This window comes from Bradyrhizobium genomosp. III, assembly GCF_000261705.1.
GTDB lineage: Bacteria > Pseudomonadota > Alphaproteobacteria > Rhizobiales > Xanthobacteraceae > Bradyrhizobium > Bradyrhizobium ottawaense.
In genome coordinates this window covers 1-43,916 of the sequence record NZ_AJQF01000353.1, presented here as the reverse complement: position 1 = coordinate 43,916, position 43,916 = coordinate 1, and the positions used below count along the sequence as shown (strand labels likewise).

General features: G+C 65.4%; 43 protein-coding genes, 1 tRNA gene and 1 pseudogene. 17 read left to right on the top strand and 28 right to left on the bottom strand.

Annotated features, from left to right (window positions below; all coding sequences use genetic code 11):
- Positions 1-627 (bottom strand): annotated as a pseudogene (locus IC66_RS0128860) (histidine kinase); the annotation flags it as partial.
- A gap of 191 nt (positions 628-818) precedes the next feature.
- Here IC66_RS0128860 and IC66_RS0128855 point away from each other — a divergent pair.
- Complete coding sequence (locus IC66_RS0128855; RefSeq protein ID WP_049806663.1) at positions 819-1,733, top strand: DUF3280 domain-containing protein; 915 nt, start codon at positions 819-821, stop codon at positions 1,731-1,733.
- On the opposite strand, the gene IC66_RS0128850 is transcribed toward IC66_RS0128855, so the two are convergent.
- The 3 genes from IC66_RS0128850 to IC66_RS0128840 are packed head-to-tail and all read right to left on the bottom strand — an operon-like array spanning position 1,723 to position 4,755.
- On the bottom strand, positions 1,723-2,754 hold the full coding sequence (locus tag IC66_RS0128850; protein WP_038949991.1) for an L-idonate 5-dehydrogenase: 1,032 nt from the start codon (positions 2,752-2,754) through the stop codon (positions 1,723-1,725). The genes IC66_RS0128855 and IC66_RS0128850 overlap by 11 nt on opposite strands.
- A 21-nt stretch (positions 2,755-2,775) precedes the next feature.
- Complete coding sequence (locus IC66_RS0128845) at positions 2,776-3,543, bottom strand: SDR family oxidoreductase (protein WP_038949990.1); 768 nt, start codon at positions 3,541-3,543, stop codon at positions 2,776-2,778.
- A gap of 12 nt (positions 3,544-3,555) precedes the next feature.
- On the bottom strand, positions 3,556-4,755 hold the full coding sequence (locus tag IC66_RS0128840; RefSeq protein WP_028140914.1) for a mandelate racemase/muconate lactonizing enzyme family protein: 1,200 nt from the start codon (positions 4,753-4,755) through the stop codon (positions 3,556-3,558).
- Between the two features lie 183 nt (positions 4,756-4,938).
- Here IC66_RS0128840 and IC66_RS0128835 point away from each other — a divergent pair, with 183 nt between their 5' ends.
- On the top strand, positions 4,939-5,706 hold the full coding sequence (locus IC66_RS0128835; protein ID WP_028140913.1) for a GntR family transcriptional regulator: 768 nt from the start codon (positions 4,939-4,941) through the stop codon (positions 5,704-5,706).
- A gap of 24 nt (positions 5,707-5,730) precedes the next feature.
- Entirely contained in the window at positions 5,731-7,095 is a 1,365-nt protein-coding gene (locus IC66_RS0128830; protein WP_028140912.1) for an MFS transporter, read from the top strand.
- Between the two features lie 68 nt (positions 7,096-7,163).
- Here the strand turns inward: IC66_RS0128830 and IC66_RS0128825 are convergent, their stop codons facing one another.
- The 3 genes from IC66_RS0128825 to IC66_RS0128815 form a co-directional block, all read right to left on the bottom strand.
- Entirely contained in the window at positions 7,164-7,400 is a 237-nt protein-coding gene (locus IC66_RS0128825) for a hypothetical protein (protein ID WP_038949989.1), read from the bottom strand.
- Between the two features lie 127 nt (positions 7,401-7,527).
- Positions 7,528-8,778, bottom strand: a complete 1,251-nt coding sequence (locus tag IC66_RS0128820; RefSeq protein WP_028140910.1) for an arsenic transporter — start codon at positions 8,776-8,778, stop codon at positions 7,528-7,530.
- 81 nt (positions 8,779-8,859) lie between these two features.
- Positions 8,860-11,337 (bottom strand): hybrid sensor histidine kinase/response regulator, encoded by a 2,478-nt coding sequence (locus tag IC66_RS0128815; protein WP_028140909.1) that lies wholly within the window; start codon positions 11,335-11,337, stop codon positions 8,860-8,862.
- Positions 11,338-11,550: 213 nt separating this feature from the next.
- Between IC66_RS0128815 and IC66_RS0128810 the strand changes: the two genes are divergently transcribed.
- The 4 genes from IC66_RS0128810 to IC66_RS0128795 all read left to right on the top strand — a co-directional run bounded on the left by IC66_RS0128810 (position 11,551) and on the right by IC66_RS0128795 (position 16,132).
- Positions 11,551-12,633 (top strand): zinc-binding metallopeptidase family protein, encoded by a 1,083-nt coding sequence (locus IC66_RS0128810; protein ID WP_028140908.1) that lies wholly within the window; start codon positions 11,551-11,553, stop codon positions 12,631-12,633.
- A gap of 173 nt (positions 12,634-12,806) precedes the next feature.
- Positions 12,807-14,822, top strand: a complete 2,016-nt coding sequence (locus IC66_RS0128805; RefSeq protein WP_038949987.1) for an acetyl-CoA carboxylase biotin carboxylase subunit — start codon at positions 12,807-12,809, stop codon at positions 14,820-14,822.
- 147 nt (positions 14,823-14,969) lie between these two features.
- Positions 14,970-15,836 carry an isocitrate lyase/PEP mutase family protein gene (locus IC66_RS0128800; RefSeq protein WP_038949986.1) on the top strand — a complete coding sequence of 289 codons (867 nt, stop codon included), beginning with the start codon at positions 14,970-14,972 and terminating at the stop codon, positions 15,834-15,836.
- Positions 15,833-16,132 carry an acylphosphatase gene (locus IC66_RS0128795; protein WP_018320639.1) on the top strand — a complete coding sequence of 100 codons (300 nt, stop codon included), beginning with the start codon at positions 15,833-15,835 and terminating at the stop codon, positions 16,130-16,132. The genes IC66_RS0128800 and IC66_RS0128795 overlap by 4 nt, the downstream gene beginning before the upstream one ends.
- 173 nt (positions 16,133-16,305) lie before the next feature.
- Here IC66_RS0128795 and IC66_RS0128790 read toward each other — a convergent pair whose 3' ends face one another.
- Positions 16,306-17,826: a PAS domain-containing sensor histidine kinase gene (locus tag IC66_RS0128790; RefSeq protein ID WP_028140585.1), complete on the bottom strand. Its 1,521-nt coding sequence runs from the start codon at positions 17,824-17,826 to the stop codon at positions 16,306-16,308.
- Between the two features lie 144 nt (positions 17,827-17,970).
- Between IC66_RS0128790 and IC66_RS0128785 the strand changes: the two genes are divergently transcribed.
- From IC66_RS0128785 to IC66_RS0128775, 3 genes are read left to right on the top strand one after another with little or no spacing between them, the layout of a single operon-like run.
- Positions 17,971-18,528, top strand: coding sequence for a GbsR/MarR family transcriptional regulator (locus tag IC66_RS0128785; RefSeq protein ID WP_038949985.1), 558 nt, complete (start codon positions 17,971-17,973; stop codon positions 18,526-18,528).
- Positions 18,529-18,544: 16 nt separating this feature from the next.
- Complete coding sequence (locus tag IC66_RS0128780) at positions 18,545-19,210, top strand: DUF4166 domain-containing protein (protein WP_028140583.1); 666 nt, start codon at positions 18,545-18,547, stop codon at positions 19,208-19,210.
- Positions 19,207-20,643, top strand: coding sequence for a TIGR01777 family oxidoreductase (locus tag IC66_RS0128775; RefSeq protein ID WP_028140582.1), 1,437 nt, complete (start codon positions 19,207-19,209; stop codon positions 20,641-20,643). The genes IC66_RS0128780 and IC66_RS0128775 overlap by 4 nt, the downstream gene beginning before the upstream one ends.
- Positions 20,644-20,647: 4 nt before the next feature.
- Here IC66_RS0128775 and IC66_RS0128770 read toward each other — a convergent pair whose 3' ends face one another.
- Entirely contained in the window at positions 20,648-21,502 is an 855-nt protein-coding gene (locus IC66_RS0128770) for a LysR family transcriptional regulator (protein WP_038949984.1), read from the bottom strand.
- A 113-nt stretch (positions 21,503-21,615) separates the two neighbouring features.
- Between IC66_RS0128770 and IC66_RS0128765 the strand changes: the two genes are divergently transcribed.
- Complete coding sequence (locus IC66_RS0128765) at positions 21,616-22,038, top strand: tautomerase family protein (RefSeq protein ID WP_028140580.1); 423 nt, start codon at positions 21,616-21,618, stop codon at positions 22,036-22,038.
- 44 nt (positions 22,039-22,082) lie between these two features.
- Here IC66_RS0128765 and IC66_RS0128760 read toward each other — a convergent pair whose 3' ends face one another.
- Positions 22,083-22,796 (bottom strand): DNA helicase, encoded by a 714-nt coding sequence (locus tag IC66_RS0128760; protein WP_038949983.1) that lies wholly within the window; start codon positions 22,794-22,796, stop codon positions 22,083-22,085.
- Between the two features lie 196 nt (positions 22,797-22,992).
- Entirely contained in the window at positions 22,993-23,730 is a 738-nt protein-coding gene (lipB, locus tag IC66_RS0128755) for a lipoyl(octanoyl) transferase LipB (protein ID WP_038949982.1), read from the bottom strand.
- 95 nt (positions 23,731-23,825) lie between these two features.
- Here lipB and IC66_RS0128750 point away from each other — a divergent pair, with 95 nt between their 5' ends.
- Positions 23,826-24,068 (top strand): FliM/FliN family flagellar motor switch protein, encoded by a 243-nt coding sequence (locus IC66_RS0128750; RefSeq protein ID WP_011088012.1) that lies wholly within the window; start codon positions 23,826-23,828, stop codon positions 24,066-24,068.
- 219 nt (positions 24,069-24,287) lie between these two features.
- Positions 24,288-24,372: transfer RNA gene (locus tag IC66_RS0128745), tRNA-Leu, on the top strand.
- A gap of 10 nt (positions 24,373-24,382) precedes the next feature.
- On the opposite strand, the gene IC66_RS42705 is transcribed toward IC66_RS0128745, so the two are convergent.
- From IC66_RS42705 to IC66_RS0128665, 16 genes are all read right to left on the bottom strand, one after another.
- Positions 24,383-24,568 (bottom strand): hypothetical protein, encoded by a 186-nt coding sequence (locus tag IC66_RS42705; RefSeq protein WP_049806662.1) that lies wholly within the window; start codon positions 24,566-24,568, stop codon positions 24,383-24,385.
- A complete protein-coding gene (gene zigA, locus IC66_RS0128735) occupies positions 24,565-25,779 on the bottom strand; it encodes a zinc metallochaperone GTPase ZigA (RefSeq protein WP_038949980.1) in 1,215 nt (404 codons plus the stop codon). The genes IC66_RS42705 and zigA overlap by 4 nt, the downstream gene beginning before the upstream one ends.
- 257 nt (positions 25,780-26,036) lie before the next feature.
- Positions 26,037-26,858, bottom strand: coding sequence for a DUF2182 domain-containing protein (locus tag IC66_RS0128730; protein ID WP_038949979.1), 822 nt, complete (start codon positions 26,856-26,858; stop codon positions 26,037-26,039).
- 50 nt (positions 26,859-26,908) lie between these two features.
- Positions 26,909-27,538: a DUF1326 domain-containing protein gene (locus tag IC66_RS0128725; RefSeq protein WP_038949978.1), complete on the bottom strand. Its 630-nt coding sequence runs from the start codon at positions 27,536-27,538 to the stop codon at positions 26,909-26,911.
- Positions 27,539-27,773: 235 nt separating this feature from the next.
- Entirely contained in the window at positions 27,774-28,748 is a 975-nt protein-coding gene (locus tag IC66_RS0128720; RefSeq protein ID WP_038949976.1) for a tripartite tricarboxylate transporter substrate-binding protein, read from the bottom strand.
- Between the two features lie 24 nt (positions 28,749-28,772).
- Positions 28,773-29,489: a GntR family transcriptional regulator gene (locus IC66_RS0128715; protein WP_038949975.1), complete on the bottom strand. Its 717-nt coding sequence runs from the start codon at positions 29,487-29,489 to the stop codon at positions 28,773-28,775.
- A 23-nt stretch (positions 29,490-29,512) separates the two neighbouring features.
- Positions 29,513-30,253 (bottom strand): SDR family oxidoreductase, encoded by a 741-nt coding sequence (locus IC66_RS0128710; protein ID WP_038949974.1) that lies wholly within the window; start codon positions 30,251-30,253, stop codon positions 29,513-29,515.
- A 22-nt stretch (positions 30,254-30,275) separates the two neighbouring features.
- Positions 30,276-31,046, bottom strand: coding sequence for an SDR family oxidoreductase (locus IC66_RS0128705; protein WP_038949973.1), 771 nt, complete (start codon positions 31,044-31,046; stop codon positions 30,276-30,278).
- Between the two features lie 15 nt (positions 31,047-31,061).
- Positions 31,062-31,442: a carboxymuconolactone decarboxylase family protein gene (locus tag IC66_RS0128700; protein ID WP_028140570.1), complete on the bottom strand. Its 381-nt coding sequence runs from the start codon at positions 31,440-31,442 to the stop codon at positions 31,062-31,064.
- A gap of 41 nt (positions 31,443-31,483) precedes the next feature.
- Positions 31,484-32,722, bottom strand: a complete 1,239-nt coding sequence (locus tag IC66_RS0128695) for an ABC transporter substrate-binding protein (RefSeq protein ID WP_038949972.1) — start codon at positions 32,720-32,722, stop codon at positions 31,484-31,486.
- 31 nt (positions 32,723-32,753) lie between these two features.
- Entirely contained in the window at positions 32,754-33,989 is a 1,236-nt protein-coding gene (locus IC66_RS0128690) for an ABC transporter substrate-binding protein (RefSeq protein WP_038949971.1), read from the bottom strand.
- A 34-nt stretch (positions 33,990-34,023) separates the two neighbouring features.
- Positions 34,024-34,731 (bottom strand): ABC transporter ATP-binding protein, encoded by a 708-nt coding sequence (locus IC66_RS0128685; RefSeq protein WP_028140567.1) that lies wholly within the window; start codon positions 34,729-34,731, stop codon positions 34,024-34,026.
- A complete protein-coding gene (locus tag IC66_RS0128680; protein ID WP_038949970.1) occupies positions 34,718-36,490 on the bottom strand; it encodes a branched-chain amino acid ABC transporter ATP-binding protein/permease in 1,773 nt (590 codons plus the stop codon). Before IC66_RS0128680 ends, IC66_RS0128685 begins: the two co-directional genes overlap by 14 nt.
- A 2-nt stretch (positions 36,491-36,492) precedes the next feature.
- Positions 36,493-37,428 carry a branched-chain amino acid ABC transporter permease gene (locus tag IC66_RS0128675; protein WP_028140565.1) on the bottom strand — a complete coding sequence of 312 codons (936 nt, stop codon included), beginning with the start codon at positions 37,426-37,428 and terminating at the stop codon, positions 36,493-36,495.
- A gap of 103 nt (positions 37,429-37,531) precedes the next feature.
- Positions 37,532-38,926 carry an MmgE/PrpD family protein gene (locus tag IC66_RS0128670; RefSeq protein WP_038949969.1) on the bottom strand — a complete coding sequence of 465 codons (1,395 nt, stop codon included), beginning with the start codon at positions 38,924-38,926 and terminating at the stop codon, positions 37,532-37,534.
- A 28-nt stretch (positions 38,927-38,954) separates the two neighbouring features.
- Positions 38,955-39,908 carry an NAD(P)-dependent oxidoreductase gene (locus IC66_RS0128665; RefSeq protein WP_271596092.1) on the bottom strand — a complete coding sequence of 318 codons (954 nt, stop codon included), beginning with the start codon at positions 39,906-39,908 and terminating at the stop codon, positions 38,955-38,957.
- Between the two features lie 152 nt (positions 39,909-40,060).
- Here IC66_RS0128665 and IC66_RS0128660 point away from each other — a divergent pair, with 152 nt between their 5' ends.
- The 4 genes from IC66_RS0128660 (at position 40,061) to IC66_RS0128645 (ending at position 43,401) form a co-directional block, all read left to right on the top strand.
- On the top strand, positions 40,061-41,434 hold the full coding sequence (locus IC66_RS0128660; protein WP_038949968.1) for an MmgE/PrpD family protein: 1,374 nt from the start codon (positions 40,061-40,063) through the stop codon (positions 41,432-41,434).
- Between the two features lie 43 nt (positions 41,435-41,477).
- The gene (locus IC66_RS0128655; RefSeq protein WP_008557256.1) at positions 41,478-41,867 is read left to right on the top strand and encodes a carboxymuconolactone decarboxylase family protein; all 390 of its coding nucleotides are present in this window, start codon (positions 41,478-41,480) and stop codon (positions 41,865-41,867) included.
- 9 nt (positions 41,868-41,876) lie between these two features.
- Complete coding sequence (locus tag IC66_RS0128650; protein WP_038949967.1) at positions 41,877-42,683, top strand: N-acyl homoserine lactonase family protein; 807 nt, start codon at positions 41,877-41,879, stop codon at positions 42,681-42,683.
- A gap of 109 nt (positions 42,684-42,792) precedes the next feature.
- Entirely contained in the window at positions 42,793-43,401 is a 609-nt protein-coding gene (locus IC66_RS0128645; RefSeq protein ID WP_038949966.1) for a cysteine hydrolase family protein, read from the top strand.
- A 12-nt stretch (positions 43,402-43,413) separates the two neighbouring features.
- Here the strand turns inward: IC66_RS0128645 and IC66_RS0128640 are convergent.
- On the bottom strand, positions 43,414-43,916 hold a 503-nt coding region (locus IC66_RS0128640), incomplete at its 5' end, for a DUF305 domain-containing protein (RefSeq protein WP_157158103.1).

Sequence of the window (43,916 nt, the reverse complement as noted above, 5' to 3'; positions counted from 1 at the left end):
CAGCCGCGCCGAGAGGTCGTTGGCGGCGATCCGCTCGAGGCCGTTGCGGATCAGGCGGGTCGGGCGCAGCGCGCGCGCCAGCGCGGCGTAGACCAGCAAGCACAGCAGCGGCAGCGCGATCGCAAGCGCAATCATCAGGCGGCCGGCCTCGTGCCAGGCCTCCGCCGTCTGCACGGCCGGATCGACCGAGACCACGGTCTCGCCGAGCTTGGCGCCGCGCACGATCACGGGCCGTGCCGCTTCGCGGCCGGGGTCGAACAGGCTGCGATAGAAGGCCGCGAAGACCTGCGGCGACGGGCTCTCCGGGGCAGGCGCACCGCTGCAGAACCGCTGCAGCATCTCGCCGCTCGGTCCACGGAATGCCAGACACAGGCCGGGCGTCATCACATAGGCGGCGACGGGATCGAGGTTCGGAAAGTCGCGCGGGCCGGCCACCCACTGGATCTTGCCCTGCTGCAGCTCCAGCGACTTCGCCACGATCGCGGCGATGCCGTCGATGCGCGTGTGCACCGCGCGGTCGGCCGCGATCAGGAAATAGGCGGAGATTGCGGCGAAGCAGGCGGCCGTTATGGCGGCCACGCGCAACGTCAGACGGACCTTGAGATCGAATCTCGGGCGGTTCCACATCGGGCAGCACCTAGCGCGAACAGGTTTGTCGCCGCCGCATTAAACGGCAGAACGCCAGCCGCGCAAAGCGCTACGCGTTACCGCAGTGCAACGACGTGAAATTTTCCCGGCGCTCGCCGGGACGGGCCCCGTTGCAGGGTGTAGGGCTGCTGCCGAGATTTGCCGATCGCTCCATCTGCGAGGCTCCGCTCATGTACCTCTCCCGGTTGATCCTCCCTGCTTTTCTCCTTGCTGTCCTCGTGGGTGTCCGGCCTGCCGGCGCGGGCACCGAGGCGGCCGCCGCGGCACCGGCCGGCGTGTCGATCGAGGATTTCCAGTATCTGGATACGTCCGGCGAGCCGGTCGACCAGACCGCCGTCCACGAGAAGCGGCTGGGCGCGTTCATGGTCGCGCTGCGACGGGATGTCGGGGCGGACAAGCGCTATCAGCTCACGCCCGCCGGGCAAGCCGATGCAAAATTCAAGGTCGTCGGCGGCGTCCAGAAGACGAGCACGCTGGTGCAATGGGCGCGGGTCGCCGTGATCGATACCGCGGCCAAGAAGGTCCTGTTCGAGAAGCTCTACACGTTCCGCGGCGACAACGACGAAGCCTGGGACCGTGCCGAGGCGTTCCTCGCCCGCGAGGTCATCGCGGCGCTCGGCACGCCCGCGCCGGTCGCGCTCGCCGTGTTCGATTTCGAGCTCGAGGACATGACGGCCGCATCTGGGAGCACCTTGGCCGGTTCAGACGCATCGTACCTCGCCGAGACCACCGGCGGCGTGCGTGACGTGCTCGGCCAGTCCGGCCGCTACCGCATCGTCGAAATCGGCAGCGCGAGCGGCGAGGCGGTGAAGGCGCGCGCGTTACGCGACTGCGGCGGCTGCGAGGCGGCGATTGCGAAAGAGCTCGGCGCGGATCAATCGCTGATCGGCGTGGTGCGGCGGGTCAGCCGCACCGAATACACGCTCGGCTTCCAGCTGCGTGATGCCCGCACCGGCGCGGTGCTGGCGCGCGGCGACAGCGGCCTGCGCCTCGGCGCGGACTATTCGTGGAAACGGGGCGCCGTGCGGCTGGTCAGCGACCGGCTGATCGAGGGCCAGCAGGCCGCCGACGCAATTAGAAAGTAAGCTGCACCTTCATCGACTGTGAGCGGTCGCTGGCAAGCTCGAAGGCGGCGACCGCGTTCTCGAACGGCATGGTGGCCGTGATCAGCGGCTTCACGTCGATCAGGCCTTCGCCCATCAGCCGCACCGCCAGCTCGAACTCGGGATCGAAGCGGAAGGTGCCGCGGAGCTGCAATTCCTTGGCGACGATGGAATTGATCGGCAGCGTCATCTCGCCGCCGAGACCGAGCTGCACCAGCGTCGCACCCGGGCGGAGCACGTCGAGCGCAGTGCGCAGCGCCGCCTGATTGCCGGAGGCTTCGAACAGCGTGTCGAACACGCCCTTGCCGGCGCGCCAGGGATCGAGCGCCGTGGCATCGGCCGCGACATTGATGGCATGCGTCGCGCCGAGTTTTCTCGCGACCGCGAGCGGCGCCTCGGCCACATCGGTCACCACGATCTCGGACGCGCCGCCGAAGCGCGAGACCAAAATCATCAGCGCGCCGATCGGGCCGCAGCCCGTGATCAGCACGCGCTTGCCGAGCAGGGGGCCGGCCTGCTTGCCGGCATGCAGGCACACCGCGAGCGGTTCGGCGACCGCAGCTTCCGCCAACGAGAGCTTGTCGGCGATCGGCACCGCTTGCGTGGCATCGACCGTGATGAACTCGCGAAAGCCGCCTTGCACGTGAGGAAAGCGCATCGCGCTGCCGAGGAAGCGCATGTCGAGGCATTGGTTGCGCATGCCTTCCTGGCAATGCAGGCATTGGCCGCACGGTCTGCTCGGATTGACGGCAACGCGCGTGCCTGTTTTCACGCTGGTGACGCCGTCACCGACGGCCGCGACCACGCCGGCGATCTCGTGCCCTAGCGCCATCGGCTGCTGGATGCGGACGACGCCGAAGCCGCCGTGATGGTAATAGTGCAGGTCAGAGCCGCAGATGCCGCCATTGGCGATCTTGACGCGGACTTCGCCCGGGCCGGGCGCCGGATCGGGATAGTTGTCGATCCGCAGATCTTTCGGGGCGTGGATGACGACGGCGCGCATGGCTTGCTCCTGGTTCGCGGATCACATCGCGGCGATCATGCCGCCATCGACATAGATGATCTGGCCGTTGACGTAGGTCGAGGCGTCCGACGCCAGGAAGATCGCCGCGCCGACCAGCTCGTCCGGCTTGCCCCAGCGCTTGGAGGGGATGCGGCCCATCAGCCAGTTGTTGAAATCGGTGTTGTTGACCAGCGCCTCGTTCATGTCGGTCAGCATGTAGCCGGGGCCGATCGCATTGGCCGTGATGCCGTGCTGGGCCCACTCCACCGCCATCGAGCGGGTGAGATTCTTGATGCCGCCCTTGGCCGCGGTGTAGGGCGCGATGGTGGGGCGGGCGAGCTCGCTGGGGGGGGAGCCGATATTGATGATCTTGCCGTGCTTGCGCGGGATCATGCGCTTGGCCGCCTCGCGGCCGATCACGAAGGCGCTGGTCAGGTTGGTCTCGATCACCTTGCGCCATTCGTCGGTGGTGAACTCCACCAGCGGCTTGCGGTGCTGGATGCCGGCATTGTTGACGACGATGTCGACCGCGATGTTCTTCTTGTCGAAGTCGTTGAACGCCGCGACGATGGCGGGCTCGTCGGTGACGTTGAAGGCTGCGCCTTCGGCCTGATGCCCGGCGGCGCGAAACTCGGCGACGGCCTGCTCGACTCGCTTGGGATCGACGCCGTTGACGATGATCTTCGCGCCGGCCTTTGCCATGCCCTCGGCGATGGCGCGGCCGAGGCCGCGGGAGGAGCCGGTCACGAGCGCGGTGCGGCCGGAAAGATCGAAAAGAGAGGTGCTCATGTCAGAAAGTCCTTAGGCGTTGGAGCGACGCACGGTGAGATCGGAGCGGTCGAATACGGCGGGCAGGAGGTCGACGCCGAGACCGGGGCCTTCCATCGGATAGACAAAACCGTCCTTGATCACGGGCATCGTGGTGACGAGCTCATTGTACCAGCCTTTGTAGAAGGCGCGCACCGATTCCTGGATCAGCGTGTTGGGCTGGCTGAACGACATGTGGATGGCGGCGATGAAGCCGATCGGGCCGATGCAATCGTGCGGCGCGAAGGGCCGGTGATAGGTCTCGGCCATCGCCGCGATCTTGCGGCCCTCGGTGAGGCCACCGGTCCAGCACAGATCCGCCATCACCACATGCATGGCGTCGCGGTCGAGCATGTCCTTGTAGGGAAAGCGCGAGCCCAGCGTCTCGCTGGCGCAGACCCAGACGTCGGTCGAGCGGGCGTATTCGGCCAGCGCCTGCGGCGAGTTCATGCGGATCGGGTCTTCGTACCAGGTCGGCTTGTACGGCTCGAGCGCGCGCGCGATCTGCTTGGCGGTCGGCAGGTTCCACAGCGAGTGGAGCTCGACCATGATCTCCATCTTGTCGCCGACCGCTTTGCGGATCTTCTCGAACGGCTCGATCGCCTGCTTCATCTGGGCTGCCGTGATGTAGAGACCCTTGTTCTCCTGCGCCGCCGGATCGAACGGCCAGATCTTCATCGCGGAGATGCCGCTCTCCAAAAGGCTTTCGGCCAGCGCATCGGCGCGGTTCATGAAGCCGTCGAGATCTTCATAGGGGCCCTTGGCGGCGCCGAGATTCCAGTTCGAGACCGGGCTGATGTTGGTCGAGCGGACATATTGCGTGCCGGCGCAGGTGTTGTAGATGCGCTGCTTGTCGCGGCAGAGGCCGCCGAGCATCTGGTGCACCGGTTGATTGCAGACCTTGCCGAACAGGTCCCACAGCGCGATGTCGATAGCGGAGGCCGCGCGATACTCGACGCCGGTGGAGGACTGCGCCATCGGCAGGTTCAGCATGTCGCGGTGGATCGCTTCGATGTGCAGGGGATTGCGGCCGAGCAGGCGGCCCGCAAAGGTATCGTGAATCTGCGCCTCGACCGCGCCCGCGCCATAGAAGGTCTCGCCGAGCCCGATCACGCCGGTGTCGGTGTGGATTCGCACCCAGATGACGTTGGAGAATTCCTCGGTGCGCAGGGTCTCGATCGACGTGATCTTCACTGCAACAGTCCTCCCATGATAAGGCGCCTCGCGCCCGTCTTGTTGTTCGTGTCTGTGCCGGTCAAAACCGGCGATCTCGGCGGGCAGTCATACGCCCGCTTGTAATATATCACAACATGTTTTAAGGATGTCACAAATATGCCGCCGCTCGATCGCGCGAGCAGGGTGGCAGGGGAGGACAACATGGCACGGCGCAAGCGCGCGCTCGAAGTGGTGAGAAGCGACGAGGACGGCGAGGGCAGGCCCTCCCGGCGCAACCGTCTCAACTTCTTCGAGCTGGCCTATCAGAGGATCGAGGAGCTCCTCGTTCATTGCGAGCTCAAGCCCGGTCAGTTCATGACCATGCTGGAATTGCAGCAGATCACCGGCTTCGGGCGCACGCCGGTGCACCACGCCGTCAATCGTCTCTCCGCCGATACGCTCATCATCATCCGTCCGCGCCACGGACTGCACATTGCGCCGATCGATCTTGCGCGCGAACGCATGCTGCTGGCCTTGCGCCGCGACATGGAGCGTTTCGTGATCCGCCTTGCGGCCGATCGCGCCAGCCTCTCGCATCGCAATCAGGCGCTGCACATCGAACGTCTCCTGCGCGAGCGCCGCGCCAGCCTCACCCTCGACGAATTCAACCACATCGACCGCCGCATCGACGCGCTGGTGCTGGAAGCCGCCGGCGAGCCGTTCCTGGTGCACACGCTGCGGCCGCTGCACACGCTGTACCGGCGCATCGGCTACATCCACCACCGCTTCATGCCGGGGCAGGCCGATCTGTCGGGCACGATCGATCGTCATCTCGCCATTCTCGCCGCGGTGGCCAGCCGGCGCGTCGACGACGCTGTGAAGGCGAGCGATGGGCTGATCGACTACATGGGCGAGATATTCACGGGCATGGAAGCGGGGATCGACCCGCGCCTGCTCGATTGCAGCATCGAGCCGCTGCTCGGCACGTAGCGAGTTTTGAAAAGAGGACCAAGCATGACAACGATGGTGATGCCACAACCGACCGCGAACGAAGCCGCGGTCCGCTACCTCATCACGAACTACAGCCCCAAGGGCAACAAGGTCGGCTGGCTGATGATGGCCTCGATCCTGGTCGAGGCCTGGGACCTCTATTCGATCGCCTTCGTGCTGATCTTCATCAAGGAGCAGTACAATCCCACGGCGCTGATGCTGGGCCTTGCCGCGGCGGGCACGCAGGGCGGGGCCCTGATCGGCGCGCTGCTGGGCGGCTGGCTGTCCGACAAGATCGGCCGCCGCGTCATGTTCCTGGTGACGATGGTGATGTTCATCGTGCTGGCGCTGGCGCAGGCCTTCGTGCCTGACGTCACCTGGCTCATCGTGATCCGCTTCCTGCTTGGCATCCCGCTCGGCTCGGACATCTCGACCGGCTACACCTACATCATGGAATCCATGGCCAAGGGCGAGCGCGAGGTCATGGGCAACCGCTGGCAGTTCATGTTCGCCGTCGGCGAGGTCCTCACCATCGGCGTCATCGTGATCTTCCTCTTGATCGACATGCAGCACGAGATGCTGTGGCGCGTGACGCTCGGCCTCGGCGCGGTGCCGGCGCTGATCATCCTCCTGATGCGCCACGACGTGCCGGAGACGGCGGTGTGGCTGGTGCAGAAGGGGCGCTATCGCGAGGCCAAGCGGGTCGCGCGCGAGATGTTCAACGACAATCTCGACATGCTACCGGATCAGGATGTGGTTGTTCCGAAGACCAGCACGCGTGCGTTCCTCGCCGACCTCAAGAAGGATCCGATCCGCTGGCGCGCCACGGTCTACGGCTGGATCGCCTGTTTCACCCAGGCGAGCGAGTTCTCGACCTTCGCGTTCTATTTGCCGGTGCTGTTCGTGATGGTCGGCGTGTCGAGCGTGCTCGGCATCAACCTGGTGACGATGGCGCTGTTCTCCTTCGCCGCACTGTCCGGCTGGGTCGGGCCGCTGCTGACGCCGAAGATCGGCCACCGCGGCATCGCGATCGCCGGCTTCTCGATCGTGCTGGCCTCGCTGCTGGTCGCGGCCTTCGCGCTCTACACCGACAACAAGATCCTGCTGCCGTTCGCGGCCGCCGCGATGCTGTGGGGCCATTATTGGGACGCGTCGAACTGCATGACGATCCCGACCATGGTCGCCAAGCCGAAATATCGCGGCACCGCCAGCGGCTTCGCCTACATGTTCGTGAAGCTGCCGTCGTTCCTGGCGATCTTCCTGTTCCCGACGGTGTTCGCCGCGATCGGGCAGGCGAACGCCACGCTGATGGTCGCGATCTTCCCGCTGATCGGATTGCTCGCCGCGATCTTCATCCTGCCGGAAGTCTACGGCTACGAGAACGACTGACGAGGCGCCACCCGGTCGCGGCGTCGCCGCCGCGATCGGGACTGATTCCGGGACGCTGCGGCCGGCGACTACGGGCTCAGGAAGACCGGATCGATTCCCATCCCATGGCCGAGCAGGCCGAGCGCCTGAAGCTGGGCGGAGTGAAGGTCGACCTCCACGATGATGAAGATGGTGAACAACGCCACTGCGGAGACGACCAGCAGCGGATGGGCCGTCTCCGCGCTGCTCTCGCCCGCTGCAGTGAGGCTCCGAATCGCACGACGCAGAAAGGAGCTCTGCGGCAATGCCTTCGATTGGATCTGCATGATGAACCTTCCTTGCCGCGTCATATCCGTCTGACTTGCGCGACAATGGAATTCTAGGCGCAGCGTCGCCGCCGGCATTGACGCACCGCAAATGGCTTGCACTTGATTTCGAAGGCCGCGGCCTGCCTTACCTGATTGCGGCCGCCAGCGCCGCGATCAAAGCGGGGGGCGTCACCAGCAGGCCGAGCTTGAGGAAGGGCCAGGCGCCGACCTCGATCTTCTCCCGCCTGAGCGCGACCAGCCAGAGGATGGTGGCGAGCGAGCCCGTCACTGACAGATTGGGGCCGAGGTCGACGCCGATCAGGATGGCGCTGACGACAGGCGCGGGCAGATGGTCGCTGGCGGCGACCGAGCCGGCGACGAGGCCGACCGGCAGGTTGTTGGCGATATTGTCGGCTAGCGCGGTGGCAATGCCGACGCTCCAGGCCGCCTTCGGTACCGATTGCGCCACCGCCTGGTGCAACAGCGCGCTGAGCTGCGCGATCACGCCGGTCTTGATCAGCGCCTCCACCATGACGAAGAGCCCGCCCACGAGCGGCAGCACGCTCCAGGACACGCCGCGCAGCACGGGCAATGGCGATTGCCGGCTGAGCAGCAGCACGATCGCGGCCGTCACGCCGCCGCAGATGAACGTCGGCAGCCCCAGTTGCTTGTCCAGCGCAGACGCCGTGACCAGCACGGCGCCGATCGCGACGATGCCGATCGCCGTCAGCTTGCCGCCGCGGCCGAGTTTTGGATGCGGCACGCGGCGCGCAATCGTCTCCTCCTTCAGGGCCCGGTGCTGGGTCAGGCGCAGCACGATGTAGGTCAGCAGGATCGACGCCGCCGAGGGCAGGGCGAACATACGCAGCCATTCGGTGAGCTCGGGCATGCGCGCGCCGAACACGACGAGATTGGCGGGATTGGAGATCGGTAGCACGAAGCTCGCGGCATTGGCGATGAAGGCACAGACGAAGAGATAGGGCAGTGGCTTGGCGCCGGCCGCGCGCGTCGCGGCATAGACGGCGGGCGTCAGCACGATCGCGGTGGCATCGTTGGAGAGCAGCACCGTGACGAGCGTGCCGACGAGATAGATCAGCAGGAACAGCCGCTGCGGCGAGCCGGCCGCGTATTCGACCGCGAGCGCGGCGAGGTAGTCGAACAGGCCCTCGAGGCGCGCGAGCTCGGCGATCAGCATCATGCCGATCAGGAAGAGATAGACGTCGAGGCCTTTTTCGATGCCGGCAAGCGCGTCCTGCCACGGCAGCAGGCCTGATAGCACCAGGGCGCTCGCGCCGATCACCGCCCAGACCGCCTCGGGCAGGCGAAAGGGGCGGATGATGACGCCTGCTGTCGCGACGACGATGATGCTCCAGGCCCAGATGGCGTCAGACGGCACGGTCGGCAAGTTGATCTCCGGAAAACCGCTCCTGACTACCGTGCCCCGGATCGATCCGCCAGCCTCAAATCTCGGCTCGCGTCACCTTGCCACCGACAGCTTCTCCGTGATCGCCTTGCGCAGGATGCGCGACAGCGATTCCACCGAATATGGCTTCTGGATCAATTCGAAACCGCGATGGGCGTTTTCTGCGAGCACGTTGCTGTAGCCGGAGGTGAGCACCACGGGCAGGCCCGGATAGCGCTCGCGGATGATGCCGGCGAGCTCGACGCCATTCATGCCGGGCATGATGACGTCGGAGAAGACGAGGTCGACGGCGAATTCGTTCTCGCCGAGGATCGCCAGCGCGGCGTTGGCGTTGGCGACGCGGCGAACGACGTAGCCGAGATCTTCCAGAAGCTCGGTGGAGAAGCGGCCGACTTCGTCGTCGTCCTCGACCACGAGCACGCGATAGCCGCGCCCGGTGGCCGCGGCCTCATGGGTCAGTGCCGCGGCTTCCTTGTCGGTCGCGGGGCTTTGTGCCTGCGGCAGATAGATGGTGAAGGTCGCGCCTTTGCCCTGGGTGCTCGTCACCGCGACATCGCCCTCGGACTGCTTGGCGAAACCAAAAGCCTGGCTGAGGCCGAGGCCGGTGCCCTTGCCGACCTCCTTGGTGGTGAAGAACGGCTCGAAGATCGAGTCGAGATGTTCCGGCGCGATGCCGCTGCCGGTGTCGCTGACGGAGATGGCGACGTAGTCGCCGCCGCGCGCCGATTGCGCGCGCAGGCTGGGAATCCCGGAGACCTTGCGCACGGCGATGATCAGGCGACCTTCGCCGTTCATGGCATCTCGGGCGTTGATGGCGAGGTTGATCAGAGCGGCCTCGAACTGGGCGATGTCGGCGACGGTAAAGCAGTCGGCATCGTGAATCTCCACCGCGATGTCGATACGGCCGCCGACCAGCGGTCGGACCAGCTGCGCGACGCCCTCGACCTGGCTGCCGACGTTGAAGATCTGCGGCTTCAGCGGCTGCCGGCGCGCGAACGCCAGAAGCTGGGCGGTCAATTTGGAGGCGCGCTCGACGGTCTCGGAGATGGCATCGACATAGCGGCGGCGGCGCTCTTCCGGCAGCTCGCGGCGGCGCAGGAAGTCGGTGGCCGAGCGGATGATGGTGAGGAGATTGTTGAAGTCGTGGGCGACGCCGCCGGTGAGCTGGCCGATCGCCTCCATCTTCTGCGACTGCCGCAGGGCTTCCTCGCCGCGCCGGCGTTCGGTGATGTCGACGGCTTCAGGGACGGCGCCGGTGATGTTGCCGTGGCGGTCGAGCACGGGGCGCATGCCGAAGTCGAAATCGCGCTCGCCGATGGGAAGGCGCAGCCGCATCTCCAGCCGCACGGCTTCGCCCTTGAGCACGGTGTGGAAGGCCTCGCGCACCAGCGCGCTCATGCCCTCCGTCGCGCTGAACCAGGGCGTCTCCCACAACGGCTTTCCGATCACATCCGACGAGCTCGCCCCGATGCCATCGAGTGCGGTGTTGTTGGCGTAAAGCAGCTCGCCCCTGAGATTGACCAGGCCTTGATACTGGTTGCTGGTCTCCAGGATCGCGCGCAGCCGCGCCTCGTTGGATTCGAGCTGGGCCGTGCGCTCGGCGATGCGCTCTTCCAGCGTCTCGTTGAGCTGCCGCAGCTCGATCTCGGCCTGCTTGGCGACGGTGATGTCGTGGGCGACGCCGATGAAGCCGATGTGCTTGCCGGTCGGGTCCCAGCGCGGCTGCGATTCCGAGCGCAGCCAGCGCCATTCGCCGCTGGCGTTCTTGTAACGCGCTTCCAGCACGAAGGGCTTGAGCGACGCTTCACCCTGGACCGATTGCTGCAGCACGTGCGGCAGGTCGTCGGGGTGCAGCACCTTGCGCCAGTCGAAGTCGATGGCCTCATCGTAGGGCAGGCCGACGAAATCGACATAGGCCTGGTTGGCGAAGGAGCGCTTGCGATCGAGCTTGGTCACCCAGATCGGCACCGGCGCGCTGTCGGCGATCAGCCGGAAGCGCTCCTCGCTCTCCCGCAGGGTCTCGCGCGCGAGCATCTGGTCGGTGATGTCGATATGGGCGCCGACGAGCCGGATGGCGCGGCCGTCCTTGTCGCGCTCGATCTTGGCGACGACCCGGATCCAGCGGGTCTCACCGTCATTGGGACGGACGATGCGGTATTCGGCGGTGTAGTCTTCGCTCGTACCAGCGAGTGCATCGACGAAGTGCTTGACGGTGGCGTCGCGGTCCTCGGGATGGATGCGATTGACCCAGTCCTCGTGCGACTCCTCCGCCGCCTCCGGCGGCAGGCCGTGGATCATGAGGTATTCGGGCGAGCGGCGGTTCTTGAAGCCTTCGCGAAAATCGACCTCGACGCCGCCGACCTTGCCGATGCGCTGGATGCGCGCCAGCTCGGCCTCGCGCTCCTGGAGCGCGCGATAGGCGTTGTCGCGCTCGCGCGCGACGTCTTCGAGGTGTTGACGCAGCCTTTCGGCGGCGATGGTCTCGGGCAAGGGATCGTTCAAGGCATCGGCCGTTGTCATGCGGGAGCGCACGTGCCGGACCGATATTCACACAGACGGAGCGTGATGGCCATTGTTTAGAGGAATTAGGCTGGGAAAGGCGCCATTAAACGGATGGCGGTGCGCATGAACGAACGCCGGGTCTGGCAATTTGTTCCGGAGACTGGAACGATCGGCCGGCGGACGCGTCTTCGCGAGGCGTCGCGAATGTCTTTGATAAGGCTCCCGTTTCGAAGAGGATAAATCTTGAAGCTCTTTGTCTGCCAGGCCTGCGGCAACGTTCTCTATTTCGAGAACCGTGCCTGCGAACGCTGCGGCCATCGGGTCGCCTTCCTGCCGGAGAAGGAGACGATGTCGGCGATCGAGCCCGACGGAGAGGCCTGGCGGATCCTGGCCGACAAGGGCGAAAGCCGGATGCTGTGCCGGAATGCCGAGTACGATGCCTGCAACTGGCTGACGGATACGGGCGAGGGCAACGGCTATTGCCGTGCATGCCGCCACAACGGCATCGTGCCGGATTTGTCCGACCCCCGCCAGCTTGCCGGCTGGCGCGAGCTGGAGGTGGCGAAACACCGTCTGTTCTATTCCCTGATCCGCTGGAAGCTGCCGCTCCAGGCCCGGCAAGACGATCCCGAGCATGGTCTGATCTTCAATTTCCTCGCCGACGATCCGAACAGCGCAGAGAGGGTCATGACCGGCCACGACAATGGCCTGATCACGATCGCGCTCACCGAGACCGACGACATCGAGCGCGAGCGCCGCAGGCTCGAGATGGGAGAACCCTATCGTACGCTGCTCGGGCATTTCCGCCACGAAGTCGGGCACTATTTCTGGGACGTGCTGGTGCAGGGCGGCGGCAAGCTCGAGGAATGCCGCGCGGTATTCGGTGACGATTCCACCGATTACGGCCAGGCCCTGCGGCGTCACTATGCCGAAGGCGCGCCGCCGGACTGGCAGCAGAACTATGTCTCGGCCTATGCCACGATGCACCCCTGGGAAGATTTCGCCGAGACCTGGGCGCATTATCTTCACATCGTCGACACCCTGGAGATGGCCGCCGAGTTCGGCATGGAGGTGCGTCCCAAGGTCGACCGCGACGGGGAGTTGACGGCGCGTATCCGCTTCAACCCCTATGAGGCGAGGGACGTCGAGGCGCTGGTCAACGCATGGCTGCCCTTCACCTTCGCCATGAACAGCGTCAACCGCGCCATGGGCCTGCGTGACCTCTATCCCTTCATCCTGTCGCCCGCCGTGGTCGGCAAGCTGGGCTTTGTTCATGGCCTGCTCCGGGACGTCGCCAGGTCCGCGTCGAGGCCCGGCAAGCCGTAGGTCGTCCGACGGCTCGTCGGTCCGGTTTCGGTCTTGCGCTGGTACGCCAGATGGCCCGGATTTAGACCGTTGCCTCCGGCCGATTTTGATGTACCACGGGAGCCACACGGCCCGTCCCTTAGGCCCCAACGGCCAGGGAAGGGTCCCGCCCAAGGTCGAGACTCAAGAAAAGCATGTTCAAACGCATTCTGATCGCCAATCGCGGCGAAATCGCCTGCCGGGTCATCAAGACTGCCCGCAAGATGGGAATCGAGACGGTTGCCGTCTATTCCGAGGCCGACCGCGACGCCCTCCATGTCGAGATGGCCGACGAGGCCGTGCTGATCGGCCCGCCGGCGGCAGCCGAGAGCTATCTGGTGATCGAGAAGATCGTCGAGGCCTGCCGCAAGACGGGCGCCGAGGCCGTGCATCCCGGTTACGGCTTCCTGTCCGAGCGCGAGGCGTTTCCGCGCGCGCTGGAGGCAGCAGGCATCGTCTTCATCGGCCCGAACCCGGGCGCGATCGCGGCGATGGGCGACAAGATCGAGTCGAAGAAGGCGGCCGCCAAGGCCAAGGTCTCGACCGTGCCCGGCTATCTCGGCGTCATCGAGGACGACAAGCACGCGGTCAGGATCGCCGACGAGATCGGCTATCCCGTGATGATCAAGGCGTCCGCCGGCGGCGGCGGCAAGGGCATGCGCATCGCGCATTCGACCTCCGAGGTTGCGGAAGGTTTCAACCTCGCCAAGGCCGAGGCCAAGGCCTCGTTCGGCGACGATCGCGTCTTCGTCGAAAAGTTCATCGTCGATCCCCGCCACATCGAGATCCAGGTGCTGGGCGACAAGCACGGCAATGTCGTCTATCTCGGCGAGCGGGAGTGCTCGATCCAGCGCCGCAACCAGAAGGTCATCGAGGAGGCGCCGTCGCCGCTGCTCGACGAGGCCACGCGCCGCAAGATGGGCGAGCAGGCCGTCGCGCTGGCCAAGGCCGTGAATTACGACTCCGCCGGCACCGTCGAGTTCGTCGCGGGGCAGGACAAGAGCTTCTACTTCCTGGAGATGAACACGCGCCTCCAGGTCGAGCATCCCGTCACCGAGCTCGTCACCGGCATCGACCTCGTCGAGCAGATGATCCGCGTTGCCGCCGGCGAGAAGCTCGCCATCGCGCAGAAGGACGTCACGCTGACGGGCTGGGCGGTGGAATCGCGCCTCTACGCCGAAGACCCGTTCCGCAACTTCCTGCCCTCGATCGGGCGGCTCGTGAAGTATCGTCCGCCGGCGGAAGCCAGCAAGGACGGCATCACCATCCGCAACGATACCGGCGTCCAGGAGGGCGGCGAGATCTCGATCCATTACGATCCGATGATCGCCAAGCTCGTCACCCATGCGCCCTCGCGTGCGGCCGCGATCGAGGCGCAGGCGACCGCGCTCGACTCGTTCTATGTCGACGGCATCAGGCACAACATCCCGTTCCTGTCCGCGCTGATGCATCATCCGCGCTGGCGCGAGGGGCGGCTCTCGACCGGCTTCATCGCCGAGGAATTCCCCAAGGGCTTTGCGGTGCGCGTGCCCGATGGCGAGGTTGCCCGGCGGATCGCCGCGGTCGGCGCCGCCATCGATCACGTGTTAGGGGAGCGCAAGCGCCAGATCTCGGGGCAGATGGGCGGCCGCGTCGTGCAGCGCGAGCGGCGCCGCGCGGTCTGGCTCGACCGCCAGGAGATCCAGCTCGAGGTCGGACGCGAAGGCGAGGCGATCGCGGTGCGCTTCATCGACGCCGAGGGCAAGGCCGGCAATTCGCATCTGCTGGCCTCGCCGTGGAAGCCGGGCGATCCGGTCTGGCAGGGCACCATCGACGGCCACTTCGTCGCGGTGCAGGCGCGGCCGATCCCGAACGGCATCCGCCTCGCGCATCAGGGCGTCGAGGTCCCCGTCTATGTCTGGACCGAGACGGAAGCGACCTCGGCGCGGCTGATGCCGGTGACGACGGCCTCCGACACCGGCAAGAAGCTGCTGTGCCCGATGCCCGGGCTCATCGTCTCGATCGCGGTGACCGAAGGGCAGGAAGTCAAGGCCGGCGAGACGCTCGCGGTGGTCGAAGCCATGAAGATGCAGAACGTGCTGCGCGCCGAGCAGGACGGCACCGTGAAGAAGGTCCACGCCAGCGCCGGTGCGACGCTGGCGGTGGACGCGCTGATCCTGGAGTTTGCGTAAGGCGCTCCGGAGTACGACAGTCGACCCTCACCCTGAGAGCCGCGCTTGCGCGGCGTCTCGAAGGGCGAGGCCACAGCCGGGCCTGCATCCTTCGAGACGCGCGCAAGAGCGCGCTCCTCAGGATGCGGAATTGAGAGTGAGGCACCCATGGCCTTTCGTTCCCGCCGCGAGAAACTGCGCCTCATCCTGTCGGGCTCGGCCTGCATCCATCCCGGCTCGGTCTATGACGCGATCTCGATCCGCATCGCCGAGGACCTCGGCTTTCCGCTCGGCATGTTCGGCGGTTCGGTCGCCTCGCTCGCGGTGCTCGGCGATCCTGACGTCACGCTGATCACGCTCACCGAGCTTGCCGAGCAGATGCGGCGGATGTCGCGCGCAGCTGGCCTGCCGGTGCTGGTCGATGCCGATCACGGCTATGGCAATGCGCTCAATGTCCGCCGCACGGTGCAGGAGCTGGAGACCGCTGGCGCCGCCGGCCTCACCATCGAGGATACGCTGCTGCCGGCCGCCTTCGGCGAGGCGAAGACGCAGCTGATCTCGCTCGAGGAAGGCGTCGGCAAGATGAAGGCGGCGCTCGATGGCCGCAGCGATGCCTCGCTGGTCATCATGGGCCGCACGGGAGCAGCCTCGATCACCTCGATCGAGGACGCGATCCGCCGTGCGCAGGCCTATGAGGCGACCGGGGTCGATGCGCTGTTCTTCACCGGCATCAAGTCGCGCGCGGAGCTCGAGGCCGTCGCAGCCGCCACGCGCCTGCCCATCGTGCTTGGCGGTGCGCCGGAGGAGCTGAGCTCGCTCGACTATCTCGCCAGTCAGCGCGTGCGTATCGCGCTTCAGGGCCACGCGCCGATCGCGGCTGCGACGCAAGCCGTGTATGAAACGCAGAAGGCACTGCGCGAAGGCACGGCGCCGAAGGCGCTGAGAGGTCTGGCATCATCGGACCTGACCACCCGCGTCATGCGCGAGGCCGACGTCAAGGCGCGCGGCGCCGACTTTCTCGGGCTGAAAAAATGAGCCGGGCGATCCTCCAGGTGATGATCCGCGGTCGCGTCCAGGGCGTCGGCTACCGGGCCTGGGTCGAGTACCAGGCAACTGCGAGCGGCCTCGAAGGCTGGGTCCGCAACCGCCGCGACGGCTGCGTCGAAGCGCTGTTCGCGGGCGCACCGAAGCATGTCGCCGACATGGTCGCGCTGTGCCGCCACGGCCCGCCATCCTCGCGCGTGGATAGCGTGACGAGCGAGACCGCGAGCGCGGATGAGCTGAACCTGCGCAGGGCAGGGGAAGCGTTCTCGGTGTTGCCGACGGTGTAGGTGCTGTCTGTGCGCCGGCCGCATGGAAAGGTAAATGCCGAGCGGCTAAGTTGGTCTCGTAGGGTGGGCAGAGGCGCTCTTGCGCCGTGCCCACCACGACTTTCGCGATCGTCGTGAGATGGTGGGCACGCTTCGCTTTGCCCACCCTACGAAGTGTTCACCTCTCGAGAACCTCACCGCGGCAGCTTGGCGATCGCTTCGCTCAGCTCGTGGATTTCGTACGGCTTGCGCAGGATCGGGAAATCGCCGCGCACGCCGGCGGCGACGTCGCTGTAGCCGGTGGCGAGCAGGATCGGCAGGCCAGGACGGATCTGACGGAGGCGATGGGCGAGGCTGAGCCCGTCCATCTTGCCGGGCATGACGATGTCCGAGAACACGAAGTCGACGCCGCTATTCTCGATCTCGCGCAAGGCGGCTTCGGCATCGGCGACCCGGCGGACGTGGTAGCCCAGCTGCTCCAGAAGACCGATGCTGACGAGCGCAACGTCGGGATTGTCCTCGACCAGCAGCACCGTGCCGCTGCCTTGGAAGGATGGTCCTTCAGCCGCTTCTCGCAACGGCGTGTCTTCTCCGCGCGGCAGCAGGATGGTGAACGTCGTGCCCTTGCCGAGCGCGCTTGCGACCTTGACGGTGCCGCCGGCCTGATGGGCGAAGCCGTGCACCTGGGAAAGGCCGAGGCCGGTGCCCTTTCCGATCGGCTTGGTGGTGAAGAACGGCTCGAAGATCTTGTCGAGAACGTCGGAGGGAATGCCGAGCCCGGTATCGGTGACGTCGATTGCGACGAAGTCGCCGGCAAGCGGCGCCTCGTCCAGCACGACATTGTGCGCGCCGATCGTCACCGTGCCGCCGTCGGGCATCGCGTCGCGGGCATTGATGACGAGGTTGAGCAGCGCGGTCTCGAGCTCGGAGGCGTCGGTCTTGACCGGCCAGACGTCGGGGCCGATGTCGAAGGCCAGGCGTACGGAACTGCCGACGCCGGCATCGAGCACCTCGCGGATCGCCGCGATGCGTTCGGCGAAATCGATCGCCTGCGGATTGACGCTCTGCCGCCGCGCGAAGGTGAGGAGCTGGTTGGTCAGCGCCGCGCCGCGCTTGGTGGCGGTCTCGATCGCCGAGATCGCGCGCTGAACCTTGGCCGCGTCGTCGGGGCCCCGCTTCAGCATGTGCAGGCTGCCACTGATGATCATCAGGAGATTGTTGAAGTCGTGCGCGACCCCGCCGGTGAGCTGCCCCAGCGCATCGAACTTCTGGGACTCGGCGAGCTGCTTCTGCATCGCCTCGAGCTTGAGCTGCGTATTGCGGCGTTCTGTGATGTCGCGCGTGATCTTGGCGAAACCGACCAGCTCGCCGTCCTCGTAGATCGGGTCGATCACGACGCTTGCCCAGAAGAAGGTGCCGTCCTTGCGGACGCGCCAGCCTTCCTCCTCATAGCGGCCCTTTTCCCGCGCGATGCCGAGCGCGCGGGCCGGCCTGCCGTTGGCACGGTCAGTCTCGGTGTAGAAGCGGGAGAAATGCTGGCCGAGGATCTCCCCGGGCGAATAGCCTTTGATGCGCTCGCCGCCGATATTCCAGCTGGTGATGATCCCTCTGGGATCGAGCATGTAGAGGGCGTAGTCCGCAACTCCCTCAACCAACAGCCGGAAACTGCGCTCGCTCTCGAACAAGTCTCGCTGTTGACTGAACTTTCCGATCATTCCGGGACCCTGCCTCGACGGGAGCAAACGCCACAGGAGGCGGATGGTTCCCTGAAGTTGGGACATTTTTAGGCAGATATCCGGCACCCGTATACGGGATGAAGCCCGCTTGACAAGGGGACATTATCGTCAGATATTTCTGTCATGACAGAAATTACCGGAAAGAAGAAACTTCCCGCCGCCGTCGAGCGCTTCATCCTGCATTGGGGCGACATGGGGGACGAGTGGGGCGTCAATCGCTCGGTCAGCCAGATTCACGGGCTGCTCTATCTTGCCGAGGCGCCGATGACCGCCGAGGACATCGCCGACACGCTCGGCATGGCTCGCTCGAACGTCTCCAACTCGCTCAAGGAGCTGCTCGCCTGGAACCTGATCCGGCGGGTGCCGATCCTCGGTGACCGCCGCGACCATTACGAGGCCGAGACCGACATCTGGGAGGTCGCCGCCAGAATAGCGGCGCGGCGCAAGGAGCGGGAGCTCGATCCGGCGATCGCGGCGCTCAGGGCGTGCGTGTCCGATGCCGCCGGCGATCCGACCATCAATCCGGTCGCGAGCAAGCGGCTGAAGGAGATGCTCGCCTTCACCGAGCTCGCCGATCACTGGTTCATGCAGATGCTGAAGGTGCCGCGGCCGCGGCTGGTCGCCTTGATGCGGCTTGGCGAGAAGATCGCCAACCTGCTGCCGTTGGGCAAGGCCAAATAGTATTGAGGAGGGTACGATGACGTCGGCAAGATTGTTACGCTGCAACGCATCGACCTCCGCTCACACCCGACTGCTCGACGATCGCCGCTTCCGCACTTTGCTGTCGAACGAGGATTGGGGCCGGCTGCCGCTGGCGACGTGGCGGCGTTTCTCCAAACGCGTCGCGGACGGCGAGAGCGTCGTCTATGTCGGCGTGGTCGACGAGGTCTCCTTCAGCGACATCGGCTGGTGGTTCGCCCAGGCTGCGCGCCTGATCGGCGGGCCGCTGCCGACCGGCCGCGACACCGGTGTTCCCATGATCGTCACCGTGACCGAGGACGGCACGACCGGCGGTCAGACCTGGACCCGCATCTGCGCGCGCAAGCGCGGCTTTCCGCACGTGATCCATTCCGCCAAGCGTTTTGCCGGTCCGACGGGGCTCGAGGAATATGTCGGCTTCGGCGTCTCGATGGCGCTCCGCACCGCGGTCGAGGACCAGACGCTGACCTTCCGCAGTGCCGGTTATGGGCTCCAGCTCGGACGCCTGTGGATCCCGTTGCCGCGCTGGTTCACCCCGGGCGATCTCACGGTGACGCACCGCGACCTCGGCAACGGCGCATTCCGCTTCACCCTCGATGTCATTCATCCTCGTTACGGCGCGCTGATCCACCAGTCCGCCACCTTCAGGGAGGCCGTATCATGACGCCGCTATTGTGGACGCTCATCGCCATCCAGATCGTGATGGGAGTGTTCGACACCTTCTATCACCACGAATTCACCGAGCGCCTGGCCTGGCGGGTGTCGCAGCGTTTCGAACTCAAGCTGCATGGCATCCGCAACATGCTCTATGCCTTGCTGTTCCTCGTGCTCGGCTGGCTCGAGGTTTATGGATTGCTGGCGCTGCTGATCGTCGCGGTGCTGGTCGCCGAGATCGTCATCACGCTGATGGATTTCGTCGAGGAGGATCTGAGCCGGAAACTGCCGCCGAGCGAGCGCATCAACCACACGCTGCTCGCGATCAATTACGGCGCCATTCTCGTGCTGCTGCTGCCGGTGCTGACCGATTGGGCGATGCAGCCCTTTGGCGTGACCGTCATGAACCAGGGCCTGCTCAGCATCGCCGCGACCGCCTGCGCGGTTGGCGCCTCGCTCTGCGGCCTCAGGGATTTTGCCGCAATGCGCCGGCTCGGCCGGATGCGCAGCGTTCCCGCCGAGGGGCTTGTCGAAAAGCTCCCGGGCCGCAAGACCGTGCTGATAACGGGTGCCACCGGCTTCATCGGCAGTCGCCTCGCGGCGAGCCTCAGCGGCGCCGGGCATCAGGTCATCGCGCTGATCCGCAATCCCGCGAAGGCGGAGATGCTGCCGCCGCCGGTCACGCTGATCACCAGCCTCGATCAGCTCGCCGCGGACACGCCAATCGACGCCATCGTCAATCTCGCCGGCGAGCCGATTGGCAACGGCTTGTGGACCGAGGCGAAGCGCGCGAAGATTCTTGGCTCCCGCATCGACATGACGGGCGAAATCGTCAAACTGATCGCGCGGCTCGATCGGAAGCCCGAGGTGCTGGTCAGCGGCTCCGCGATCGGCTGGTACGGATTGTGGGCCGACCAGGTGCTGACGGAGTCGGCCAAGTCGCACGCCTGTTTCAGCCACGAGCTCTGCGCGGCCTGGGAGAAGGCGGCGCGGCCGGCGGAGGAGCTTGGCGTGCGCGTCGTCTGTTTGCGCATCGGCCTCGTGCTCGGCACCGAAGGCGGCTTCGTCACGCGTATGCTGACGCCGTTCGAGTTCGGCCTCGGTGGTCCCATCGGCACCGGGCGGCAGTGGATGTCCTGGATCGAGCGCGATGATCTCATTCGCCTGATCGCCTATGTGATGGCGACGCCGGATCTGTCGGGCCCCGTCAATGCCACCGCGCCGATCCCGGTGACCAATGCAAAATTCACCGAGGAGCTTGGCCGCCGCCTGCATCGGCCGGCGATCTTCCGCATTCCCGGCGGCTTGTTGCGCCGGATCGGCGGCGGCTTCGCCGACGAGCTGCTGCTCGGCGGTCAGCGCGTGCTGCCCAACAAGGCGCTGAGCCGCGGCTTTGTATTCAGGCACGAGACGCTGCGCAGCGCGTTCGAGGCGATTTTGTGAGACATCAGGTGGCCGCGACGCTCCGAAACGTCGCCGCCACCGCGCGTAGCGCCGCAAGCTTGGCGGGATCGCTGACCTTCGAATGTAGCATCACCTTCGAGCTGCCGAGTTTCGGCAGCCTGTGCGCGGGTCCAATATCGACCAGCCCGGGAGGCGCGATCCGCCGCGCCAGTGGCGCAATCGCAAGTCCCGCGAGCGCAGCTGCGACCACCGCCGTGACGCCGCCGCCGACAAAGCGCTCGTGCCAGGCGAAGCCGGCCTTGTCGAGCGCGCGCACGGCGATGGCGCGGACGCCGCAGGGCGGAGCGAGGGTTGCGAGCGGCAGCGCTTCGCCCTTCGGCAGGGTGAAACGCCGTGACGCGAACCAGCCGAATTCGTCCTCGGTCAGCCTCTCGCCGCCGCGGCGGCTGCCCTCCTGGCGGACGATCACAGCGTCCAGCTCGCCGGCGTCATAGGCGTCCTGCATCTCGCGCGAGAAGCCGATGGTGACGGCGAGGGTGAGATTTGACGACATCGCGTGCAGGCGTTCCAGCAGCGGCACCAGCTCGGGGCCGGCGGCGTGATCGGAGATGCCGAGCGAGAGCGATTGCGCGGCCGGGGCCTCGCCCGACAGCGCGCGGTCATGCGCCGCCATCAGCGCGCGGGCGCGATCGAGGAAGCTGGCGCCGTCGGCAGTGAGCCGGACCGCGCGTGGCGAGCGCTCGACGAGGCGTCTTCCCAGCAACGCCCCCAGCCGCTGCAGCTTGAGACTGACAGCGGCTTGCGTCGTGCCCAGCGCCTCGGCAGCACGCGTAAAACTCTGGAGGTCGGCGACCAGCAGGAAGGCCTTGATGGTGGCGATATCGAGGGTGGCTGTCATTATAGATCGTTATCACTGGTATCAACAGAGATAAGATATCAATATGACGAGGAGAGGTCTAGCTTCTCACCAACGCCGGGCAAATCCCGCGCTGCATCTTGAGGAGAGCCACCATGCCGCTGATCACCGTGTCCTACACCTCGTCCCGCCAGTCGCCCTCGCTGAAGGCCGAGATCGCCAACGCCGTGTCCGAGCTCACCGCAAAGATCCTGCACAAGGATCCCAAGGTGACTGCCATCATCGTGAAGTCGGTCGAGGCCGACGACTGGTTCGCCGGCGGCAAGTCGCTCGCCGAGCAGAAGCTTGCCAGCTACTGGATCGACATCCACGTCACCGAAGGCACCAATACCAAGGACGAGAAGGCCGCTTATCTTGCCGCCATGTTCAAGCGCATGGCCGAGATTCTGGGGCCGTTGCATCCCGAGACCTATCTGCATGTCGACGAGGTCAAGGGCGATGCCTACGGTTTCGGCGGCCTCACCCAGGAACGCCGCTACATCGCCGGCAAGCTCGACGTGTCGCTGCAGGCGGCGTGAGGCTGCAAGCCGCGGGTAGAGCCATCTCACCCGCGGCCTGATCGTCAGCTTGCTGCCCTGAACTGAACTTCGGAATTGTTCAGGAAGCACGTCTTGTCGAACAGCTTCAGATCCAGCGGATTTGGCAAGCGGACATCGTCGAGGTCGGGGCAGGGCTTGACTGCGGGATCGTAGGAACGATCGATCTGCGAGATGAAGGCGACGATCAGCCCCTTGTCGCGTGCGAACGATTTCAGCGCGCGAACCTGAACGGAGAGGTCGGGGTTTTCCCGCCTCTGGTCGAGCAATTGCAGATAGTCGATCACCACGAACGTGCCGCATGGTGCCGCGGCCATCTCCTTGACGATGTAATCGGCGCTGATGGCGTCGGAGCAATCGACATCGAAGAGCTCGCGGAATTGCGCGGGGTCCGCGCCGATCGCCTGGAAGCGCTCCAGAACATCCTTCTCGGTGTATTCGAGCGAGAAGAACGCAGCGCGATGGCCCGACCGCATGGCTTCCACGGCAAGTTCGAGGCTCATCAGAGTCTTGCCCTGGCCGGGGCGCGCGCCGACCAGCACCAGATCGCCGGGCCGGAATTGCGGAAACAGCCTGCCCGCCGGCGTGATGGCCGCGGCTTTCGCTGCGAGCATGCTCCAGGCGGAAAACCCTTCCGTCGTCGCGATGCGATCAAGTGCATCGTGCAGCGGAATGCCTTCCTCGCGGGACAGGCGCTTCGCCTTGCGCTTCAGATGATAGATCGGTGCAGACAATCTCATCGTCAAAACCTCCCATTGCGAGCAGAAAGCGCAATCCCTCCTTATGCCTGGCGCTCGAACAGTCGGCCGATGATCTCATCGCCCGGCATGAAGTCTGCTTTCCCGGCGGAGGGGGGAGGCGTGGGCGACACCTGACGCGAGCATAGCCGATTCCGCGACGAGCGGGGACTGCGCGCGGTTGGGCGCCACAAAAATGCTAGGCGGCCGCTTCCGGTACCAACGCTTTGGTCGGCCCGAACAGCTCCTCAAATGCCTGCCGAAGCGCGATGTCGACGTCAGCCATGGTCACGAGCTGGCCGAGGTCGACCAGCGAGGTGACGCCGTAGCGGGCGTCAGTGACGCCGCACGGCACGATGCCGGTGAAATGCGACAGCTCCGGCTCGACATTGATGGCGATGCCGTGGAACGAGACCCAGCGTTTCAGCCGCACGCCGATCGCCGCGATCTTGTCCTCGTAACCTTCGCCCTTGTCGGGGCGCCTGACCCAGACGCCGACCCGATCCTCACGCCGCTCGCCCCGGACGTTGAAGGCGGCGAGCGTGCGCAGAATCAGCTCCTCAAGGCTCGCGACATAGGCCCGGACGTCCGGCCGGCGGCGCTTGAGGTCGAGCATGACATAGGCCACCCGCTGGCCGGGCCCGTGATAGGTGAGCTGGCCGCCGCGCCCGGTGGCGAAGATCGGGAATCGGGGATCGAGCAGGTCGGCTTCCTTGCCCGAGGTGCCGGAGGTGTAGAGCGGGGGGTGTTCGAGCAGCCAGACCAGTTCCGCGGCCTCGCCCGCCGCAATGGCGGCGACCCGGGCTTCCATCTCGGCCACCGCCTCCGGATAGGGCACCGCCGCGTCCGAGATTCGCCACTCCACGGGCTGGCCGTGGGACGCCGAAAATGACGTCAAATCCAGCTCTTGGCGCGGGTTTTGGGGCAAATTAACCATTGGCTAACCATAACGTGGTGATCATTGCAGGCGCAAATGCCAAGGGCTTGTTCTAAGTCCTTGGTCCTTAGTCCCTGGTTGCGGCGGTCCTGACAGTGCCCACTCTCGATAAAGTCACCGTGGATCTCATGGTCGTCCTCGGGACGACCACGATGCCGATCCATCAAGTATTACGTCTTTCCCGCGGCGCCATCATCGAGCTGGACGCAACCGAGGCCGATGAGGTCAAGGTTTTGGCCAATAATCTGCCGGTCGCCTCCGGCGTCGTGCTGGTCGACCGCAACCGGATCGCGGTCGAGGTCAAGCAGATGCTGCCGCGCACGCCGGGCACGCGGTAGCGGCCCGGGGACCCGATAGGCCGGGAGCACGCGGTCGCGGCCCGGTACACGGTAGGGGCACTGGGCCGGCGGTAAGGGCCGATTCGGGGGGAAGGCCAGGAACTTTCCTGCAAAGCTGTGGAATTCAGGGCCTTTGCAGGCTTGTACCCCTCTGATGGATTTGTTAGATCGGCGCCGTTGATCCGGCCGGCCTTCAAGCCTCAAGCCGGCATCCCCAAAGCGCTCGTGGCGGAACTGGTAGACGCGCTGCCTTGAGGTGGCAGTGAGTAAAATCGTGGGGGTTCGAGTCCCTCCGAGCGCACCACCTTCATCCCTTATCGTTGTTTGGGCAGAATTTCGGCGGCCGCCTCGTGCGCCGCCCGTTGATCTGACGGATCATGTGCGCAGCCGCCGGCAGGGGCGTCCGGTGGGAAGATGCTGTCGTAGATCGCACGCGCCTCGCGGATGAGGCGCTGCCGCTCGAGTTCGGATTTCGAGGCGAAGCGGACGATTTTGGTCATTCGCGCTCCAAAACTTCGTTCGCGCGCCGCCAGACTGGAAACGGGTCTGCAAGCTTCGCCCATTCCGTGACGTTCATGGCCGGCTTGCCCGGGACAAGGCAGGCATCCAGGCGTGCGCGGAGCGCGCTCTCGTCCATGCCCGCGCCGATGAACACGATTTCCTGGCGGCGATCGCCATAGATGTCGTTCCAGTTCGCACGCAACCGCTTGCGCCAAAACGGGTCGTCCGGCCAGCGTTCCGCAGGCACGCTCGCCCACCAGAATCCAAGGGCCTCGGTGCGCGTGATCGCGCCGGCCTGGCTGATCTCGCCCAGCCATTGCGGCCGCGTCGCCAGCCAGAAATGTCCCTTGGCGCGAATGACACCGGGCCAGGGCTCTCGCACGAACTTGTCGAATTTTTCGGGATCGAACGGCCGGCGCGCCCGATAGACGAAGCTGCTCACGCCGTATTCCTCCGTCTCCGGCACGTGATCGGCAAAGCCGTAGAGTTCCTTGAACCAGAGTGGATGCGCCTGCGCCTTTTCGAAGTCGAACCGGCCGGTGTCGAGAATGCGATCGAAGGCGACCCGGCTGTGGTTGGCTTCGATCAACTCCGCTTCCGGATTGAGCGCGCGGATGATCTTTCGCGCTGTTTCGCGTTGTGCCGGCGAGGCGTCATCGACCTTGTTGAGCACGATCACGTCGGCAAATTCGATCTGCTCGACGAGCAGATCGACCAGCGTGCGCTTGTCGTGCGCAAGCGCTTCGCCGCGCTGCTCCAGGAAATCCGTCGATGAATAATCCCTCAGCAGATTCACCGCGTCGACCACGGTGACCATGGTGTCGAGGCGTGCCACGTCGGAGAGGCTTTCGCCGTCCTCGGAACGGAAGTCGAAGGTCGCAGCAACCGGCAGCGGCTCGGAGATGCCGGTGGATTCGATCAGCAGATAATCGAACCGGTCGTTTTCGGCGAGGGCGCGCACCTCCTTCAGCAGGTCGTCGCGCAGCGTGCAACAGATGCACCCGTTGGTCATCTCGACGAGCTTCTCGTCAGTCCTGGACAGGTTCGCACCGCCACCACGGACCAGATCCGCATCGATGTTCACCTCGCTCATGTCGTTGACGATCACCGCCACTTTCAGGCCGTGCCGGTTGTTCAGGACGTGGTTCATCAAAGTGGTCTTTCCAGCCCCGAGGAAGCCGGACAAGACGGTGACGGGGAGTTTTTGCATGGAGATCGAACAGTCTTTTCAAGGGGATAGAGTGACGCGGGGGCATTGGGACCGGATATGTAATGTTATAACATTACATTCATTGTCGGCGTCGTCGTCAAGCCGTTTTGCGGTTCAACTGAAGTTGCGAACGTTCAAGTGATTGTTCTTTGCCCCGTGGGAGCGGTCGGGGCAGGCAAAATGCCGGACAGCGGTGCGCCGGAGAACGGGCGACGCAGCCCAGCGTAGAAATCGAACTGAACGTCAAGCAGGTTGCATCACTGCGGCAAGTGCACCAGCAGCCAGGCGCCCGCGGCCACACATGCGATGCCGGCAGCGCGCGCGATCCATCGTCCGACCGGCGTAACTTTCTCCAGGAGGACAAGCAGCGCCAAAACCGCGATCCAGAGCACGTTCATCACTCCGCCTACGAACAACAGCGCCATCAAAACCCAGCAGCAACCGACACAATAGCCTCCGTGCCGAAGTCCCAGCAGCAGGCAGCCGCGCAGGTCGCCGCGAAAGCCGCCATGGCGCATCAGGAACAGAAACGGCGACTGGCATTGGGCGAGACAGACGTCCTTCAGCGGTGTCCATTGATAGACACCAGCCGCGACCAGCACGATGGCGCCGAGCAGGTTGCTTGCGAGCGCCATTCGGGAATCCAGCAAGGTGGCGCGCTCGACCGCCCATTGAAGAAGGGTGGCCGCCAGCGAAAAGCCGCACCAGGCGAGGAGATAACCGGCGGCAAACCAGCCGGTCGCGGCGAACGGCTTGCCCTGTGCTTTGCCCTGTCGGCCTACGCGGGCGTACATCAGGATCATCGGCGCGGCCGAAGGGGCCATCATTCCGATCATCATCACCGCCCACATCAGCATCACGTAGGCGAACTCGAATGTTCGCCACGGCTCGCTCGTCGGCAGCATGATTCCGATCCCGGCCGGGATCATGCGGAATCCGGCCATGTCCATGCCGCCCATGTCCATGTCGTTGGCGAGCCAGAGCACATAGCTCCATGCCAGCCCGACAATGAGGCCGATCGCGCCGCCGACGATCCAGCGATCGCGACGCAGCACGGTTTCCAGTGGGTTGTCCGTCATTGGCGATCGAAATTGCCGGGCCTGACGCCGGCCGGTATCGGAAGTTTACATCACGCCTGGTTCGACCAGCGGATCGGCGCATAGAGGCCGTTCCTGCCGGAATTATCCCAGCGCATGCCATGATCGCTGAAGGTATTGCCGGCGGCGCCGACGGCCATCACCATGGCATCGGGGCTGACCGGATGGCCGATGTTCGCCCACATCTCCCCGCTCGGATGCATGGTTGGCAGGGGATCGACGGACATGTGCAGGATGCCGGGAATTTCCGCGGACCGCGTCTTGCCGTCGATCCGGAACGTGATCGGGACCTTGCGTACCCCCAGGTTCTTGCTGATCAGCGGCGTGAACGCGGCCATCGGACCGCCGGCACCGCCGGTGAAGATCGCAGCCAGGGCCTCGGTCTGCTCATCGCTGGCGCGCTGATCGATATAGGCGGCGATCGACCAATCTCCGTCTGCCATGACCCCAGGTGCGTGGAGGACGACGAGGACATTAAGTCCATCCAGCTCGATGTCACCGTAGCGGCCGCTCTCGATGTGGAAGATCAGCGGTACGTTGCAGAAGCCCTCGGTCGGTCGTGCGGTCAACGGGGGCGCCGCCGACACCAGGCAGGGACACACGATGCTGCAACTGCAATTCTCGAAATAGTCACCGGAAAGGTGCCATGGGACATCTGCCATCGCTGTCTCCCGCTAGGCCGAACCCGATAGATGCTTTCGAATGAGCTACGCTTGGTTGAAAGTTACGCCGCGCGGCGGAGCCCCGCAATGGGGCTCGGCCGATTTACGGAAAAGTGCACCGATCAGCTGGAATTGCGCCTGAACTCCAAACGCGACCGTCCTCCGAGCGTACCGAAGCCAATTTTCCCTTTGAGATCACGGATATTTTCTGGACGTGGTCCGGAGATGGCCGAGCCTACTGCGGCTCGATTCCGGCCGCTTTGATGATCCGTCCCCATTTGCCGATCTCGGCTTTCAGAAAAGCTTCGAGGGCTTCCGGCGTCGCGCGCTCGGGCTCGACCGGCGCCATGCTGAGCTCGGCAAAGCGGCTGATCAGCGCGGGATCCTTCAGCGCCGTCTGCAGTGCGCCCACGAGATGGTCGACGACGGGCTTGGGCGTGCCGCGCGGCGCGTAGAGGCCGTACCAGGTCGTGACATTGAACTCGGGAACGCCGGCTTCAGTCGAGGTCGGCACATCAGGCAGCGTCGCGACACGCGTCTTGCTGGTGATGGCATAGCCCTTGATCGTCTTCGACTGGATGTACGGCGTCGGCCCTGTCGCGGGATCGCAATAGACGTCGATGTGGCCTGCGATGACGTCGTTCAGCGCCGGTCCGCCGCCCTTGTAGTAGATCGGGGTGAGCTTGGTATCGGTGGCGCTCATGAACATCAGGCCGCAGAGCTGCGAGGCCGAGCCGAGACCGACATTGCCGAAAGTGATCTTGTCACCGGCGTTGCGAATGTGCGCGACCAGCTCGCCGAGATCCTTGGCTGGAAAATTCGGTCGCGCCACCAGGATCATCGGGACGTCGGTGACGAGCCCGACCGGTGCGAAATCGCCGACCGGATCGAACGGCAGCTTGGCGTAGAGGGCAGGCGCGGTGGCCTGGCCGACATGCATCAGCAGCAGCGTGTAGCCATCCGCGGCCGCCTTGGCGACGCGGTTGGTGCCCAGCGTGCCGCCGGCACCGACGACATTCTCGATGACGATGGACTGTTTCAGCGTTGCGCTCATGGCGCTGCCGAGGATACGTGCGATGACGTCGCCGGGACCGCCGGCGGAGAACGGCACGATCATCGTGACCGGGCGATTGGGAAAGTCGTCAGCGAGCGCTGCGCCGCAGGGATGAAGCAGGAGGAACAGGATCAGCGATCGTACGAGAAACTTCATCGAACACTCCCTGGCGGCATTATTCTAGTCGTCGGAAGGCGCCGCCTCCTTGGCCGCCGACGATTTTTCGATCATGTCGAGCGCGGCCACCGCGGCCGCGTTGATGTGGTCGACGCAGCAACGCTCGGCGAGATCCGGATCGCCGTTCTGGATCGCACGCCAGATCGCGGTGACCTCGCGCAGACTCTTGTTGATCCGCTTCGGTTGCGACATCGAGGTGATCCGCAGCAGCTGGATGCGATCGTGCAGCGGCTTGAGCATGCGCTGGATAAACGCATTGCGGCAGCCGCCGATCAGCGCCGCGTAGAAATCGGTCTTGGCTTCGAGGCATCCGACGAGGTCTTGCTTGGCCGCGGCCGCCTTCAGCCGTGTCAGGGCGTCGCCGATCCGGCGTGCCACTTCGGGGTCGTGAAGCCTGGCGCATTCGCGGCCGGCGAATCCTTCGAGCACTGCGCGCGCCGCGTAGAGCTGCCGGGCCTCTTCGAGGCTGATCGTGGACACCACGGGGCCGCGGTGCGGAACCGTATTGACCAGCCCGTCGGCTTCGAGCGCACGCAGCGCTTCGCGGATCGAGGGGCGGCTGACGCCCATCATCTCGCAGAGCTCGCGCTCGACCAGGCGCTGGCCCGGCTTCAGCGTTCCCGACATGATCGCCTCACGCAGCTTCTGCGCCACCATCGCCCGGACGGTCGGGACGTCCTCGATGCGGAGTGTCGACTGCAATTCGTTGCGTCTTTCCATGTCCGGGTCCTGTTCGGGAAAACTCAGTACCGGTTTACAGGCAGAATCATCATTTCGGCAATTTGAACGTGGGCGGGCTGGTCGAGCGCGAAGACGATCGAGCGGGCGATATCGGCCGGATCGAGCGCCATCCTGAACTGGTCGAAATAGTCCTTTTCCTTCTGCTGATCGCCGCGGTAGCGGGTCAGGATGATGTTGGTCCGGGTCAGGCCGGGCTGCAGTTCGGTCACCCGGATCGCGGTTTCCGCCAGCTCGCCCCGGAGGGTCTCGGTGAACATGTGCACGCCCGCCTTGCTGGTGCTGTACGCCGCCATGTCGGGCACGATCCGCACCGCGTTGATGGAGCTGATGTTGACGATGTGGCCGGCGTTGCGCTGGACCATGCCGGGAAGGATCGCGCGCGTGACGCGCATCAGGCCGATCAGGTTGGTCTGGATGATGCTGGACCAGTCGTCCGCAGAACCGATGTCGAAGCGCGTCCGGCCGCCGATGTCGTGGCCGGCATTGTTGATGAGAACGTCGACCGGCTTGAAATGACCGGGAATGGCATCCGGCAGGCGATCGACGGCCGTTGCATCGCTGACGTCGAGCTGGATCGGAAACACCGCATCGCCCGCCGTCGCCGCCAGCTCTTCAAGCGCCTTGGCGTCGCGATCGACCAGCACGACGCGGCGGCCGCTATCCAGCAGTGCCTTGGTGATGGCGCGTCCCATGCCGCCGGCGGCACCCGTCAGCACCACGGTCTGGCCTGATTGTTCAGTCATCGCTGCACTCCCATTCCAGTTCTCATGCCACCGACCAGCCGCCGTCGATCGGCAGGCTGGCGCCGGTGATGTCGTTCGCGGCCGGACCGCAGAGGAAGACGACCATGGCGGCGACGGCGTCCATTTCGACGAAGCGCTGCGTCGGCTGGCGCTCGCCGAGATAGTCGCGCGTCACGTCCTCGACCGGACGATCGCTGCTCGATGCCATCGTCGCGATCTTGTTCAGGATCGCGGGCGTCGGCAGCGTGCCTGGGCAGAGCGTGTTGCAGGTGATGCCGCTGCGTGCCGTCTCGATGGCGACGGCGCGGGTCATGCCTGCAATCGCCGTCTTGGTGGTGACGTAGTCGATGCGGTCCTCGACCGCGCGGCTGGAATAGATCGAGCCCATGTTGACGATCCGGCCCCAGCCGCGATGCTTCATCGCAGGCAGCGCCAGGCGGATGAGGTGGAACGGCGCCGACAAATTGACGGCGAGGGCCTCATCCCAGCGCTCGGGCGGAAACTGTTCGATGGCAGAGAAATGCCGCACGACGGCGTTGTTGATGAGGATATCGATCGCGCCGCAGCGGTCGAGCAGGTCCGCCATCATGGCCTCGATCGCCTCGCGCCGGGACAGATCGGCGCCGGCGGCGATGACCTCGACGCCGAAGCGGGCGCGGAGGTCATCCGCGGCCTGCTTCGGCGTGTCGAGATCGTGAAGGACGATATTGGCGCCCGCGCCGGCAAGCCCTTCGGCGATGGCGAGGCCGAGGCCCGCGGTCGCGCCGGTCACGAGTGCCCATTTGCCCTTCATCGCAGTCACGCTCCGCTACGTCTTGTCGAGCTCGGCGAAGACTTCCTTCGCATTCCGGAACGCATCCACGCCGGCCGGCACGCCGCAATAGATCGCGACCTGCATGAAGACCTCGCGGATTTCCTCCTTGGTCGCGCCATTGGCGAGCGCGCCGCGGACATGGGTCTTCAGCTCATGAGGACGGTTGAGTGCGCAGAGCATCGCCAGATTGAGGAAGCTGCGCGTCTTTCGTGTGAGGCCCTCGCGGCCCCAGACGTAACCCCAGCAATATTCCGTGGTGAGGTCCTGCATCGGCCGGTTGAACTCGTCGGCGGATGCGATCGCCTTGTCGACGAATTCGTTGCCGAGCACGCTCTTGCGGATTTCGAGGCCGCGGTCGTAGGTCGCTTTGTCCATTGTGGTCTCCGTTTCTTGGTTTGGCGCCGTCAGCTCTCAGGTCAACTCTTGGGCCAGAACGGTTTTGCCAGCGCGAGTTCGGGCGGGAACACCGTCACCGGCACGCCGGCTTGCCACTGCACGATGGTCATGCCGGCGCCGACGCGGCGGCCCTTCTCGTCGAACTTGATCTCGCCCAGCGGGTAATATTTCGAGGGGCCGCCATCCATGGTGCGCAGCGCTTCGCCGACGGCGACGCGATCGGCCTTGCCGGCCTTCTCCAGCGCGTCCTTGATCACCCACATGTCGCCATAGGTGGAGATCGCGTTCTGCGTCATCCACGGCTCCTTGTAGCGCGTCTTCAACTCGGCGATCAGCGCCTCATGGCCCTTGGCGCCCCAACTGGCGACGCACGTCAACACGCCCTGGAGCAGTTCGGGGCTGACAGTCTGCAGCATGTCCGGCTCGGCGATCGCGATGCCGAACGAGATCGTCGGGATCTTGCCCTGGCCGAGGCCGAACTCGTTCATCTTCTCGAGCAGCAGTTTTGCATCCGAGATCACCGTCGGCAGGAAGAACAGCAGGTCGGGCTTGGCCGAACGGATCTTCTGCACCAGCGACGTCGCATCCGCCAGCGGCGGCGTGAACGTCTCGTCGACGATCAGCTGCAACTGGTTCTCCGCCAGCAGGCCCTCGCGCATTGCCTTGGCGGAGGCGATCGAGGCCCCCGTGTTGTCGGTGAGGATCGCGACCGTCTTCGGCCGCTTGCCGGAGGCCGTCTCCGCCAGCTTGATGAGCTGGGGCAACGCCTGCCGTGCCTGCGACCCCGCGGTGGCCGCGGTCTGGAACACGTATTTGAATCCGCGCTCGGTGATGAGATCCGAGTAGGAGAGGGTGAGCATCGGCAGGTTGGCGCGCTCGGTCACCTCGGTCACCGCGAGGGTGAACGAGGACAGATAGGCGCCGCTCGCCGCGACCAGATCGGTCTCCTGCGCCACCATGCGCTGTGCCGCGTTCTTGGCCTTCTCCGTGGTGTCGCCGGAATCGAGCACGACGAGCTTCAGCTTGGCGCCGCCGAGCGCCTTGACGCCGCCTTGCGCGTTGATGTGATCAATCGCCATCTCGGCGCCTTCGCGCATCACCGTTCCCGGGCGGGCATAGAGCCCCGAGATCGGCACCAGCAGGCCGACCTTCACTTCCGAAGGTTGCTGCGCCCAGCCGGCGCGGGACGCGATCAGCGTGCCGGAGGCGCCGGCCAGCAGGGTTCGCCGCGATATCGTGATCTTGCTCTTGGCAGTCATGACAGTCTCCTCCCCAGGATTTGCGCGACGCCTAGGATTTCTTCGGCCAGAACGGCTGCGCCTGCGCGAGCTCGGGCGGATAAACGGTGACAGGCACGCCCGATTGCCATTGCACGATGACGACGCCGGCGCCGACGCGGCGGCCCTTCTCGTCGAATTTGAGCTGGCCGCCCGGGTAATATTTCGACGGGCCGGCATCCATGGTGCGGAAGGCCTGCGCGACCGAATTGCGGTCGGCCTTGCCGGCCTTCTCCAGCGCTTCCTTCATCAGCCACATGTCGCCATAGGTCGAGATGACGTTCTGGGTCATCCAGGGCTCCTTGTATTTGGCCTTGAGCTCGGCGATCAGCGCCTCGTGGCCCTTCGAGCCCCAATTGGCGACGATGGTCATGATGCCTTGCACCGTCTCCGGGCTCACGCTCTGCAGCATGTCGGGCTCGGCGATGGTGATGCTGAAGGACACGGTCGGGATCTTGCCCTGGCCGAGGCCGAACTCGCTGATCTTCTCGAGGCCGAGCTTGGCGTCCGAGACCGCATTGGGCATGAACAGCAGCAGATCGGGCTTGGCCGAGCGAACTTTTTGGATCAGCGGCGTCGCATCCGACAGCGGCGGCGTCCAGACCTCCTCGACCACGAGCTGGAGGCCCTCCTGCGCGAACAGCTTTTCCTTCAGCGCCTTGGCGGTGGCCACCGACGTTGCGGTGTTGTCCATCAGCATCGCCACGGTCTTCGGCTTCTTGCCCGAGGCATTCTCGGCCAGCTTCATCAGCGTCGGCAGGCCGAGCTCTGACTGGCGGCTCGCGGTCGCTGCGGTCTGGAAAATGTATTTGAAGCCGCGGTCGGTCAGCAGGTCCGAATAGGACAGCGTCAGCACAGGCAGCTCGGCGCGCTCGGTCACCTCGGTGACCGCCAGCGTGAAGGAGGACAGATAGGAGCCGGTGGCCGCGACCAGATCTGGCTCCTGCGCCACCATGCGCTGTGCCGCGTTCTTGGCTTTCTCGGTGGTGTCGCCGCAGTCGATCACGACCAGCTTCAACTTGGCGCCGCCGAGCGCCTTGATGCCGCCCTGCGCGTTGATGTGTTCGATGCCCATCTCGGCGCCCATCTTCATCACCTGGCCGGGGCGGGTGTAGATACCCGACAGCGGCACGATCAATCCGACCTTGATCTCGCCAGGTGCCTGCGCGCGCGCAACGCCGGCGAGGCCGACGGCGGCGGCGCCGGAGAGCACGGTGCGGCGACTCAGTCCTTTTGAAGTCTTGTTCATTTTGTTTCTCCCTGATCTTTGTTTTTTGTGTTGGTCACATGCCGAGATAGGCTTTGCGCACGCGGTCATCGGCGCGCAGCGTAGCGTTGTTGCCTTCGAGCACGACATGTCCGGCTTCGAGGACATAGCCGTGGTCGGCGGATTCCAGCGCTTCCGCGACGCGCTGCTCGACCAGCAGCATGGTCAGCCCGGACTGGCGGCGGATCTCGATCAGCCGCTCGAAGATGAAGTCCGCGGTCGAGGGCGCGAGCCCCATCGAGGGCTCGTCCAGCATCAGAAGCTTCGGGGAGGAGGCGAGGCCGCGGCCGATCGCGAGCATCTGCTGCTGGCCACCGGACATCGTGCCCGCGAATTGATCGCGGCGCTCCTTCAGCACCGGCAGCCATTCGAAGATGCGCTCGATATTGGCTTGCCAGTCGCGGCGGCCGCTTTCGGTCATCGCGCCCATTTCCAGATTCTCCATCACGGTCAGGGACGGAAAGACCTGGCGTCCCTCCGGGACGTGGGCGATGCCGAGATGGGCGCGCTGCGGCGGCGGCACTGCGAGCAGGTCGACGCCGTCGAACGTGATCGCGCCGCCGCTGGGCTTGACGATGCCGGAGATCGTCTTGAACAGCGTGGTCTTGCCGGCGCCGTTGGGTCCGACGATCGCGACGAACTGGCCCGCGCCGACATTGATCGAGACGTCGTTCAGGACGGGCTTGGCCGAATAGCCCGCGCTCAATCCCTCAATTCGCAGCATGGCCCACCCACTTTTTGCCGAGATAGGCCTCGATCACGCGGTTGTCGCGCGTCACCACTTCCGGCAGGCCTTCGGTGATGACGGCGCCGTGGTCGAGCACGAGGAATCTGTCGACCAGCCGGACCATCGCCTGCATGGTGTGCTCGATGATGGCGATGGTGATGCCATCGCGCGCGAGCTGCTGGATCACGGCCACGACCTCGTCCGCCTCGCCGTGGCCGAGGCCCGCGAGCGTCTCGTCGAGCAGCAGGATGCGCGGCTGGCCGGCGATCGCGCGGGCCAGCTCCATCAGCCGCAGTTCCTTGGTCGAGAGCTCGCCGGCGACACGGTCAGCCACGGCAGACAGCCCGACGCGGGCGACCGCGTCAGCGGCCAGCTTGCGGGCTTCATCGTCGGTGCGGGCGCGCACATAGGCCCCGACCACGACGTTGTCGAGGATCGACATGCGCAGGAACGGCCGCATCACCTGGAAGGTGCGGCCGATGCCGGCCTCGCAGATCACGTGCGGCCGCTGGCCCGACATGTTGCGGCCGTCGATCAGCACCTCGCCCTGGCTGGGCTTGAGGAAGCCGTTGAGGAGATTGAACAGCGTGGTCTTGCCGGCGCCGTTGGGGCCGATGATGCCGAGGATCTCGTTCTTGTGCAGCTTGAAGCTGACATCTTGCACCGCCTTCAGGCCGCCGAAGGAGCGCGAGAGGTTCTTCACTTCGAGGACGACCTCGCCGGTGGCGGCACGCTGCCGGGAGGCGGGCTTCAGGGCCGTCACGTTGGCAGCTGCTGCTTCCGCGGTATCACTGACCGCCGCCTTGGGCGCGCTCCGCTTGCGCAGGAGATCGCGCAGCTTCCAGAACAGGCCTTCCGGCGCCAGCAGGATGACGCAGACGATGGCAATACCGAAGATGACGCCCTGAATGCCGGGGATGCGCGCGCCGGCCTCGGCGTGCAGGATCTCGGCGAGCGGGATCAGGATCACCGAGCCGATCACCGGGCCCCAGACCGTGCCGACGCCGCCGAACATCGCGACCGTCAGCGCCTGCGCCGACACCAGCATGCCGAACACCGATGCCGGGGTCACGACCAGCAGCACCTGCGCGTAAAATCCGCCGATGGCGGCGGCGATCGCCCCGCTCAGCGTGATCGCGCGCAGCTTCCAGGCGAGCGTATTGATACCGGCCGCCTCGGCCGCAGCCTCGTTCTGCTTGATCGCGAGCAGCGCCATGCCGAAGCGCGATCGCTCGATCACCTGCGTCAGCACGATGGTGGCGAGCATGAGCGCCAGCCCCAGCAGCGTGTAGAGGTGCGGATCGGCGAATTGCATATAGGCGATCGGCGCCTCGCGCTTGATCGGAAGCGTCACCTCCTGGACGCGGAGCCACTCGAACACGTAGAGAATGGCGAGCGGATAGGCGAGCATCGCCAGCGCGAAGTAGTGGCCTTGCAGCCGGAAGGTCGGAAAGCCGATCAGGAGGCCGGCGATACCGCCGAGCATGGCGGCGACCGGAATCAGCAGCCAGGGCGAGATGTCGAAATAGATCTGCCCGAGCGCGGTCGCGTAGGCGCCGATCCCGAAGAAAGCGGCGTGGCCGAACGAGATCAGGCCGGTATAGCCGCTGAGCAGATTCCACGACAGCCCGAACACCGCCCACACCGGCACCAGCGTCAGGATCAGCTGGTAGTAGGAGTTGGTGACGCCGAGCGACACGACCGCATAGGCGAGCGTGAAGAGCAGGGGAGGCAGAAAGGAGCGCATCCGGAGCATGGTCACGTCCTCTCAACCATGCGCCCGAAGAAGCCTTGCGGACGGAAGAAGATGATGAGGAGGAAGACGGCGAAGATCGCGGCGTTCTGCAACTGCGTCGGCAGGATCAGCGTCGACATCTGCTGCACGAGGCCGATCGTCATGCCGCCCCAGAAGGCGCCGATGATGCTGCCCATGCCGCCGAGCACGACGCCGGCATACATGACGATGACGTATTCGAGACCGACGAAGGGGTGGAACGGGTAGTTGGTGGCGAGCAGGCCGCCGGCAATCGCGGTGATGCCGCAGCCGAGTGCGAAGGCGGTGCGATGCGCGCGGTCGACGTCGATGCCCATATAGGTCGCAGCCGTCGGATTGTCCGCGGCGGCGCGGAGCGACTTGCCGATCCGCGTGCGCGTGATCAGCAGCGAGAGCAGGATCATGATCGCCAGCGAGACGATCATATCGATGCTGCGGGCCTTGTTGAGGAAGATGCTCATGTCGAAGAAGGGCCCGAGCTCCCACGCCGAGCTCGACAGCGGCGTACGGATCGAGGCCAGCACCGAGCCGAACACGATGAGGCCGCCGTTCTGCAGGATCAGCGCGATGCCGAGCGTGAGGATGAGCTGGGCGTAATGGCCTTCGCCTTCGAGCGAGGCAGTACGTGTTCCGGAGACGTGCGAAATCAAAGCCAGATGCACGAAATAGCCGAACACGGCGAGCACCGGCCCGGCCAGCAGGATGGCGACGAAGGGCCCCACGGCATTGCCGAACAGCGTCTGGATGCCGGCGGCGGTGAAGAGATAGAAGGCGGTGTACATGCCAAGCATCATGAAATCGCCATGGGCGAAGTTGATGACGCGCATGACGCCGAAGATCAGGCCGAGCCCGACGCACATCAGGCCGTAGACGGCGCCGATCAAAAGCCCCGCGGCGAGCGCTTGCAGAAAGCCTTCCATCAGCCTGGCCTCCGAGTATCGGCTTGCCGGCAGCCATGCGCCGATGGCATTACTAAGCTGGTCTCGAAATCGACCATGTTTCCCCCGTACTCTCCGGCACTTCTCATGATGCCGGTCGTAAAGCCCGTTCCGTTGCATTCAGGCGGCACTGCGCGGCGATGTCGCCTGCATGGCCGAGCTGCTCGCAATCGTCGATGAGTTGCTCGAGCCGCCGCACGCGATCCTCGCCGAGGCCTCCGGCTGCCGAGCTGCGAAAGCGTGCGCGAATATTGGCAGGTGTTGCGGCGATGACGTCGGGCAGAGCGTGCCGGATGGTCCGGCCGCCGCGCAGCTGCACGGTGACCTCCGCACCCTGCTTGCCGGGGAAGGCGGCGGTGAAGGCGGGATCTGCCTTGAGATCGGTGACCGCCACGAGGCGGATGATGTCGGCATCATCGAGCTCGGCGTAGTTCTCTTCCTCGATCTCGCCCCGCGCCAGCGTCGCCGCGACGCTGAAGGGAATGCTCATCTTGGCCTGGAGCGCGTTGCGGTAGGGACCCGTGGAATCGCAGCCGGGATAGCGAACCGCAGCGTCGGGCGCGCGGATGACGACGTGGTCGATCTCGTCGGTGCTGGCGAGCTCGTGCGAGACGCGCAGCGCCGCCTGTGCCGCTGTCTGCGCGAAATTGCAGGCGGGGACCGGCTTGTTGTAGACGGCCATGATCTCGCACTCGCCATTGGGGAAGAGCGCGATGCTCTCCGGCGCGGGCTGGCGGCGATAGGCGGCGAACAGGCCAGCTTCACCCTCCAGTATGGTTTCCGAGCCGAAGGCGCCGGCCGCGGCAAGGCCAATTGCCTTGATCGCATTGCCGGCGGCAAAGCCGGGATGGAAATACATGTCGGAGCCGCCGGCATGCGGCCACTCGTTGAGACCGCTGGAGGTATTGGCCGCGATCGCGATGGCGCTGGTCGCCTGGGCCTCGGAGAGGCCGAGCGCGAAACTTCCCGCGAGCGCTGCGCCCAGAGGGGCCACGAGGCCCGTCGGGCGATAGAGGCGTGCGAGGTCCGAGGTCAGCAGCGCGCGGCCGATCCGCGCGCCGGTCTCATAGCCGATGATGGCGGCCGCGAGCAGCCTGTCCCCGCGCAGCGGCGTCTGTTCCGACAGCGCGAGCAGGGCCGGCCAGATCACGACGCCGTGGTGCGCGATGCTGGCCGCATGCATGTCTTCCCGCACGAGGCCGTGCCCCATGACGGCATTGGCGAAGGCTGCGTCGGCCGGCGAGGAAAGCTGCGACGTCCCGATGATCGTTGCGCTGCCGCCGGCCTGCGCAATCGCAACCGCCTGGCGGCTCCAGGGATGATGGCCGGCCTCGAAGGCGCAGGACAGGAAGTCGAGCAGGCAGAGCTTTGCCTTGGCAATGACGTCCTGCCCGAAATAGCCAATATCCAGCGCAAGCACGCTCCGCGCCATCTGACGCGCGAGCGGGACCTTGCCTGATGCGGTCGGACCGATCGTCATCGCGGGTCGCTCTCCCTGGCTTGCGCGATCAGCCGCGCATCTCGACCCCGGCCCACTCCTCGAGCACCTTGGCGATCGAGGTGAAGTCGGATGAGGCGCCGTATTTGGCGTTGGTGATCGCGAGCATCTGCCGCACCACCGCGCCGCAGACCATCGGCACGCCCATGGCCTCGGCCTCGTCCACGCAGAGACGGACGTCCTTGTAGGAGAGGCCGGTGGCGAAGCCGAAATCGAAGGTGCCGGGCAGCACCGCGCGGGGGAATTTGTCTTCGGAGGCGCTGTTGCGGCCGCTGCTGGCGTTGATGATGTCGATCAGCACCTTGGCGTTGACGCCGCCCTTGACGCCCATCGCGACGGCTTCCGAGGTGATCACGAGCGCTGCGGCCGCCATCAGGTTGTTGGCGAGCTTGGCCGTCTGCGCCACGCCGGGCTTGTCGCCGGTGTAGAACAGCTTGCCAAAGTTCTTCAGGATCGGCTGCACGATGTCGTAAGTCGCCTGCGGGCACGAGACCATCACCGCCAGCGTGCCGTTGACGGCGCCCTTGATGCCGCCGCTCACGGGCGCATCGACCAGGGTCATCCCCTTGGCCTTCAAGCCTTCCGCAACGAGCTTCGCAGCGCCTGGACCCGACGTCGAGAGATCGATGACGATCTTCGCACGGTTGCCGCTGCCGATGCCATCCTGGCCGAGCGCAACGGCCTTGACGATGTCGGGCGTCGGCAGGCTGGCGAGCACGATGTCTGATCGTGAGGCGACGTCGGCCGGCGAGCTGGCGAGGAGCGCGCCGCGCTTGACCAGCGGCTGAGTCGCCTCGGCCTGCGTGTCATAGACGACGAGCGAATAGCCCGCGTCCATCAATCGTCCCGCCATCGGACCGCCCATGCGGCCCGTGCCGATTACGCCGAGAATCTCTCCCGCCATCGTCTGCTCCCTGTCGCGCGATCCCGTGACGGGCGCGCCTTCTTGATCTCGTTGGTCGATCGTTGTCGCCGGCCGGCCGTCTCGGCCGCCGTCGTCGTGGCAGCGGGGACCCCGCGCCAACGGGCCGGATTGTTATGATTGTCAGACAAGCTGTCAAGCATAACATTTTGGGGTCGACAGTTTGCCGCGGATCGGCATAAGGTTCGAACAAAATGAGGAAGACGCCCCGCGTGCCGCCAGTCCCAATTCCGAGTGTGAGCAAGACGCTCGCCGATTTCGTCGCTGCCTCGTCATGGACGGACGTCGAGGCGCAGAGCCTTGAGGCGCGGCGATCGATTCTCAATTTCTTCGCGACGGCGCTCGGCTCCGCGCGCGATCCTGTCGTGATCGCGGCGATGCGCACGCTGTCGCCGTTCACCGGGGCCGCGACATCGACGGTCATCGGTCACTCGCAGCCGATGGATGCGTTGTGTGCATCATTTCTCAATGCCATCTCGGCCAATCTGCTCGACTTCGACGACACCCATCCCGAGACAATCATTCATCCCGCCGCGCCGGTTGCCGCGCCGATATTGGCGCTTTCGGAGATGCGCAAACTGTCGGGGCGGGATGTATTGACCGCGTTCATTCTCGGCGTGGATGTGGAGTGCCGCATCGGCAATGCAGTCTCGCCGCACCACTACGCGCGCGGCTGGCACATCACCTCGACCTGCGGGATTTTTGGCGCGGCGGCGGCGTGCGCGAAACTATTGGGCCTGCCCGCTGCGGGAATCGCAAACGCGATCGGGCTTGCGGCCAGCCAGTCGGCGGGCAATGTCGAGAACCTGCCCAGTGCCGCCAAGAATGTCAGCGTGGGCAACGCGGCTCGGAACGGATTGTTCGCGGCGCTGCTGGCGCAGCAGGGCTACGAGGCGGCGCCCCGCGCCATTGAAGGCCCGCTGGGCTGGGCGCGTACCATGGGGGACGAGCCCGATATTGCTCGCCTGCTCGACGGTCTCGGCAAGACCTGGGAGATTGCGAAGAACACCTACAAGCCGTATCCCGCCGGCATTGTCTTTCACGCGGTGATCGACGCCTGCCTCTCGTTGCGCCAGCGCATCGGCGGGCGGGTCGACCAGATCGAGTTGGTGACGGTGCAGGGCTCGGCGCTGCTGCTGGCGCGCGGCGATCGCCCGGTCAATAACGAGCGCGATGCGCGCGTCAGCATCCATCATTGCGTGGCTTGCGGATTATTGCTCGGCACGGCCGGGGTTGCCGAATTCGCGCATGAGACGGTGGTCCGGTCCGACATCGCGCAGCTGCGGCAGAAGGTGAGGGCGGTGCTCGATGGCGCGATGCCGGATGGTGCCGCGCGCGTGACGTTGCGCCTGTCGTCCGGTGAGGTCCTCACCGAGACCGTGATCGCGCCGCGTGGCAGTCTCGCCGCGCCGCTCACAGACCGCGACCTCGAGGCCAAGCTGCGCGAGGCCATGCGGACAGGTCGAAGCGATTGGGATGCGGACCGCGTCATCGACGCGATCTGGCGGCTCGATTCGGTCGACGACGTCGGCAATTTCCTGCAATCGCTGCGACCGGCATCGCGCTAATCAACTTCCAACTCAACTCTCTCAAGACCTGAAAGGGACGATCATGAGCAAGACCGAACTGTTCGAAAAGGGCCTCAAAGTTCGTAAAGAGGTGCTCGGCGAGGACTACGTCAACAAGTCGATTGCCGGGGCCGACGAGTTCACGCGCACCATGGCGGAATGGTCGACCGAATTCTGCTGGGGTGCCTTGTGGACGCGGCCCGGCGTCGACCGGCGCACGCGCTCGATCGTCAATCTGGCGATGCTCGGCGCGCTGAACCGGCCGCATGAGCTGAAGCTGCACGTCAAGGGCGCCCTGAAGAACGGGCTGACCAAGGAGGAGATCAAGGAGATCCTGCTTCAGGTCGCGGTCTATTGCGGCGTTCCCGCCGGCATCGACGCCTTCCGCAATGCGCGCGAGGCCTTCAACGAGGTTGACGCGGCGGGGTCCTGAGCAAATCCCATGGCTGACCCGGACTACGAGCTCTTCGCGATCCGCTATGCGACGCGGGATGCGCAGCGGAGCGAGCACTTCATCGGCGGCGATCCGCATGACGGACCGATGCCGATGGACTATTTCATGTGGCTGGCGCGGGGAGGCGGGCGCAGCTTCGTCATCGACACCGGCTTCAACGCGGAAGTGGCCAGGCAGCGCAGGCGGAGTTTCCTGCGCTGCCCGGTGGAGACGCTTGCCGCGTTCGATATCGACCCCGCCGATGTCGGGGACGTGATCCTCACCCATCTGCACTACGACCATGTCGGTAATTTCGACCGATTTCCGAACGCGCGATTTCATCTGCAGGAACGCGAGCTCGCCTATGCCACCGGCCGCTATATGCAATATCCGAGATTGTCGCATTCGTTCGAGGTCGAGGACGTCTGCGGGATCGTGCGGCTGAATTACGCGCGCCGGGTGCTGTTCTACGACGGCGACGCCGAGATTGCGCCCGGGCTGACGGTCCATGCGGCGGGCGGCCATTCCGCAGGCCTTCAATTCGTCCGCGTCAACACACGCCGCGGCCCTGTCGTGCTCGCCTCCGACGTCAGTCATTTCTACGAGAACATGACCAGCGAGCGTCCGTTCACGACGGCGTTTCATGTCGGCGACATGCTTGTGGGCTTCGACAAGCTGCGCGCCGCGGCGCCTGACGCGGACCACATCGTCCCCGGCCATGATCCGCTCGTCATGAAGCTCTACCCGGCGCCAGGCCCGGAGCTGAATGGGATCGCGGTTCGCCTCGACGTGGCGCCGGCCGCAACGCCGGCGTAACCGCGCGTCGCGGGTTCCAAGTCTGCCTCTGCACCGCGGCGGTTCGGAACCAAAGCCTTCGCCTTCGCATTCGCAATGGATCGCCGAATGCGCTTGATGGTGGAGGACGATGAGGGACAGCACGTCGGAAGTGGCCGAGATCAGGGAGGCCGTTCACCTCTGCATCGACATGCAGAACATTTTCGCCCCCGGCGGTCTGTGGGCGACGCCGTGGATGGAGCGTGTTCTGCCGACGATCGCCTCGATCGTTGCGCGCCACCAGGCCAGAACCATCTTCACGCGCTTCATCACGCCGCAGGATCCGGAAGATCGCCCGGGCCAGTGGCAGAGCTATTTTCATCGCTGGAGCCAGGCCACGCGCAAGCATCTGCCGCCATCCGCGCTCGAGCTCGTGCCCGCGCTGAGCAAGTTCGTTCCGCCGGCTGCAATGATCGACAAGCCGGCCTATTCCGCATTCAGCAATCCCGCCCTCGCGGGCCGGCTGATCGACAAGAACGTCGGCACGGTCGTGATCTCGGGCGCCGAAACCGACGTCTGCGTGCTCTCGACGGTCCTGAGCGCTGTCGATCTCGGCTTCAGGGTCGTGATCGTCGAGGACGCCTTGTGCAGCTCGTCCGACGTCGGGCACGACGCGCTCATGACGATGTACCGCACCCGCTTTCACGGCCAGGTCGACCTGGTGACAACGGAAGAACTGGCCGAGTTCTGGCGGGAGTAGGGGGCGATCCGCTCAATTGACGTTGTCGGCGAGCATGTTGCGGACGGCCGTGGCGACGGCCGAAATGCCGCTCGCATCGTGCATCAGCGCGATCTCGCCCTGCTGGGCGTGACGAATGGCATGCGCCATGAGGCGCAGCCGTGGGTCTCCGCCACTGCGCCACATCCGGTCGGCCATCCTGGCCGCGCCCATGTGATGCTTGCTCATGGTCTCGACGAACACCGCATCGAACCGGTCCGCCGGCGCGGCCTTGACCTGTCGCATCTCGGCCTGAGCCAGGAAGCCCGGCATGGCGGCACGCTCTTCGGTGCTGCAGTCGGGCATCTCCGTGTCGAACCAGCTCAGCCACCAGTTCTCGAAAATCCTGATCTCGCCGGCCTGGCTCGCGACCATCAGCATCGCGAGCTTGCGCAGATGCGGGCCCTGGGCGCGCTCCACGGCGATCCGGGCCAGCTCGATACCCTGGGCATGATGCGCCGTCATGTGACGGATATAGGTCTGGTCCGCATCCCTGT

Excerpts from the sequence above, each read along its gene's own strand:
- lipB (WP_038949982.1), bottom strand. The coding sequence starts at position 23,730 with ATGGTTAATTTGCCCCAAAACCCGCGCCAAGAGCTGGATTTGACGTCA.
- IC66_RS0128765 (WP_028140580.1), top strand. The coding sequence starts at position 21,616 with ATGCCGCTGATCACCGTGTCCTACACCTCGTCCCGCCAGTCGCCCTCG.
- IC66_RS0128770 (WP_038949984.1), bottom strand. The coding sequence starts at position 21,502 with ATGACAGCCACCCTCGATATCGCCACCATCAAGGCCTTCCTGCTGGTC.
- IC66_RS0128705 (WP_038949973.1), bottom strand. The coding sequence starts at position 31,046 with ATGAAGGGCAAATGGGCACTCGTGACCGGCGCGACCGCGGGCCTCGGC.
- IC66_RS0128845 (WP_038949990.1), bottom strand. The coding sequence starts at position 3,543 with ATGAGCACCTCTCTTTTCGATCTTTCCGGCCGCACCGCGCTCGTGACC.
- IC66_RS0128725 (WP_038949978.1), bottom strand. The coding sequence starts at position 27,538 with ATGGCAGATGTCCCATGGCACCTTTCCGGTGACTATTTCGAGAATTGC.
- IC66_RS0128650 (WP_038949967.1), top strand. The coding sequence starts at position 41,877 with ATGGCTGACCCGGACTACGAGCTCTTCGCGATCCGCTATGCGACGCGG.
- IC66_RS0128780 (WP_028140583.1), top strand. The coding sequence starts at position 18,545 with ATGACGTCGGCAAGATTGTTACGCTGCAACGCATCGACCTCCGCTCAC.
- IC66_RS0128850 (WP_038949991.1), bottom strand. The coding sequence starts at position 2,754 with ATGCGCGCCGTCGTCATCCACGCCCCGAAAGATCTGCGGATCGACAAC.
- IC66_RS0128700 (WP_028140570.1), bottom strand. The coding sequence starts at position 31,442 with ATGGACAAAGCGACCTACGACCGCGGCCTCGAAATCCGCAAGAGCGTG.
- IC66_RS0128790 (WP_028140585.1), bottom strand. The coding sequence starts at position 17,826 with ATGATCGGAAAGTTCAGTCAACAGCGAGACTTGTTCGAGAGCGAGCGC.
- IC66_RS0128825 (WP_038949989.1), bottom strand. The coding sequence starts at position 7,400 with ATGCAGATCCAATCGAAGGCATTGCCGCAGAGCTCCTTTCTGCGTCGT.
- IC66_RS0128720 (WP_038949976.1), bottom strand. The coding sequence starts at position 28,748 with ATGAAGTTTCTCGTACGATCGCTGATCCTGTTCCTCCTGCTTCATCCC.
- IC66_RS0128805 (WP_038949987.1), top strand. The coding sequence starts at position 12,807 with ATGTTCAAACGCATTCTGATCGCCAATCGCGGCGAAATCGCCTGCCGG.
- IC66_RS0128855 (WP_049806663.1), top strand. The coding sequence starts at position 819 with ATGTACCTCTCCCGGTTGATCCTCCCTGCTTTTCTCCTTGCTGTCCTC.
- IC66_RS0128730 (WP_038949979.1), bottom strand. The coding sequence starts at position 26,858 with ATGACGGACAACCCACTGGAAACCGTGCTGCGTCGCGATCGCTGGATC.
- IC66_RS0128695 (WP_038949972.1), bottom strand. The coding sequence starts at position 32,722 with ATGACTGCCAAGAGCAAGATCACGATATCGCGGCGAACCCTGCTGGCC.
- IC66_RS0128835 (WP_028140913.1), top strand. The coding sequence starts at position 4,939 with ATGGCACGGCGCAAGCGCGCGCTCGAAGTGGTGAGAAGCGACGAGGAC.
- IC66_RS0128785 (WP_038949985.1), top strand. The coding sequence starts at position 17,971 with ATGACAGAAATTACCGGAAAGAAGAAACTTCCCGCCGCCGTCGAGCGC.
- IC66_RS0128760 (WP_038949983.1), bottom strand. The coding sequence starts at position 22,796 with ATGAGATTGTCTGCACCGATCTATCATCTGAAGCGCAAGGCGAAGCGC.
- IC66_RS0128715 (WP_038949975.1), bottom strand. The coding sequence starts at position 29,489 with ATGGAAAGACGCAACGAATTGCAGTCGACACTCCGCATCGAGGACGTC.
- IC66_RS0128655 (WP_008557256.1), top strand. The coding sequence starts at position 41,478 with ATGAGCAAGACCGAACTGTTCGAAAAGGGCCTCAAAGTTCGTAAAGAG.
- IC66_RS0128645 (WP_038949966.1), top strand. The coding sequence starts at position 42,793 with ATGAGGGACAGCACGTCGGAAGTGGCCGAGATCAGGGAGGCCGTTCAC.
- IC66_RS0128800 (WP_038949986.1), top strand. The coding sequence starts at position 14,970 with ATGGCCTTTCGTTCCCGCCGCGAGAAACTGCGCCTCATCCTGTCGGGC.
- IC66_RS0128775 (WP_028140582.1), top strand. The coding sequence starts at position 19,207 with ATGACGCCGCTATTGTGGACGCTCATCGCCATCCAGATCGTGATGGGA.
- IC66_RS0128685 (WP_028140567.1), bottom strand. The coding sequence starts at position 34,731 with ATGCTGCGAATTGAGGGATTGAGCGCGGGCTATTCGGCCAAGCCCGTC.
- IC66_RS0128795 (WP_018320639.1), top strand. The coding sequence starts at position 15,833 with ATGAGCCGGGCGATCCTCCAGGTGATGATCCGCGGTCGCGTCCAGGGC.
- zigA (WP_038949980.1), bottom strand. The coding sequence starts at position 25,779 with ATGCAAAAACTCCCCGTCACCGTCTTGTCCGGCTTCCTCGGGGCTGGA.
- IC66_RS42705 (WP_049806662.1), bottom strand. The coding sequence starts at position 24,568 with ATGACCAAAATCGTCCGCTTCGCCTCGAAATCCGAACTCGAGCGGCAG.
- IC66_RS0128710 (WP_038949974.1), bottom strand. The coding sequence starts at position 30,253 with ATGACTGAACAATCAGGCCAGACCGTGGTGCTGACGGGTGCCGCCGGC.
- IC66_RS0128690 (WP_038949971.1), bottom strand. The coding sequence starts at position 33,989 with ATGAACAAGACTTCAAAAGGACTGAGTCGCCGCACCGTGCTCTCCGGC.
- IC66_RS0128675 (WP_028140565.1), bottom strand. The coding sequence starts at position 37,428 with ATGGAAGGCTTTCTGCAAGCGCTCGCCGCGGGGCTTTTGATCGGCGCC.
- IC66_RS0128670 (WP_038949969.1), bottom strand. The coding sequence starts at position 38,926 with ATGACGATCGGTCCGACCGCATCAGGCAAGGTCCCGCTCGCGCGTCAG.
- IC66_RS0128830 (WP_028140912.1), top strand. The coding sequence starts at position 5,731 with ATGACAACGATGGTGATGCCACAACCGACCGCGAACGAAGCCGCGGTC.
- IC66_RS0128680 (WP_038949970.1), bottom strand. The coding sequence starts at position 36,490 with ATGCTCCGGATGCGCTCCTTTCTGCCTCCCCTGCTCTTCACGCTCGCC.
- IC66_RS0128660 (WP_038949968.1), top strand. The coding sequence starts at position 40,061 with ATGAGGAAGACGCCCCGCGTGCCGCCAGTCCCAATTCCGAGTGTGAGC.